This is a genomic window from Taylorella asinigenitalis ATCC 700933, from assembly GCF_000687755.1.
In the GTDB taxonomy this organism is placed as follows: domain Bacteria; phylum Pseudomonadota; class Gammaproteobacteria; order Burkholderiales; family Burkholderiaceae_B; genus Taylorella; species Taylorella asinigenitalis.
The window spans coordinates 1-41,006 of record NZ_JHXN01000012.1; the positions used below are offsets into that span (position 1 = coordinate 1).

Here is a 41,006-nt window from a genome sequence, read left to right on the forward strand (position 1 = left end):
CTGCAAAAAAACCTGTAGCTAAAAAAGCAACTACTAGCAAATCTGTTGCGGCTAAAAAACCAGCAGTAAAAAAAGCAGCTCCTAAAAAAGCTGTAGCTAAGGCAGAGGAAAAAAAAGTAGATCTTAAGGAAGAAGACAAAAAAGCTGAATCTGTGCTTGATGCTTCTAAAAAAGAAGAAAAGAAGTCTGAATCAAAAAAAGAATCAGGCAAAAAAAAAGCACAAAAGAAGCAAAAAAAGTAACTAGTACTCTTAAATCACCTAATAGTTGGCCATTTCCAACAGGATCTAGCCGTCCTTAAAGTGTGATATTTTTATCTAGGCTGAATTTCGATTCAGCCTTTTTTGTATTAAACTTTTTTTATTTAAGCATCTGCAATGACCGAAACACTTATATTTCTTATTAAAACGGTGGCTAGTATTTTTTGTGCTCTTTTATTTATTAGAGCCTGGCTATTTTATTTGAAGGTTCCTGCTTTTAACGACTATTCAAGATTTATATATAAGCTTACAGATTTTGCAGTTAAGCCAACGCAAAAAATACTTCCCACTGGGGACAAAATTGATTGGGCTAGCATGATACTAGCTTTTATTGTTTGTGTTGCAATGGCATTTATAGTGACCACTCTTTGGATTTCTTCCATAGAAATTCCATATAAGGGGCATTCAAGTGCGATGTTTATTGATATCGGCCATGTTTTATTATTTGGACTAAGTTATTATTTGCAGAATTTCCTATCCATAATATTGTGGGTTGGTATCGTTTATGCGATTACATCATGGTTGGCCCCTCAATCCGCACTTATGCCTTTTCTAAGATCGATGATGGAGCCTATGCTTATACCCATTAGAAACAAACTTCCTGAATCTCTCAAACAAAGTCCAGTGGACTTGTCATTATTCGTTTTATTGATTGTGGTTCTTCTACTTCAGGTTTTAGTGGGAAATATTATTTAATCTCCCGATCGATATCATAAACTGATTTTAAGAGACTATTAACGGTCTCTTTTTTATGCCAGTAATTTTGAGGGCCCTCAACAGCAATCTTTAGTGCACCCATAATATTAGCAAGGCTTGCACTCTCAACCCAAGACCAACCATTAGATAAACCATATAATAGACCGCCTCTATGAGCATCACCGCATCCAGTAGGGTCCTTTACTGCTTCAGGTGCAAAAGTAGTAATCTCATGCATTTTAGAATCATGATAAAGTCTGCTACCCCTTGCTCCCATAGTAACAACCACGGCATCAAGCAAGTTGGCAATGTCCCTCATATCCATACCTAGCCTTTGTTCTACTACAGAAGCTTCATATTCATTAAGTGTCAATGCATCCGACAAATCAATCATAGTTTTTAATTCAGTAGCATCAAACAATGGCATCGCTTGCCCTAAATCGAATATAAATTTCACACCAAGTTCATGCAGTTTTCTAGCATGTTCAAACATTCCCGCTTTAGAGTCTGGAGCAACAATGGCCCAATCACAAAATGCATTCTCAATAGCATTTGTATGGGAAAATTCCATAGCTCCTGGATGAAACGCACTTATCTGATTTCCATCTAAATCAGTAGTTATATGGCATTGAGCTGTAAATGATTCTGGAATTTGCTTTATGAATTGGGTGGAAATGCCCAGTTGTCTCATCCGTTCAATATAGTCATCTGAGTCTTTACCGACTGTCGCTACTGGAGCAGCATAGCCGCCGAGCATATTAAGGGCATACGCAATATTTCCTGCACATCCACCATATTCTTTTCGCATGGTCGGCACAAAAAAGGACACACTCAAAGACTTTATATTTTCAGGAAGCAGATGGTCCTTAAAATGACCGTCAAACTTAGTAATAGTGTCAAAGGCCACGGAACCACATATTAAAACAGGTTTTTTATTTCCCATATTATTTTGAAATTGATAATTTAAATTTTGTTATTGCGGGAGCTGGAGCTACAAATTTAATTTGAATATGCTTTTGCGATTTTGACGTAAATGCTTCTTTATCTTGAGCTAAAAGATAATCCTGTGGTCTCAAAATTTTGCTATAGAGAATAGCATCTTGAGCATTTTGCAACTCAAGAAATAGAGGTGGCCATGCTATGTCATATTCGCTTTCATTTACAAGAATTGATTGTAGTTCATATGTAACCGTTTTATTAGTTGCATCTTCTTGAAGAACTTGTAAAAACTTATCTGTGATAATAACTTCAGATGCATCTTTTAAAAGATCAAGCTTACATCCTAGTACATCGCACATTTGCTGTACATATGGTCTAGATACTGGCAATGCCGACACAATCGCATTCCTGAAGAAAAAAATTGCTTGAAAAATTAAAAGCAACAATAAAAGTAGGCTAATAAACCCAGTTAAAAATGATCCGCCTTTTCTAGAATCTTCATACTCCTCATAAGCCTCATCTTCGTTCTCGTACTCGTCAGATTCGTAATCATCTGGATCAAGTACTAGCGGTCTCTCCACCCTCTTTTCAGTGATATAGTGCGAGTCATCTGTTGAGGCGGTTCTAGAGTATTCAGCTTCAGTATTCCTATTTGTGCGGATAATAAAATCATTTAAGCCACGCTCAGAACTTGGTTCATATCGAATTTGTGTAGTTTGATCTCTAGGTGGCAATGTCTCTGCAACCTCGTGATCAGTTTTAATCGGCTCAGTAGGCTGTTCAACATTATTTTTATGAATAGAAATTATTTTTACAGCTGGTACTTTAGCTGGAATATTTTGGGGAGCTGTACGAATAGGTTCTTCTAACTCATCATCTTCGGTAAGTAAAGGAAAATCATCTTCGATTAAGTTATCGATGGCATTAAAAACTTCCCTACAATGGCCGCATCTAACACGACCCTGTTTAAAGTCTAATTGTTCCTGCGTAACCTTTAATATCGAATGACAGTTAGTACACTGAGTTCGCATTTTTAACTCCACTTAAACAAACCCAACCATCCTTAGCCTTCCATATGGATAGCTGTATAAATTCAGAATAAACCTCGATTAGTTCTTCAGCTTGCCTCTCTAAAATACCTGAAAGCACAAGACTACCTCCATCCTTTAAACGAGCAACAAGCATAGGTGCCAATAATTTCAAGGGATTAGAAAGTATATTTGCTACAACAATATCGTACTGGCCTTCAGGAAATTCATTAGGGTCAAAAAATTTAATTTCCGTATCATTATTTGAGGCGTTGAATTTAGCTGTTTCTACAGCCTGCTCATCGATATCAACCCCTACAACTGGAGATGCCCCTAGTTTATAAGCAATTATTGCAAGGATACCGCTTCCACAACCATAATCAAGTAATGATTTATCCTCTACATTATTTGAATAAATCCATTCTGCACACAAACTAGTAGTGGGGTGACTGCCCGTGCCAAAAGCCAAACCTGGATCTAGATTAATAATAGTTGCTTCATCTAAATCTGCAGATTTAGTTTCATCCTTATGCCAACTTGGCAATATCCATAATTTTTCAGCCAATTGAATAGGAGGAAACTGAGATTGTGTCAATGGCACCCAATCTAAATCTGGAACTTTTTGGATTTTAAAAGAGAAATTTGTACTAAATTTTTCATTTAAAGTATTAACGATTTCTTCGCATTCTGTTTTGTCTTCAAACAGGGCTAGTAAATTATTTTGATTCCAAGTTTGAATATTGGAATCAGTACTTTCTTCACCATGTTGAGGAGGTTCCCCAAAAATTGGGTTCTCTGAAGGCGTGTCCACATCTGCATCAAGCAAGGATACAGACAATGCACCTAAATCTAACAAATAGTCAGAAACCTCGTCGGCAAGTTCTTCGGATGAATGGATAAGAAGTTCAATCATATAAGCACCAAATTAGAGCCTATATTATAAGAAACCCCGAAAATTTCGGGGCTCTTTGCTTATTTCAATTCAGATAATCGTTTTTCAAGATAATGGATTGTGGTGCCACCTTCTTTAAACTTAGGATCTTGCACTAACTGTCTGTGTAAAGGAATATTGGTCTTAATTCCCTCTACTACCATCTCAGATAAGGCAATACCCATTCGTTTTAGAGCTTGTTCTCTGGTGGAACCGTAGGTAATTAATTTACCTATCATCGAATCATAATTTGGTGGAACCTTATAACCTGCAAATGCGTGAGAGTCTAATCTCACCCCTGGTCCACCTGGTACATGCCAAGTTGTAACCAATCCAGGAGAAGGAATAAATGTAAATGGATCTTCAGCATTTATGCGACATTCAAATGCGTGACCTAATAACTTAATATCCTTTTGTTTATATGGAAATGGCTCTCCCGCCGCAATCAAAATTTGAGCTTGAACTAAGTCTATTCCAGTAATGCATTCAGTGACTGTATGCTCTACTTGAATCCTAGTATTCATCTCGATGAAATAGAACTCACCTTTTTCATATAAGAATTCAAAAGTACCCGCACCACGGTATTTCATGTTTTTGCAGGCTTTGACGCAACGCTCACCAATTTTTTCCACTAATGATCTATCAATACCAGGAGCAGGAGCTTCTTCAATAACTTTTTGATGTCTGCGTTGCATTGAGCAGTCACGCTCCCATAGCCAAACAGCTTGTCCTAGACCGTCCCCAAGAACTTGAATTTCAATATGCCTTGGGTTTTCAAGGAATTTTTCCATGTAAACTTCGGCATTTCCGAATGCGGCAAGAGCTTCGGTTTTGGTAGTTTGAACTGCACTTAAAAGAGCTGCTTCTGTATGTACAACACGCATACCGCGACCACCGCCTCCACCAGCAGCTTTAATAATTACGGGATAACCCACTTTATTTGCGAGACGTAAAATTTCTTGAGGGTCATTTGGCAATGCTCCCTCTGACCCAGGCACTACTGGTACTCCAGCTTTGATCATAGCTTGCTTAGCAGAAACTTTATCTCCCATGACTCTAATTGATTCAGGATTCGGCCCAATAAAAACGAAACCACTGTGCTCTACACGCTCAGCAAAATCAGGGTTTTCTGAAAGAAAGCCATAACCTGGGTGGATAGCTTCTGCATCAGTAACTTCAGCTGCTGCAATGATAGATGGCATTTGAAGATAACTTTGTTGGGGTGCTGCGGGTCCAATGCATACCGACTCATCGGCTAGTTTTACGTACATGGCCTCGCGATCTGCCTCTGAGTGAACTACAACTGTTTTAATTCCTAACTCTCGGCAAGCTCTTTGAATTCTAAGTGCAATTTCCCCACGATTGGCAATAAGGATTTTTTGAAACATAAATGTCCTAAAAATGTCGTGATAATTTAGCCAATAACAAATAAAGGCTGACCATACTCAATTGGTTCTGCATTTTCGACTAGAATTTCTTTAATTACTCCAGACTTATCTGCCTCGATTTCATTAAGTAATTTCATAGCTTCGATAATGCATAAAGTATCACCCTCTTTGACTGACATACCTACTTCAACAAATGGAGGTGCACTAGGATTAGGTGCTCTATAGAAAGTGCCTACCATAGGAGCTTTAACTATATGACCAGAAATTTCGCGTTTAGTTTCCCCAGCGGATTCAGAACTAGCTGCAGGAACAGGTGCAGTTTGAGCAGATTGTTGTATAGGTGCAGGTGGCGGTGCGTATGCTTGAACTTGAGGCTGTGGAGCATAAGCAACAGGCGTTTGTTTTACAATACGAACTTTGCTGTCGGCACCTTCAGTAACTTCAAGTTCAGAAATATCAGACTCAGCAACTAAGTCTATAAGTGTTTTTAACTTTCTTAAGTCCATAGAATCGCCTTAAAAAAACTGTAATATAAATTTAGAAAATAAGGTAATTTTAAAGACAATTTGATGAAAATGTCTACATTTTTGTAACTAATAGGGCAAAAATGTGTTTATAAAGTGCAATGCTTCATTAGATAGTAGATAATATAAGGTTAAATATTTTTCCTCTTAAATTAATAATGCATATACATATTCTTGGTATTGGTGGTACCTTCATGGGCGGACTAGCACTTATAGCTAGATCTGCAGGTCATAAAGTAACTGGTTGTGATATGGGCGTATATCCACCTATGAGCGAGCAACTCAAAGAACAAGGTATAGAATTTATAGAAGGATTCCAAGAGGATCAAATAAATCTAAATCCTGATCTATATATTGTAGGAAACGTTGTTACTCGCGGAAATCCATTAATGGAGGCTATTTTAGAGAAAGGATTGCCTTATACATCTGGCCCGCAATGGCTTGGAGATCATATACTTCGAGAACAATATGTTTTAGCTGTATCAGGCACTCATGGAAAAACTACTAGTTCCTCAATGCTTACACATATACTGCAATGTGCTGGATTAGAGCCTAATTTTTTAATTGGCGGAATTGCAAAAGACTTCAATATTTCCGCCCGTTTTAACCCCGATTCTAAGTACTTTGTTATTGAAGCGGATGAATACGATACGGCATTTTTCGACAAGCGATCAAAGTTCGTACACTATCACGCAAACATTGCCATCATAAACAATATTGAATATGACCACGCAGACATTTTTCCAGATTTAAAGGCAATTGAAAACCAATTCCATAATTTTGTACGCATTTTACCAAGAAATAGCTCACTTATCGTTCCAAGCAAAGACGAAACTGTAGCAAGAATTCTAGCTAGAGGCCTATATTGTGACAAAGTTGAAGTTGGTCCTGATGGAGCATGGTCTTATTCAAATGTCTCTGACTCTACTGAATCATTTGATATTCTTAGAAATGGAGAAAAAATCGGGTCTATAAAATGGAAACTTACTGGAATACACAATATTAAAAACGCACTCTCTTGCATAGCTGCAGCTGATATTATTGGAATTGAACCTGATAAAGCATGTGAATATTTAAGTAAATTTTCTGGCATAAAAAGACGAATGGAAGTTTTAGGGAATCCTAAAAACATTACCATTTATGATGATTTTGCTCATCATCCGAGTGCCATTGCCACAACCATTGATGGGCTAAGAAAGAAAGTTGGTGATGCGAGAATTATTGCTGTATTAGAGCCTAGGTCGAATACTATGAAATTGGGGACCATGGCGAAATTATTGCCACAAGCTCTTATTAACGCAGACGAAATTTATATTTATGGTGAACTTAATGGCAAACATGCTCTTGGCTGGACACCTGAAGAAATATTCGGTCCCAAAACCAATGTTCATATTTTCCATAATATTGAAGAATTAAAATCTGCAATCCTTAATATGGCCGCACCAAATGACCATATTGTGATTATGAGTAATGGAAGTTTCCAGGGGCTTCATAGAAAACTACTTTCTGAATTAGAAAAGAATTAATAAATGCATTTAGTATACGAAGAAGCAGGTAAATTAAAGGTCGGTAGCATTTCTAAAGACGCACCAGCTACATATCAGGTCACTACTACTTCAGGAAAGGTAGTTAAGGTAAAAAAGCAGAATGTGCTCTTTGAATTTGATGATATTGACCCTAAAAGCCTTCAAGAATCCGAATTGCCTAAAATTGATATGCCTGCTCATGAACTATGGGAGTTGATACCTCAAGAAGGCATTGATTTTGAAAATCTAGTTGAACTTTGTGCAGACGAAGGAAACAATAATACTAAATTCAAATATTCTCTTTTAGAATTTATAAGAAATAATCCCATATATTTTCAAAAAAAAACTAAGACTTTTTTTGTGCCCGCTCCTAAAGAACAGATAGAGTCCGCATTACTTGCAAACGAAAAGAAAAGGCAACAAGAGGAGCTTTTGAATTCATACGTAGATGGATTGAATAAGAAGGCATTGCCACAAGAAATAAATAAAGATCCACAAATTTTCTTAAATAAAAACAAAAGTCCACTATTTTATAAAGCACTTGAAATTTATCTCAAAGAGACCAATAAAAATTTGAATTCTTTGATGATGGAGTTGGGTTTATTTCATAGCGAACTTGATCTGCATAACTATCTAATATTAGATAAATATCCTGATTTAAAAAGAAGTCACACTTTTGGGCTGGATGTAAAGATTCCTGACACTAAAACTTTAAGCTCACATAAGCTTGAAAAGGCTACAGTTAGTGCATATTCGGTAGATGATGAAAACACTACTGAGATTGATGATGCATTTAGTATCGAGCATATTGATGGCGATAGTTACGCATTAAGCATTCATATTGCTGCACCTGGTTTGGTTTACGATAAAGGAAATTGGCTACACAAAATTGCGGCTAATAGAATGTCCACTTTCTATTCTCCAACCGGTAAATTTACTATGCTACCTGATGAAGTTGTGAATTCTTTCTCTTTGGTTGAGGGTATAGAGAAACCAGCCGTCTCTTTATATTTGAAAGTAAATATAGAGACGGGTGAGGTTTTGGAGCATACAAATAAAGTTGAGTTACTTGAGGTGAAAGAAAATCTTTCTCTTAATAAATTCGACGATATCATTACTGAGGAGTTTTTAAACTCTGACTCTAATGGAGAATTTAGTAAATATAGGGACATATTTAAACCTTTGCTTTCTTTTGCTAAGGCTCGTAGCAAGATTAGAGAGGCATATAGGGGCTATCCTGAGACTCAAAGAAATGAATACTTCTTTAATATTAGTGAGGATTCAAGTAAGGTATCTATAATCCCTCGTAACAGAACCTCACCGCTAAACTTTATTGTTGCTGAACTGATGATTCTTTGTAATTACACATGGGCAGAGGATTTAAGCAAAGCGAGAATACCAGCAATATTTAGAGGATATAGTTATGGACGAACAACTCATGGTTTAAGTCCAGCCCCACACGCTTTAATTGGGGTAGATAAATATGCATGGTTAACCTCACCTCTTAGGAGATTTGTTGATTTAGTAAATCAGGCCCAATTAATAGCATATATAAATGGAGGTATGGCTGCTAAATTGATTTCTCCTTTCAAACCTAAAGATGATGAATTGCATAAATTAATTGCTGCATTTGATGATACGTACTCAAATTACAATATTTTCCAAACAAATTTAGAAAAATACTGGTGTTTGCGATATATCATTCAAGAGAACATTACTGAAGTCAAAGCAACTGCTATAAGAGATAATATAGTTAGATTTGATGATTTACCTTTTGTGTGTGAACTAGAAAAGTCCTATGCTTTTGAAAGAGGAGAACCTCTTAATTTCAAAATAAATTCCGTGGATTTGGCCGCCCTAACCTTAGATTTAAATTTATTATGAAGTCAGCCATAAAGCTACTATCTAAAGAAATTTATAAAACATGTGCACTAGTTATCTTAGTGCTCCTAGGACTGTTTACATTTTTTGAAACGATTGAAGAGTTTGACAAATTAAACGAAATTTATACTCTTTGGGTGATGCTTGCATTGCAGGCTTTTCAGCTTCCTACTAGACTTTATGACATTCTCCCGATTGGGCTACTTATTGGTGCCGTTGTAGCCTTAGCAAATCTTGCACAGAGAAACGAGCTTGTAATATTAAGAGTATCTGGACTAAGTAGCAGAAAACTTTTATTAATGCTCTGGTGGATTACAGTACCTATAGTTATTTTTGCGACCTTACTTTCAGAAGTTATTACTCCTTGGGCCGATCAAAGAGTTAGTGCGATAAATATGGCTGTATTAGGTAAAAAAAGCAATCAATTGGATTCAGGTTACTGGTTTAGGGAGCCTTCTTCTAAAGATACCTATAGGGTGATTAATCTTCAAAACCTAATAGATAATAAAACTGTTGAAGGCATAAAGGTATATGAGTATTCAATTGTAGATAATCAATTCAAAAGACTACTCATAGCTGAAAAAGGTGAACTAGCAAACAAAGAATTAAAACTATTTAAAGTTATTCAAACAGATAGTCTTATAAATATGGATAAAGTTCTAAATACAGAACATGACCCAGTTATAAAAGGTTCTAATTCACAAAAAATGGATATGGTTTCATTGCCAACATCATTAACTGAAAGCCGGCTATTGGCCACAGAACTAAAACCTGATCGCATGTCTACTTTGAAATTGCTTGATTACTTAGATTATCTTGAAGAGAATAATTTAGAAAAAAATAGGCATGTTGTGGCATTGTGGAGAAAGCTAAGCTATCCATTTGCATTGATTGTAATGATTACCTTGGCCACTCCTCTAGGATTTGTACAGAATCGCAAAGGTGGGGTTGGGGCTAAAATATTTATTGGAATATTAATTGGTATTGTTTTCTTTATGGTAAATCAGTTGTCACTAAATATGGGTATGCTAAGCAATTTACCACCATGGATTACGGCCTTATTGCCAAACATAATAGCTATGGTTTTGGCCATGGGAGCCTTATATCTAATTGAAAGAAAACCTAAACCTAAACCTCCAATTTTATCGACATGACTAAATCTAAGAATAAAAAATCTGTGTGGGCTATAGGGGACGTTCAAGGGTGTTATGACCCCCTTAAGAAACTGCTCGACTCAAAAGAAATCAAACATGATGAAAATTCTGAAATTTGGTTTGCTGGGGATATTATTAACAGAGGGCCAAAATCTTTAAAGACTATTCGCCATATCATGTCTATGGGCGATAGAGCCAAAACAGTTTTAGGAAATCATGATTTGCATCTTCTAGCATGTTATGCAGGATTTAGAAGAGAAAATAAAACCGATACAATCAATGAAATTCTTAGTGCTCCCGACGTAAAAGATATTATTAATTGGCTTCGATCTAGACCTCTAGCACATTATGATCAAGGGCATCTATTGGTGCATGCGGGAGTATTGCCAAAGTGGGACTTAGAAAAAACGCTAAGCCTTGCAAAAGAAGTTGAAGAAGCTTTGCAATCAAAAAATTGGAAAAAATATCTCGAAAAGATGTACGGCAATGAACCAAATAGATGGACAGAATCGCTAAAGGGTTCACGCAGACGCAGGGTTATTATTAATTCTTTTACACGTATGCGTATGTGCTTTCCAGACGGTTCTATGGAATTTGGATCTAAAGAAGCTCCTTCAAATTCAAAACAGTTTAATTTAGTTCCTTGGTTTGAAGTAGCCGACCGCAAATGCAAAGACACAACCATAATCTTCGGCCACTGGTCCACTCTTGGACTTATGGTCAAGAAACATCTGATAGCATTAGATACTGGATGTGTATGGGGCGGGAAATTATCAGCTATTAGGCTATCAGATAGATTATTGGTTCAGGTTGACGGGGATAATCGCAAACCCAAAAGAAAAATTTAATTATCTTGAGGATGTTTGAGGTGCTGCTACTTCATTTAGTAGTTGCTGATATACGAAATCCGTAAGTTCCTGTCTTGAAAGCTCGCCTTTATCGGGCATCTGCATCATTGGAAGATACTTCACGGTAACGCCTACCTTTCTACTACTTAGCAAAATCCAAAGATTTTTTATCATGCTTTGATCGCCTACAAATGCGACTCGTCCACTTCTCTCTCCTTTATATGTAAAAAGAAGGGCAACTGGCTGAACAGGGATCTCCATCTTAATAGCCACATCGAATAAACCGCTATATAGTGGCAATACTGTGAAACCCTCAGTTGTGGTACCTTCAGGAAATAGCCCAATACTATCTCCTCTTGAAAAAGTTTCCGCCATCTTATCGTTGATATCTCTAAGTCCTTGACGAGAACTGCGATCAATATATATCGTACCAACAGCAGATACCATCCAACCTACGATAGGCCAGTCTTGAATCTCCATTTTGGCAATAAATCTGTTTATCCTTCTGCAATTTAATAGGAAAATATCAATCCACGATACATGATTAGCCACGAGCAAAACTGGACCATCCAATACTGGTGTGCCTTTATATTGAATCTTAATTCCAGTTGATTTAACTAGAGCTATAGATAGCCTACGAATAACTTCATCACGTCGTTTTCGATTTAGAACTTTATAGCCTAAAACCAAAAACACCATGCCCGTTAGAATAATAAGCGCTAGAAATGTAAATCTAGCAATAAATCTCAGAAGTGGCAATAAACTACTCCCTCTCAAAAACTAATTTACCTCCAACAAAAGTTTTAAGCACTTTTGCAGGAAGAGGATAATTTAGGAAGGGAGTATGATAATTTAAGCTAGTCAAAGTGTCACTACTTGGTGTCCATTCTGTCTCTAAATCCACGCATATTAAATTAGCCTCGGCCCCCTCTTTTATAGTACCGATACCAGAATTTTTAGAAATTACATCTCCTGGTTTATTGCTAACTAATTGAATAGCATCAAGTAAAGAGACATTATTTTGCTTAGCCCACTTAATAATTGCACTTAATAAAATCTCAAAACCCACAGCTCCAGGGCTTGCTTCTGCAAATGGAACCTGCTTATGGTCACTACTTACGGATAAATGATTTGAGCTAATTGCATCGATAGTTCCATCAATTAAGCCCTGTGTTATCGCATCTCTATCCCTTTGAGATCGTAGAGGTGGATTAAGCCTAAAATGAGTATCAAAAAAGGCAATGTCTTGATCGATAAAGTGAAGATTATTGATTGAAACATCGCACGTTATGGGCAAATTTTGTTTTTTTGCTTCCCTAACAATATTAATACCCTCTGCACTAGTTAGATTGGAAATGTGCAAGGTGGTCATAGTACTCTTTTGTAGGGCAAATAAAGTATTTAGGGCAATAGTTTCCGCCTGAACTGGTACACCTGGCAATCCTAAACGTGAAGAATAAGCACCACTAGCCATTACACCTGAGTCAGTCAAATTCGGTTCTGATGCTTGTAGCCACAAAGCCAATTGATGCGTTCTTGCATACCGCATGGCTCTATTAAGGGTAGATAGGTTAATTAGCGGCTTATTTGATTGCGAAAATCCAATACATCCTGAATTTTTTAAAGTTGACATAGGTGCAAGAACTTCTCCCTTCATGCCTAAGGTAAGAGCACCTAGGGGATATACTTTCGATAAACCGAGATCTGATGCGTTTCTTAGTATGGTGTCTACAAGTCCTGGCTCATCCAATATTGGATGCGTATCTGGAGATAATACAATGCTTGTAATCCCTCCAGCGACTGCCGCTCCGAGTTCACGTTTGAGATCGGAATAAAGATCATTTCCATGTTTTAGATGCGAACATAGGTCTACTAATCCTGGCATCACAACTTTGTTCTTTAAATCGATAACTTGAGCATCGCTTATATTTTCGTATTTGGCGTCTTTCGCTATTTTTGTGATTTTTCCATCATCAATTTTTATGGTGGCAATGCCGTCGTATCCCTCCATCGGCTCTAGTAATCGAGCATTAGTTAATACATACTTCATTTTGCACTCCCAAGAATTTTCATAACAGCCATACGTACCGCAATACCGAAAGTTACTTGATCCAATATTACGGCCTGCGGTCCATCTGCAATTCTTGAATCAATTTCTACACCTCGATTCATAGGGCCAGGGTGCATAACAATTGCATCATCCTTAGCTAATTTGAGTTTTTTAGCTGTCAGTCCATACGTTTGATAGTATTCATGAGCTGATGGCAATAAAGCTCCGCTCATCCTTTCATTTTGAAGACGCAACATAATTATTACATCAACGTCTCTAAGCCCCTCTTCCATATTTGTAAAAACTTTAACGCCAAGTTTATCGATTGCGGTTGGTAGAAGTGTCAGTGGCCCAATCACTCTAATCTCGGCGGCACCAAGAGTGGTCAAAGCATGTATATCCGAACGAGCTACACGCGAGTGCATAATATCACCAACTATAGCCACCGTAAGATTAGAAAAATCTTTTTTATAGTGACGAATAGTGTACATATCAAGTAAGCCTTGGGTTGGGTGAGCATGCCAACCATCTCCTGCATTTACTACATGTACATGGTCCTTAGTATGGTTGGCAATAAGATATGGTGCTCCACTAGCATTATGTCTAACTACAAAAATATCAGCTTGCATAGCTGATAAGTTGTCGATAGTGTCTAGGAGCGATTCTCCCTTAGCAGTTGAGGATGAGGAAATATTCAGATTGAACACATCAGCTGAAAGTCTTTTAGCGGCTATTTCGAAGGTAGTACGTGTCCTTGTAGAATTTTCGAAAAAAAGATTGAATACATTCTTGCCGTGAAGATACGGATATTTTTTGCTTTCCTGAGCTGCAGCTGTTGCAAACTCCTTAGCTGTATCAAGAATGTGAAAGATAATATCTTTGGGCAACCCTTCTGTAGACAATAAGTGAATAAGTTCACCATTCTTATTTAATTGTGGGTTATACATTTAACTATTCCTGTTTATGGGCATTAGAAACTAGATTATGGTTATATTGAGGATTAAAAAATCTCTCAAGTATAACGGCTGCTGCATAATGATCCTCATCTGGTCCGCAGTGACAGATTTCCTGAGCTTCGATACTACTAAACCTTTCATCTATTAGTTCTACGGGAAGATTAAATCTACCCTTAAGTTGATTTGCAAATTTTCTTGCTAATCTACTGGCCTCTTGTTCTTGACCATTAAGATTAATAGGTAAGCCGACCACTAATAAGTCTGGATTCCATTCAGAAATAAACTTCGCAACACCTGCGAATCGTGCAGCTATCGTATCATTTTTGATAATACCAAGTGGTCTAGCACTCTTAGTAACTGAATTACCTAAAGCAACTCCAATTTTTTTCATTCCATAATCAAAAGCTAGAATCGTCAAATCTTTTGAAATGGGCTTACTTTGAGAAGAATTATGCATTGCCGCTGCCACCGTGAAGATCATGAGGCTCAATTCCTATAAGTTCAAACGCTTTACGATACCTATCTTCAATTGGTACTTCAAACATAAGAGATAAATCACTCTTAAGCGTTATCCAGTAATTAGAGACTATTTCTTCTTCTAGTTGATTCGGAGCCCAACTGCTATAACCATTAAAAACAACAATTCTTTTAGGATTAATTCCCTTAGAGAAATCTTGCAGGACTTCAGGACCATCAAGCATTTCAGGAATGGCATCGCCTTCAGTAACCACCAATATATGATCAAGGCCCAGTGGCCCGCCAGTTAGGATTTTAGATCCAGGAAATTTTTCCTGAATCTTGCTCCAGCTATCACTTGGGATTTCTTTAACGTTAGCGTCGTCGATATCGGGATTCATAGGGTCGACAAATTCCGACAAATCGTGAGGGCTCGGTTTATTAATTACTACTCCCAATGCCCCATCATCATCATGTTTCAAAATATAAACAACAGAATTATCGAACACAGAATTGCCCGTAGATGGCATGGATACCAAATAGTATCCAGAGAGAATGAGCTTATTAAGGGTCATTTCAAATTACATAGGAATTTCTTGGAAATCGTCCTTTGTTCCACCGCAATCAGGACAAGTCCAATCAGCAGGAACATCCTCCCACTTAGTACCTGGTGGAATTCCAGACTCTGGATCACCAAGTTCTTCATCATAGATATGACCACAAATGATGCACATATATGTCTTCATAAGCTATCCTAGAGTTAAAATTCAATTTTACAAAAAATTTTAATCAATCATATTTTTTATGACTATACCAAAAGGACTTTACGGAATAACCCCTGATTGGGATAATTTTGATAAAGTTATTGAAGCCGTTAGGGTGGCTTGCGAAGCTGGCTTACCGATATTGCAATTTCGTAGAAAAAAAGAAGAGCCTTATAAATTAAGATTAGAGCAATGCAAAAGAATTAGGGACATTTGCCTTAGGGAAAATACTTTATTTATAGTCAATGACAGTATTCAATTAGCAATGGATTCACAGGCAGATGGAGTGCATTTAGGGCGTGAAGATATTGATTACAGGGACATTGCCACCACATATGCTTTAGAGAGGGGATATTTTGCTATTGGGTATAGCTGCTATAACAGCTTAGATATGGCACGGGATGCGGTTAAAAATGGTGCCTCATATATAGCTTTTGGGGCTATGTACCCATCTCCCACAAAGCCCAATGCTGTAAAAGCCGACACGAATCTTATAAAAGAGGCAAGAAAAGAATTTGTTGATATTCCTATAGTTTGCATTGGTGGTATAACATTGCAAAATGCTTTGCCTTTAATTGAAGCAGGGGCAGATAATGTGGCGGTAATTACAGGGTTGTTTGAAAGCGAGGACATTGCCAAAGCGGTAAGGGAATTTAAGAATTTATTTGAACATTGGAAATGATATGACTACTAACGAAGCTATTTTTGAACGCGCACAAAAAACGATTCCGGGGGGCGTTAATTCTCCTGTTCGTGCATTTAAGTCTGTGGGCGGAACTCCGAAATTTATTAAGAAAGCCCTAGGCGGATATATGTGGGATATAGAGGGTAAAAAATATGTTGACTATATCGGCTCATGGGGGCCTGCTATTGCGGGTCATGCAAATCCTGAAGTCCTTGAGGCTGTGCACAAAGCAGTAGCAGATGGTTTGTCTTTTGGGGCTCCAACTGAGGCGGAAGTTCTGCTTGCTGAGCGTATCTGCGAATTATTGCCTAGCATTGAACAAGTGCGATTAGTGAGTTCTGGAACTGAAGCAACCATGAGTGCTATTAGACTGGCTCGTGGCTTCACTGGTCGCAACAAAATTTTAAAATTTGAGGGTTGCTATCATGGTCACTCAGATAGCTTGCTTGTTAAATCAGGGTCAGGATTATTGACTTTTGGAAATCCTTCATCGGCGGGCGTTCCAGAAGAGTTTGTTTCTCATACTATCGTTATTGAATATAACAATATCGAGGCTGTACGCGAATGTTTTTCTAAATATGGTTCTGATATCGCATGCGTTATCGTAGAGCCTGTTGCAGGAAATATGAATTTAGTTAAACCTACAAAAGAATTTCTACAAACTTTACGTGATGTTTGCGATGAATATGAGTCTGTGCTTATTTTCGATGAAGTTATGACAGGATTTAGAGTAGGTCTTGACTGTGCTCAGGGGCATTTTGGAATCAAGCCTGATATGACCACTTTAGCTAAGGTTATCGGGGGTGGCATGCCTATTGGGGCTTTTGGTGGTCGCCGCAATATTATGAGCAAAATTGCACCTCTAGGACCAGTTTATCAAGCAGGGACATTGTCAGGAAATCCTGTGGCTGTAGCTGCGGGTTTAAAAACTCTTGAAATTATCTCAAGACCAGGCTTTTATGATGGACTTAAATCTTATAACGAGAAATTCACGAGTGGTTTGAGTGATATTGCCACAAAAAAAGGAGTTAAATTCTGCACTGACTTTATAGGTGGCATGTTTGGGTTATACTTCTTGGAGTCTGTGCCTAAGAGCTTCCCAGATGTTCAAAAATCAAACACGGATGCATTCAACATTTTCTTCCATAAATTACTAGAAAATGGCGTGCATATTGCGCCGTCAGCTTATGAAGCTGGCTTTATCTCTGCCTCTCATGATGAGGACAGCCTAAAAATAACATTGACTGCAGCTGAAGCGGCATTTGAGGCCGTGGCTGCACATAAAGGGTCTTAATGAACGACAGTAAATTTGCCGATCTAGGCATTGAGCAGATACTTCTTAAATCTTTAGAGAGGATTGATTTTCGTAATCCAACGGAGGTACAAGTTAAGTCTATTCCACTTGCACTTGAGGGTAAGGACTTAATTGTTTCTGCTCAAACTGGAAGCGGTAAAACTGCGGCTTTTATGCTCCCATCTATTCAAAGACTTTTGCATGAACTTGAAACACGGCCACAAACTGAGGAAATATCTAAAGCTAAATCTTCGCGACGTAAAAAAGGTAAGTCAACGGCGAATCCCCCTAAATACGGTGTACAAATTTTAGTCCTTACACCTACTCGAGAACTTGCTATGCAAGTTGCGGATGCGACGAAAGAATTTATTTACGGATTTAAAGGCGTGCACATTGCCACCCTAGTAGGGGGGATGGCCCATGGACCGCAAATAAACTCACTCTCACGCGAGGTAGAGATTATTGTAGCTACGCCTGGAAGGCTTTTGGATCATATAAAAGCTGGACGCGTAATATTGCACAATCTTAAGGTGCTTATTTTAGATGAAGCTGACCGCATGCTCGATATGGGTTTTATTCATGATATTAAAAATGTGGTTGCTGAAACTCCAGATGAAAAGCAGACATTGCTTTTTTCTGCGACATTTGAAGGAAATACCGTTAAGCTTGCAAAAGAGATGCTTAAATCGCCTGAGAGGATTGTGGTATCTGACCATAAGGAGAAGCATCAAAATATCGAGCAATTCCTTTTTTATGCAGACACTGTGGGCCATAGATTTAAACTGCTTGAGGCTTTGCTGCGTGATCCAGATGTTGATCAAACAATTGTTTTTACTAAAACTAAACGTGGGGCTTGCGATTTAGCGAAACGTCTAAAAGATTTGGATTTTAAAGCAGGCGAATTGCACGGCGATATGAATCAGGGTCAAAGAAACCGCACTATTCAAGCTCTTCAAAAAGGCCGAATTAAGGTGCTAGTAGCTACAGATGTGGCCGCACGCGGTATCGATATACAGGGCATAAGCCATGTTGTGAATTATGACTTGCCTATGCAAGCGGAAGATTATGTGCATCGCATTGGTAGGACTGGGCGTGCAGGAAGAGATGGGCGTGCGTATACATTGGCACTTTTATCTGAACGTAGGGCGGTTCGATTTATCGAGAATTATATTTCTCGTGAACTCGATATCGCCGTGATACCTGGTTTGGAGCCTGTTGGGCGTGGTGCTATCAAGAAGAAAGGTTCGGCTGGAGCTAGCGGAACGGGACGTGCGGGCGGTCATGCGGGAGGACGTGCGGATGCTCGTGCTGGAAGCGGTAGTCGCAAAAAAACAAGTGAAGCTAAAGCCAGTGGAGCTCGCAAGGCTTCTAGCACTTCTCATACAAGCGATTCTCGAAAGTACAAAAGGAAAGAGGATGAGCGTGTTTCCTCGAACAAAAGACGTTCAAAATCCGAGAACTCCCTAAATGACAGCAAACGCACAAAACCTACAAGTAAAACTAAGACTGAAAGTAATTCTAAGGTCTCTGCCTCGAATAAACCTAGAACAAAAGGAAGCAGAAGCTCAACAGGAGGCCCTAAATTTTCAGAATGGGAACGAGGTGCTCGCAGTAATAAACCTAAACACATCAAGAGAAGACAATCAAAAAAATAGATGAAAAATCTACCCAAGCCTTCCGAAGAAGCTCTTGAAATAAGCTCTAAGCTCGATAAACATATACGCGAAAAATTCGCTAATCAAGAGGTCATAGAATTTGACAAATGGTTGAGCGAAGTGTTGTATGCACCTAAACTTGGATACTATACAAATGCATTGCCAATTTTTGGGGCAAAGGGGGATTTTATAACCGCCCCTGAAATAAGCCCTTTTTTCGGACGCTGCGTGTGGAATCAAGTGCTACAAATTCTTGAGCAGTGTGAGTCAAAATATGTATTGGAGTTTGGAGCTGGCTCGGGAGCTATGGCTAAGCAAATTCTTGAGGCTTCGGGTAGCGAAAAAATTAAATACTTTATACTTGAACTATCTGCGGATTTAAAATCTCTACAAAAAGAGACACTCGCTGAATTTTTAGATGATATCGTTTGGCTTGATACCTTGCCCGATAAATTTGAAGGCTGCATAATCGCTAATGAAGTGCTTGACTCAATACCTCCTAAAATTTTCGAATACTCTGATGCTGAAGGCTTACTCGAGATAGGAGTACGTGCCACTAAAGTAGGATATGAGTTTGATAGAGTGGGCATTGCCACCCAAAAGGAAATTGCACAGCGAATTCCACAAATCGACGGCTATAGAAGCGAAGTAAATTTACAAGCAGAAGCGTGGATTGCGTCTCTAGCAGGGCTTCTTACAAGAGGTGGGATTTTATTAATCGACTATGGATTTGCAAGAAGCGAGTTCTACCATCCGCAAAGAAATGAAGGCACAATAATGTGCCATTTTAAACATCATACGCATCCCGACCCTTTTATAAATCTAGGCATTCAAGATATCACATCACATGTTGATTTCACTGCTATTGCAGATGCGGGCATTGATGCGGGTCTCGAGCTTTGGGGGTATACAAATCAAGCGAGTTTCCTTATTTCATGCGGTTTGGAGCAAGAGTTAAACAAGGCACAGAATTTAAATCATGCTCAGAAGGCAGGCATAAATACTCTTATATCGGAAGCGGAAATGGGCGAGCTTTTTAAAGTAATGCTTTTCTCAAAAAATTTGGATTGGCTAGATGCTCCCGTTGGATTTACGCTTTCAGATCGTCGATATAGTCTTGGATAATTTGCAATCGAGAATTTTGCACGTGCTCCTTGATCTGAAGCGGCGTAAGATTGATTAAATCCGCTGTAGACACTGTCTTTACAAGCTTGATAATTTCAGCCCACTGTGCGTGGCTTAAAGGCCCCTCATTTTCCAAAAGAAGATTTACTACTTCAAGAAGTGCCAAAAATTTACTTGGTTTTCTTAGACCATCGACTGTAGTAATTGCCTCTAAAATCTGTTGTGGCTGTAGTTGAATATCTTTCAAAATCTCATATAAAAGTGGCAATGATTTTGCATACTCTCTATATTCTCGAGGAACGGCAAATTGAGGTGCTATAAAATCTGGAAAATAGCTCGTAAAAACGCAGTATTGACGAATCAAATCAAAACCATGTTTTCTACCTCTATCTAGGTAATCCCCTTTCTGTGGTACTTGCATGTTTGGAAAAAGTATTTCTATTGCACCTGCTTTTTCCATAATTTGAAAAAACTTGCTTGGAACATTTTCAATCAATGCACGTGATAGTTCCCTCCATACACGCTCTTGAACAAGTGCATCAATTTCACCCTCTTCTACCATCTTGCGACACAAATCTATAGTCTCCTGTGCAACAGAGAATTGATCAAAACGTGCTAAAAATCGGCCTAAGCGCAATATCCGTACAGGGTCTTCAGAAAATGAATCACTTACATGTCGAAATACTCGATCCTGCAAGTCTTTATATCCGTTAAAAGGGTCAATTAAATTACCCTCTCTATCTACGGCCATTGCATTTATTGTGAAATCGCGTCGCCGCAAATCTTCTTCTAAACTAACGTCACCAGTGAAAAAACTAAACCCGTGATAGCCTTTTGAAATTTTTCTTTCTGTTCTTGCAAGTGCATATTCCTCACCTGAAATAGGATGAATAAATACTGGAAAGTCTGCACCCACTGGCTTGAATCCTCGCGATTCCATCTCATCTGGTGTGGCACTTACTACTACCCAATCCCTATCTTTAATTTTCAGTCCTAGCAAACTGTCCCTAACGGCACCGCCCACACAATAGACTTCTAACCCTTTGGTTAAGGAGTCACCGGTAAATCTTAATGAATCAATTTGCATAATACGTTGAAATAATTGAGTAGCAATTAATATAATATAAATGTAATAAATTATATAGGCTCTACATTTGAAAGATTTAACCCGCAAAGATTTACTCTTCATCAGGGATTCTAAAAGCCTAGAGGAACTGGCGGAATCTAGTGAGGCTGTTTGTGCAGTCCTTCTAGATTTTATTAAATCCAAATTCCCGAATCCTTGTGTGATAGCGGCTTATTGGGCTATTAATTCTGAATTAAATTTAAAAATATTGCTCAATCAACTTCACGTTGAAAAATACAAAATTCTATTGCCAGTAGTAACAAAAACAAATCAACCCTTATCGTTTGCTTTCTGGACACCCGACACATTTTTCGAATACAACAAATTTGGTATCAGTGAGCCGATAAGTCCGCTTGTTGACATGGAACCAGAAATAGTTTTAGTTCCAATGATTGGATTTACACATGATAAACATAGAATCGGCTATGGTGGCGGATATTATGATAGGACTCTTGGTCGATGGCTGAAAAAGGGTATAAAACCTATGAAAGTAGGAGTAGCTTGGTCTGATTGCGAAATTGATAAGGAATCAAAGTTAAACATAGAATCGCATGATATAGCCATGGATTTTATTGCCACAGAGAAGGAAATAAAATAAAGCGGCCCTTATAAGGACCTCTTTGATTTTCAACAACACTTAAATCCGCCTTTCCCGCCATAACGAGCATCTTGTCGCTCGCGGAAAAACTCTTTATATGTCATAGGAGTTTTATCTGGATGGTTGCGTTCCATATGCTTAAGATAAGTATCATAGTCGGGCACACCCACCATCAGGCGTGCCGTCTGCCCTAAATACTTAGCTGTATCTTTAAGTGAAAATAGCATATTTAGCTCCTACACTTTAGTTGCTTCCAATGGAAGTGGCTCGTATGGAATCTCAGCTGAATGAGGCTCTTTGCGTTTAAGAGCTTGAAGGCTTGATTTCACAGCAAACACTGCGATAGAAACTACAACTAACATGAAAAATGCTGTCAAGAATCCATCCAATCTATTGTTGAAAATAACTTGTTCAACTTGCTCTACAGATTTGAAAGTTCCTGATGCAACAAAAGGAACATCGATAAATTTCTCTTTAAGGGAGTTTGCAAGTGCGAAAAAACCAACTTTTGGATTATCCGAGAACACCTTAATCCAGCCCGCATAAAGAGTAAATATCATAAGCGCAATGCTTGGGAAAATAGCAATCCATGCAAACTTCTCTTTTTTCATTTTGAAAAGTACTACTGTGCATAACAATAATGCAATAGCTGCTAGCATTTGGTTAGCAATTCCAAATAAAGGCCATAGAGTATTAATACCTCCTAATGGATCGACCACACCTTGATATAAGAAATAGCCCCAAGCAACAACAACTAATGCAGTAGCAAATAAGTTCGCTGGCAATGAATCCGTTCTTTTTAAACCTGGACTTACTAAACCTAATAAATCCTGAAGCATAAATCTTGCAGAGCGAGTACCCGCATCAACAGCTGTCAAGATAAATAGGGCTTCAAACAAAATCGCAAAGTGATACCAGAACGACATAGAGCCTAAGAATGACAATGCTTCATGCAAAATCATAGCCATGCCCACAGCAAGTGTAGGAGCACCGCCAGCACGAGAAATAATAGTTGATTCACCAACATCTGATGCATATTGTTGAATAGTCTCAGGCGTAATCAAGAAGCCTATATTGGACACGGTATTTGCTGCTGCAGCCGCTAAATCAGCACTTCCCTCGGGATTTAAAAATGCTACAGGGCTATTCATTACAAAATAAACACCAGGGTCAATAATGGAAGCAGAAATCAAGGCCATGATAGCTACAAAAGATTCCATCAACATACCACCATAACCAATTAGACGTGCATGCGATTCGTTTTGAAGCATTTTAGGTGTTGTTCCCGAAGAGATAAGTGCATGGAATCCGGAAACAGCTCCACACGCAATTGTAATAAACAAGAATGGGAACAAATCGCCCTTCCACACAGGACCTGTACCATCCACAAACTGTGTCAACGATGGCATCTGCATTTCTGGTCTAACAAGAACAATACCAATTGCTAGTGCAACGATAGCACCGATTTTCAAGAATGTTGATAAGTAATCGCGGGGAGCTAGTAGCAACCAAACAGGAAGTACCGCAGCTACGAACCCATACACTACAATAATATAAGTTAAAGTTTTACCATCATAATCAAAATACTTAGCTAAATCTGGATTGGCTGCGACATCTCCGCCCCAAATAATTCCTAAAATCAAAAGAACCATACCAATTATGGATACTTCTAATACGCGACCTGGGCGAATATATCGTAAATACACCCCCATAAATACAGCAAGAGGAATCGTATAAATAACTGTGAATGTACCCCAAGGGCTATGTGTCAACGCTTTCACCACAATCATAGCTAATACAGCAAGAATAATGACCATGATCATAAAGCAAGCTACCAGGGCGATTATGCCTGGAATACGACCCATCTCCGCACGGCAAAGCTCACCAAGAGATCGACCATCTCTACGTGTAGAGATAAAAAGAACCATAAAGTCCTGAACTGCCCCTGCGAAAACTACTCCCGCAAGAATCCAAAGCATACCAGGAAGATAACCCATTTGAGCTGCAAGCACTGGTCCTACTAGCGGCCCTGCTCCTGCAATCGCAGCAAAGTGATGGCCAAATAAAACCGCCTTATTCGTGGGAACATAATCAAGCCCATCGTTATGTCTCCAAGCTGGAGTATTGCGCGTAGAATCTAACCCCAAAGCATTACGTGCGATATAAAGACTGTAGTATCGATAACCAATAAGATAAACGCAGATTGCTGCTATAAGTACCCATATTGCGTTAATAGATTCACCTCTTTGCGTAACCGCTATATAGCCCAACAAGAAGGCCCCGAGCACGGCTACACCAAACCAAAGAATGTGATTTATTATGCTATTTGAACTAGATTTGGTATGCATAGTTAAACCTCATAAGATATTTTCCACTAATTATAGATATAAGGTTAAACTTGTCTATATTTATATATAAGGAATACCCTAATTATTTACTATGTTTTAGGTCCTCTGTTGCATTTTTACTTAAAGCTATAAATCTATAAAACCCGTGCACAAATTTGCTGAATGGCATTGTGATAAACAGAGTCAAAATTACGCTCAGATGCACAGCTAGCAAAGTTGGCAATGCTTCCGTTTCCCTCAATAGCATAAGTATTAAACCAGTTACTGCTGCAAGAAACAAAAGACCTATAAAAGCGTAATCCATACCCAGCTGCCTAATATCCCTGATCTCTGGATTTGCTTTTAATTTCAAAACAAATAATCCTGCCGTACCTATTGCCAGCAATACACCGCCTGAGGTACCAAGCAATTTAGGGATACTTACAAAATCATAGGGTGCATGCATATTAAAGAAATAATGCAAAATAGTCCCTGATGCAGTCGCCGCAAAGCAAAGCATAAAGCCATAGAAAGTTGCATGGTGAAAATAACGTCTCCATGGAGAAATATCGTCTTCTGGATAGGTACATCCAGTTTTTATATTTCCATGCAAATATTTAAGACTAAATGCCTCATGAGCAGCCCTCTTTAAAGCTGGCAATGAAAATATTCTCTCATCTGCTTCACAAATATGATTTCTAAATCGAACACAACTATTAATAATGGAAACAATCATCCATATAAATGCACAACCAAAAAGAATAACAAGTGCATTATGAGATACGTAGTTATAAAAGTCATGAGGGTCCGCATAATTTGCAGTTTCTCTTGGGATTATAAGCAGGAACATAGTTAAAACAAGCACAAGCAATATTGAGCTTATAAGTCCATGCTTAACAAAAAGAGACGACAAAAATTTCGGACTCGCAAACTCTTCGTATGAACGAGTACGCACCATTGCAAGCTGCTTAGGAATATTCACACCATATTCATGAGGTGGTGCAAACTGACAAGCATATAGACATTCACTACAGTTATGACATAAATTAGCCAAATAATTTATGTCATACTCAGCAAAACTAAGTCGCTTTTCCATTGCAGGAAACACAGCACAAAACCCCTCGCAATACCTACAGGAGTTGCAAATGCCAATCGACTTTTTCGTACGGTCCATCAACTCTGCATGCGTATGAATTGGTATTTCTTTAATTGTTGACTGCATATAATGCCGCTCCTTTTCCTGCAATTCTTCCAAACACAGTACCAATGGCCATCCCAAAGCCCGCAACATATCCTTGCGAGAGAATATTTCCTGCCATTATTTCCCCTGCCGCAAATAAATTTTTAGCTAAGCTACCATTAGCCATATGAACCTGTGCATCTTTATTGACCTTCACGCCCATATAAGTAAAAGTAATCCCTGTGGCCAATGGATATGCATAATATGGGCCTGTATCAAGCTTCTGAGCCCAATGCGTTTTATTTATTTCTAAGCCTTCTGTGCGACAATCGTCTAAGATAGTATTGTTAAATGTGCCTGGTCGGACGGCCTCGTTATACTTATGTACGGTATCCATGGCTTTATCCACTGGGAGGCCAAGCGTTTCGAATAATTGTGGCAATGTTTCCGCTTTTATCGACGGAAATACTGAAGGCATAAATTTCCCTATAATTTTCTGATCGATAATGCTGTATGCGACTTGATCAGGTTGTTTTGCTACAAGACGGCCCCAAATTGCGTAACGTTTTGGCCAAAAATCTTCACCCTCATCGTAGAACCTATCACCGTTTTTATTTAAGACTATACCAAGCGATACGCAGTCAACACGTGTCACAATTCCGCCGTCATATAGGGGAGATCTAGCGTCAATTGCAACGGCGTGACCTTGCGTAGGATCCCCTATAATTTGTGCCCCTACTCTTTCTAACTCCTTAATCATGCGGCCTTGATTAAATCTCGTACCACGAATTAAGAAATTGCGAGCCGCGGGCCCCCATGCCTCTTCCAACCACTTACGATTGGATTCAAATCCTCCACTTGCTATGACATAAGCTTTGGCTTTAAATTTATCTTCTTGCCCATCTCTTTGAATGCTTACTGAATCGCAATATCCATCAACTACATTTAATGATATGGCCTCAGTCTCATAAAATATCTCAACACCCAATTTCTCAATTTCTTTGAAATACGCATTAACTAAGGCTTTCCCGCCACCAAGGAAAAATGCATTAGTGCGACCAAGTTGCAAAGTACCTCCTAATGAAGGCTGAAAACGAACGCCATGCTCCTTCATCCATTTAGTACAGGTGACAGTAGAACGAATCACAAAACGTGCCATTTCCTCATTAGTTTGACCTTTAGTGACGCGATATACATCATCATAAAACTCATCTTCCGAATATTTATCAGTAAGCACATCAGTGGGTTCATCGTGCATACTACGAATATTTCTCGTATGACTACTATTTCCCCCTCTCCACTCTTTAGGAGCCGACTCAAGGATGGCAATGCTTCTGGCTCCATGCTCATAGGCTGAAATTGCTGAGCAAAGGGCAGCATTGCCAGCTCCTATGACTAATACGTCATATATTTTTGTGCTTTGATTCATAAAATTTATTCAGAAAATTAAACAGTGGATTTGCTAATAAAAGTACAGCAACAAGTCTTACGATTTGGAAGGCCACTACGACTGGGGCTCCAAGTTGTAAATCTTTTGCTGTGACTGCAATCTCTGCCAGACCGCCTGGACTTAAGCCTAAAACAAGTGTCTCTAGTTCATATTGTGATGGAAAACTCATTAAATAAGCGACTAAAGTCATCACTAACATATAGAAGATGATTACCGTAAACATTGCCACAATAAATTTAGGAGCTTGTTTGAAAAAATGGGGGCCATAGTTACTTCCTAAAGCCCACCCTAACAGTATTTGACCGAGTCTTTGAACTTCAACTGGAACATAACTAATATGAATTTCATGGCTTGTAAGAACCGCTGTAAATAACATAGTACCTACCAACCAGGCATTGGGAAACCTTATTTTATACAATAAAAAACCAGCTACTATCGCACAAGCAAAAAGCAAAAAGAAATTCCAATCTATGTCCACTATAGAAATCTTAACTGGCAAATTAGAACCCATATCAATAAGATTACCGTGTATCCCAAGATATTGATAAATAAACGGTATCGTGACAACCACAGTTAAAATTCTAAGACTATGAGCAGAGGCAATTAAGGGTAAATTTGCATTTGCTTTTCTCTCAGCAATCACTACCATCTCACTAGCACCACCAACTGTAGAAGCAAAATATGCCGTCGTGAAATTTTGATGCGAAAATTTATATAAAAACCATGCACCAGCAATACTTATAAAAACCGTCGATACACTGCCAGCAATGATATAGAGGGATTGATCTATTAAAACTTCATTAACTTGAGGAGAAAAATATAGCCCTATAGAAACGCCAACTATAAGTTGACCAGTCTTTCGAAAGTTCTTATGGGCACCATTATTCACCCCTAGTATGCGACAAATAGCGGTAAATATTAATGCTCCTAACATCCAAGGAATTGGCATGCCAAAAGCATTTGCTATAAAAGCTCCCGCTAAAGCAATACCAAAACCCAATGCATATTGTTTAATCATATTAATTTGCTGGTGCGTTCCTTCCACCAATAACTTTCTTCAATATCGGCGGGATAACGATTACAGCAATCGCTAAAATCCACAGTACTATCGTAATAGTACTTGAGAATAATATCGAAATATCGCCCTGTGAAATAGACATAGCTCTTCGTAAGTTTTGTTCCATTAATTCTCCCAAAACCACACCTAATACCATTGGGGCTAAAGGAACATCAAATTTACGTAAGAAGTATCCTATTAATCCAATAATAACAACAGCTACTAAATCAAACGTAGTGGAATTTAATGCATACACCCCTACAAAACTTACAGCCAGAATTCCTGGAACTAATAGCCATGATGGTGTTCTAAGCATAGCTGAAAATACTCTTACTAATGGAATATTCATAATAAGAAGAATTAAGTTAGCTAAAAACAAAGAAGCAATGAGACCCCAAACTAATTCAGGTGATGTTTCAAATAGGATTGGGCCAGGAGTAATGTTATAAAGTGTGAGTGCACCCATCATAACCGCAGTAGTACCTGAACCTGGTACTCCTAAAGTAAGCATAGGAATAAATGATCCTGTTGCAGCAGCATTATTAGCTGCCTCTGGTGCACACAGCCCCCTTAAATCTCCTTCACCGAAGCATGCTTTTGGATCGCGTCCAGAAATAAGTTTTTTCTCGTTTGCATATGCGACAGCTGATGCTACTGATGCACCTGCACCAGGTAAAACGCCAATGAAGAATCCAGTAACTGAGCTTCTTAGGGTAGTCCAGGTAGTTTTAGCAAGCTCTGAGAGATTAAATAATTTTCTGTCAGAACGAGGTACTTCAACTGAATCGCCTTTTAATAGGTTCTCAAGCATTTGAAGCATTTCAGATACAGCAAACAAGCCAATCACAACAACTACAAAATCCATACCATCATCAAGATTAGGAATTTCAAATGTATATCTATAAACGCCCGATGTTGGATCTACTCCAATTGTTGAAATAGATAAACCTATTAGAGCTGAAATCATGCCCTTTATTGGTCTGTCTCCTAATAAACTGGTTAATGCCGAAAATGCAAAAACCATAAGAACAAAATACTCTGCTGGTCCAAATGCAGAAGCCCAATTTGCAAGAAGTGGTGCTAAAAGAACAATGCCTAATATGGCAATAATCGATCCTACAAACGATGCCCATGCCGATAAAGATAAAGCAACACTTGCTAAACCTTTGCGTGCAAGTGGATAACCATCTATAGTCGTCATAACTGCAGCGGCTTCTCCTGGAACATTTATAAGAATAGAAGAAATCCTACCACCGTATTCTGCACCCACATAAACTGCAGCCAATAAAATTAATGATGTCTCTGGAGGAAGATTCATGGTGTATGCAATAGGTATTAACATGGCTACACCGTTAATTGGACCTAATCCAGGCAGAAGCCCAACCACAGTACCAATAAAAGCACCAATTGCAGCTACTAATACATTTGTAAATGAGAGGGCAACTGACATGCCCAATCCTAAATAATGCAATACATCACTCATAGCAATCCCTCCAAAATACCTGTAGGGAGAACTACATCTAAAGTTAAATCAAACAGCAAATATAGAACTATAGACATTCCTATACCGCCAAATAATGAATAAAGCCAGCTGCCCCCAAAAAGTTTTCCTACTAAGGTGACCATAATTAAAGTAGAAATAAGAAATCCTAAAGGCTGAAATGCGAAGGCATAGAAAACTAAAATTGCAATCATCGATATGATTCTGACTGAACTACCCTTAGGATTTCGAGGAACGGGATTACCACCTTTGATAATCAAAATAACTCCACATAGAGCCAAAAAACCTGATAGTAAAAGTGGAAATACTTTCGGTCCTATCGGTTCATAAGAGAATTCAGAATTCATACCATATCCGTGGTATGCCATAAATGCCGCTAAGACTATGGCAAAAATACCAAGAACCCTATCATTTAATGTCATATCAATCTCTATAAAAATAAGAGGCAACCACAATGAATGCGATTGCCTCGGGTAAAACAAAATAAACAATTATTTTTTAATTAAACCAAAAGAATCAGCTAGCTCTTTGTAGTAAGCTGTGCGTTCTTTAACAAATTTATCTAATTCAGCACCAGTTTTCTCGAATGGGAATAAACCTTGAGACTCTTGAATTTTTTTGAATTCAGGAGTTTTGTAAAGTGCTTGGAATTTTTCTTCCCAATATTTGAATTGCTCATCAGTTACTTTAGGTGGAAGATAGAAACCACGAATAACTGGCCACTGAATATCATACCCTTGCTCTTTTGCAGTAGGAATATTGCTTAAGCGACCTTCCATACGTTTATCTGCAAACACAGCAAGAATTTTAATTGGAGCACCGCCATCAATAAGAGTAGAAGCTTCAGCTAAACCTGATAGCAACACATCAACGTGTTTGCCTTGAAGTGCGGTAGCTGCCTCACCACCACCCTCAAAAGCAACGAATCTCATATTTTTATAATCAACACCAGCTTGTTTAGCTGTAAGAGCAGCTGTCATCCAGTCTTGACCACCAATGGTAGCACCTGCAGCGAAGACAACTGTTTTAGGATCTGCTTTAAGGGCATTGATAAGATCTCCTAAATTTTGAAATTTAGAATCTTTATTTACGATAATTGCTCCATAATCAGTACCGACAGTTGCTAGCCAACGTACATCATCTACTGTGTAGCGGCCAAACTTACCTTGCGCGATATTTAAAAGAGAACCACCTGAGAATGCTACGAATGCGTTATTATCGTCTGCTCTTTTAGAAATAATATTGTTGTAGGCTACTGCCCCTACGCCACCAGGCATGTACACTGTACGAATCTGCTTATCGATAAGTTTTGTTTGTGCAAAACCATTTACTGCAACACGACAGGTTAAATCAAAGCCGCCACCAGGTTTTGCTGGAGCCACACATTCTGGTCTTTTAGGTTCTACATCAGCCGCTTGAGCTGATGCTATAGAGCCCAAACCAAGAGAAGCTACAAACAAAGAGTTAAGAATTTTTAATGACAGTTTCATACAGTCTCCAAATACTTTTATATGATTTAATCTGATTGTAAGACTTAAAACAAAAGTGTCACTTAGGGAAAACCTTATTAAGAAATTAGATAATTCATGTAAAAAGCAAATAAAAAAGGCGACCTACCAAAGGAATGTCGCCTCAAAAACAAAATTAAAAATTAATAACGATAATGTTCGGCTTTATAAGGGCCATCAACACTAACACCAATATAATCTGCTTGTTTTTCTGTAAGCTTTGTTAAATTAGCCCCTAATTTTTTCAGATGAAGTCTAGCAACTTTTTCGTCTAAATGTTTAGGCAATACACTCACAGAACCTTTTTTGTAATTCTCTCCCTTAGTGAATAGCTCGATCTGGGCAATTGTCTGATTTGTAAATGATGCAGACATAACAAATGATGGATGCCCTGTAGCACAACCTAAGTTAACAAGTCTACCCTTAGCTAAAAGAATAATGCGTTTACCGTCAGGGAAAATTACATGGTCAACTTGAGGTTTAATCTCCTCCCACTGCAAATCTGCTAAAGATTCGACATCAATCTCGTTATCGAAGTGTCCAATATTGCAAACTATGGCTTCATTTTTCATAGCCTCAAGATGTTTGCGTTGGATAACATGATAATTCCCTGTTGCGGTAACAAAAATATCAGCTTTGTCGGCCACATCATCGATTGTAACTACTCGATACCCTTCCATAGCCGCTTGCAAAGCACATATTGGGTCAATTTCACATACCCAAACTTGAGCACGCAAGGCTGCTAAAGCTTGAGCACAACCTTTGCCAACATCCCCAAAGCCCACAACCACCGCAGTTTTACCTGCAATCATGACATCAGTTGCCCTCTTTATGCCATCAACCAAGGATTCACGACAACCATATAAATTATCAAATTTAGATTTAGTGACAGAATCATTCACATTAATTGCAGAAAACTCAAGCTCCCCTTTTGCACTCATCTGATAAAGCCTATGCACACCTGTTGTGGTTTCTTCCGTAACTCCCTTGATGTGCTTAATTCGTTTCGAATACCAGTTTGGATCTTCCTTGAGCTTTGTCTTTATGGCCGCAAATAGGACCTTTTCCTCTTCACTAGTTGGGTTGGCAATGCTTTCGGGATTTGTCTCCGCCTTTGTTCCAAGATGAAGTAGTAGTGTTGCATCTCCTCCATCGTCCAAAATCATATTCGCAGGGCCTTGTTCTTGAGGCCAATTGAAGATTTCATGCGTATAACTCCAATATTCTTCAAGCGATTCGCCTTTTACAGCAAATACAGGAATTCCACGTTTAGCTATAGCAGCAGCTGCATGATCTTGAGTAGAGAAAATATTGCACGAAGCCCAACGCACCTCCGCACCGAGTTCAACAAGTGTTTCAATCAAAACGGCAGTTTGAATGGTCATATGCAAACTACCCGCAATCCTAGCACCCTTTAGAGGTTTAGAAGCAGCATATTCCTCTCGAGTAGCCATAAGCCCAGGCATCTCGTGTTCAGCAATTGAAATTTCTTTCCGACCCCAGTCGGCCAAGCCAATATCAGCAATTTTGTAATTTGTACTCATTAAGGTCCCCAAAATTAAAGTGCAGATTTTAGAAGTTGTACCTTATCGGTAGCCTCCCATGAGAACTCAGGCTCTGCACGTCCAAAATGTCCATATGCAGCAGATTTACTATATATAGGTCTTAATAAATCAAGCATTTGAACTATTCCTCGTGGACGCAAATCAAAATTCTCACGAACTAATTTTGCGATTTCCACATCTGGAATAATACCTGTGCCCTCTGTATATACAGTAATATTTATTGGTTCTGCAATACCTATTGCATAACTCACCTGAATTTGACACTGACGAGCCAGCCCAGCAGTAACAATATTTTTTGCGACATAACGGGCCGCATAAGCAGCAGAGCGATCTACTTTAGACGGATCTTTTCCAGAAAAAGCACCACCACCATGAGGGCAAGCCCCTCCATAAGTATCTACAATAATTTTTCTACCAGTTAGACCGCAGTCCCCTTGTGGACCACCAATAACAAATTTACCAGTAGGATTAACAAAAAATTTAGTTTTAGGAGTAAGTAATCCATCATTAAATGAGGGCTTAATAATCTCCTCAATTACTGCTTCTTTAATTGTAGATTGAGAAATCTCTGGATGATGTTGAGTGGAAAGCACTACTGTATCTACCTCTACAGGTTTACCATCTACATATCTAAAAGTCACCTGAGATTTAGCATCTGGTCGCAGCCAGTTTAAAACACCGCTTTTTCTTAACTCGCTTTGACGTTGAACAAGTCGATGTGCAAACCAGATTGGAGCAGGCATAAGATCTACGGTCTCATCGCACGCATAGCCGAACATAAGGCCTTGATCACCCGCACCTTGATTAAGAATCTCTTCCTCTGAGCGGTCCACGCCTTGAGCGATATCTGGAGATTGCTTATCGTAAGCCACCAACACGGAGCAGCCCTTATAATCAAGACCATAATCGATATTATCGTAGCCAATTCTCTTAATAGTATCTCTGGCAATGTCTATGTAGCTTACATTCGCTGTGCTTGATATTTCACCTGCAAGTACTACTAGACCAGTATTGCAAAGAGTCTCAGCAGCAACACGTGCATTAGGATCTTGCTCTAAGATGGCATCTAATATGGCATCAGAGATTTGGTCGGCGATTTTATCGGGATGGCCTTCAGAAACAGATTCAGAAGTAAAAAGAAAATCAGAAGTCATAATTGCGTCCTATAAAAAGAGACGCCAAGTAGCAAAAATATGCTGTGACGCTTTAGCGGATTAGAAAGCCCCGCAATTTGTCATTAACTCGGCATTAAAATAGAATTTGAAATTATAACCCTAATGTCATAAAAACGAAAAATTTTTCATGTCAAAAAATATAGAAAATTCTTTCAAATACATACTGTACGAAAAAATCTTTAAATTGATAGCGGATTTGAGCCATGGTCAAAGATTGAAACTCGGGGGAGTACTCACAAGCATTGCCAAACCACTAGCAAAAAAAAGGATTCACATTGCCCGAAGAAATTTGGAGTTATGTTTTCCTGAAGCGACAAAAGAACAAATTGAGGGATGGCTGAAACGTCACTTTCGTATGGTTGTCCAATCATATGTGGATAGGGCTTTACTATGGTATGGTGGTGAGCAAAAAATAAACGAAACAGTTGAACTTCAAGGGTTAGAGAAATTCAGGGCTGCTATAGACGGTGGTTCTCCAGTTATGCTTATCGGTCCGCACCTAATTGGCCTAGATGCTGCGGCTACAATTCTAACCTCAAAGCAACCTAAAGGTGCAACTATGTATGGTCGTCAATCCGACCCCGTTATGGATGCGATAGTTAGAAAGGGTCGGGCTCGTTTCAATGATGTGCAACTTTTAAGCCGACAAGATGGAGTGCGGAAATTATTAAAACTCATAAGAAACCAATATCCACTTTATTATTTGCCAGATATGGATTTTGGTCCCAAGGACTCAATTTTTGTCCCATTTTTTGGAGTACCAGCCGCAACTTTAACTAGCACGGTGCAATTAGTTCGATCATTTGATATGACAGTGTTTTGTGCATTGTCACAGCTCGATATAAAAACAGGAATTTATAAAGTGGAGGTATTGCCACTAAATAAAAATGATTTTACTAGTGGCTCTATTGAGGAGGCTACAGCTCGATTTAATTCTATGCTTGAGGTTTGGATATTGAAAGACCCAGCTCAATATTACTGGGTGCACAAAAGATTTAAAACGCGTCCAAATGGGGAAGCAAGTGTTTATTGAGTTATACCGTACTGCTTGCGATAAGCTTGGACAGCCTCTTCGTATTTTTTGAATTCGTCTGACTCGCTAATCACGTCCATAATATCGTTTAGATTTGCAATACTCACAACAGGAAAGCCGTAGACTTGCTGCACTCTTTCAACTGAAGAATTTACAGAAAAGTTGCTGTCATAGCCAGAGCGTTCCATACGATCAAGTGCAATCAAAACACCCACAGGTTTTGCATAAGAGGCTTGAATTATATCTACGGATTCTTTAACCGAAGTTCCGGCAGTAATAACATCGTCGATTATGATTACATTGCCACTTAAAGGGGCACCCACAAGTGAACCACCTTCACCATGGTCCTTCGCTTCTTTTCGATTAAAACAGAAAGGAATCGTTTTAGACAATTTTTGACTCAGAGCAATGGCAGTGGACGCAGCAAGAGGAATGCCCTTATAAGCTGGCCCAAAAATCATGTCAAATTCTATTCCAGAATCAATCAGAGCATCCGCATAAAAATTTGCTAATTTATAGAGGGATTCTCCATTATTAAAAAGCCCTGCATTGAAAAAGTATGGGCTATTGCGTCCGGATTTAGTGAGAAAATCACCAAATTTAAGCACTCCTTCATCGAGTGCAAACTTCACAAAATCCTTACTAAGCGACATAATTGCTCCAAACAAAATTTTAGTAAACTGAATTTTAACCTTTAGAACAGGAATTTTTGTGCTTAGAATTACAAGTTTAAATGTAAATGGCCTAAGATCGGCTTTTAACAAAGGTCTTGAATCATGGCTATCGTCGACAAGACCTAATATCGTGTGCCTTCAGGAAATAAAGATTAGTGCGGCCGATGTGAGTGATGCATTGCGTGAGCCTCTTGCTTATAGAAGCGAATTTAATCATGCGATTAAAAAGGGGTATAGTGGTGTCGGGTTATATATGGACAAAGCATTGCCACAAGCAGAATTTAAGCATGGGATTGAAAATGAGGAGTTCGATCCTGAGGGACGTGTGTTGGCAGCACGATTTTCAAATCTTACTGTCGTGAGTGCCTATCTTCCTTCGGGCTCAAGCAGTGAGGAGAGACAGCATGCGAAATTTAGATTTTTGGATTCATTTGGTCCATGGATTGATGCCATGATGAGAGATTATCGTGAAACTGGTCACGAATATGTGATATGCGGCGACTGGAATATGGCTCATAAGGAAATAGATCTAAAAAATTGGAAGGGGAATTTAAAGAACTCTGGCTTCACTCCTGAAGAGCGAGAATGGATGAATAATTTATTTGAACAACGCAGGTTTGTGGATGTGTTTCGCTTGCTATGTCCTGATGCGGATCAATATACGTGGTGGAGTAATCGCGGGCAAGCCTGGGCTAAAAATGTTGGGTGGAGAGTTGACTACCAGATAAGTACGCCAGGCATTGCCACCAGAGCGAAGCGTGCGGAAATATATAAGGAGCAACGGTTTTCCGACCATGCTCCTTTGACTATCGACTACGATTTTGAGATCGAGAACTAATTAAACTTACAGTGAGTTAAATTTCTTTTTTCATCGTGCCAGTTTTCTCATAATTGTCGTGCCAGCTTAATGCTTCAGACAATATATGAGGCGTATGGCGCGGGCGATTTTGGGCCTTCGCACGATTGAAATAATCCCAAAGCTGTGCTTTGTAATCAGGGTGTGCACATTTCTCGATAATTTGTTCAGCTCTTTGAGAAGGATTTAAGCCGCGTAAATCCGCTAAGCCCTGCTCTGTCACAATAATTTGCGTATCATGTTCTGTGTGGTCATGATGCGAAACCATAGGGACTATCGCAGATATGGCCCCGTCTTTTGCTATCGATGGGCGCACAAAAATGGATACAAAGCTGTTGCGTGTGAAATCTCCCGAACCGCCGATACCATTCATCATGCCGCTGCCCATAATATGAGTTGAATTAACGTTACCGTAGATATCAGCTTCGATCATTCCATTGATGGCAATGATCCCGAGGCGTCGTATCAATTCTGGGCGATTACTAATTTCTTGTGTTCTTAGAATGATTTTGTCGCGATAAAAATCGATATTATCGTTAAATTCTTTTAAGCCTTCAGGGCTTAGGGACAAGGCTGTAGCTGAGACACTTGATAGTTTTCCAGACTTGATAAGCTGAAGCATACCGTCCTGAATTACCTCTGTATATGAGGTTAAGTTTTCAAAATGTCCATGTTGAAGACCTGCAATTACAGCATTTGATACATCCCCTACTCCTGATTGCAGTGGCAATAAATTTTTTGGAAATCTCCCTTTAGCAACTTCATCATCGAAAAATTTTAGAATGTGATTTGCGATAGCTTTTGCTACATCGTTAGGTTCGCTAAATTTATTTACCCTGTCGTAGTCATTAGTTTCGACGATACCAATGATTTTTTCTTTTGGACAAACATAATGTGGTACACCAATTCGTTGATCTGGTTCAGTAAGCATAATTGGCTTACGATGAGGAGGAATCGCCGTTCCATAATAAATATCGTGCATACCATCTAGTTTTTCTGTAAGAGCATAATTCACTTCTAGAATCACGTGGTCAGCTTGATCAATCCAAGTTTTATTATTACCCACAGAACCTGCAGGAACTAAGGTTCCGTCCTCATTTATTGCTGAAACTTCAATCACCGCAATATTTAATTTTCCTAGGAATCCAAACCAAGCTTGTTGTGCGACATGCGATAAGTGAATATCCATATAAGCCATTTCACCAGAATTAATTTTCTGTCTACAAACTGGGTCTGATTGATAAGGAAGTCGCATATTAATGCCATCTACTTCCGCAAGCACACCATCGAGCTCAGGTGCTGTAGAAGCCCCTGTCCAAACATTGATCTTAAATTTAGTTCCAGAATCATTAATCTCTCGAATGCGTTTAGCCAATGCTGCAGGAATTCTTTTTGGGTACCCTGAACCTGTGAATCCACTCATACCTACAGTTGAACCCGCAGGGATTAGTTCGGCCGCCTTCTCTGCTGACATAACCTTGGAATGAAGTTGCTTGCAGCGAATGCGTGATAAAGATTCAAATGAGTCGTTACTTGTAGTCATGGTTTCCTCACAATAATTTAGATGGGCTAGTCAAGAGAGATAGCCTTGATTCTATTTCTTTGAAAATATAATAGCACTAATCCTGGTAGGGCTATAAAGCTTGTGACCACAAAGAACTGGGCCCATCCAAAGTATTCCACTAATGGTGGTGTTAACGGTCCAGCTAAAAACACCCTACCTACCGAAGATAATGCAGTCAATAAAGCAAACTGCGTCGCCGTAAATTTAATATTACATAGCCCCATAATAAGAACTACAAAAGCCGCTGTACCCATACCCCCAGTAAAATTCTCAAGTCCAACAGCTAAAGCCATGATTGGAAGATTAGTTCCAGAGACTGCTACTAATGCATAAGCTAAATTAGATATTGCTTGCAAAATACCAAAACCCATCAATGAACGGTAGAGTCCAAGCTTGTTTAGCAATGCTCCACCTAACAAAGCCCCGAAAATAGAGGTCAATACAGCAAGAATTTTATTTACCCATCCAACAGTTTCCGCTGCAAAACCCGCACCTCTAATTAGGAAGGTCGTAGACAATGCCCCCGCAAAAGAGTCTCCAAGCTTATATAAAACAATAAGCAGTAAGATGGCAATGGCCTCCTTCCTAGAGAAAAATTCTACTAGAGGGTTAATAAAAGCTTCCGCAAGATTTCTAGGCGGAGCAATATCCTTGACCTCGGGTGCCATCGCTGAAAGGCCCGCAAATATAAACATGAGAACACCCATAAGCTGATATGTCGCATGCCAACCCAACCATCGCTCAGCTATAACAATTGCTAAACCGCCCGAGATAATCATCCCAATGCGATAGCCTAAAGTTCTAATAGCCGCTCCGTGGGCTTTTTCGGTCGAATCAAGCACTTCTGTACTATATGCATCAAATGCAATATCCTGAGTCGCAGAAAGAAAAGCCACGACTGTCGCTATAAGTGCAATATATTTGAGTTGATCACCTGGGTCAAAAAATCCCATCGCAATAAGACATAACCCGAGAAGAACCTGAGTAAGTGCCATCCATCCACGACGTCTACCAAAAAGTGGCGGAGTATATCGATCGATAAATGGTGCCCATAAAAATTTAAAGGTATAAGCCGTGCCAACTAAAGTTAAAAATCCAATTGATTTAAGACTGACACCTTCAACTGTAGCCCAAGCTTGAAGAGTGCCGCCCGTTAAGGCTAATGGCAAGCCACTGGCTATACCCAAGAATAAAAGTGGCAATACCCTCGGATTCAAATAGTTTTTAAAATTCGCTCTTGTGCTGGTTTTCTCATCCATTTCTCTCAACGGTGTCTGTTCTTGAGAATTATTGGTAATATTATTCATGATGGATCTTTATTAAGTTTCAAAATAGTATAGAGCCAAACTACTTCTCCAACCCCGTAAAAGTGATATCTCAGTATTATCCTTATATGTCACCCTTTGAACAATTTTAAGTCCAAGTTTTGAAGCTAATCTCTCAAAATCGCCTAAGGTGCACAAATGAATGTTTGGGGTGTTGTACCACTCATAAGGCATCTGACCTGTAACTGGCATGCGTCCTTTAAGAATTGACCACCAGTGAGACCAATGACCAAAATTTGGAAACGATACTATTCCTCTTTTAGCTACACGTGCCATTTCAAGCAAAATAGCCTCTGTATTTTTCATAGATTGAAGTGTTTGAGAGAGTATTGCTATATCGAACTGTTTATCGTAGAAAAGCTCAAGACCCCCTTCAAGATTTTGTTGTACAACTTGAACTCCCTTAGAAACCGCACAAGCAAAGTTAGTATCATTTAATTCAACACCCAATCCAACGGCCCGCTTAGTTTCTTGCAAATAATGCAATAAAGCACCATCACCGCAACCTAAGTCTAAAACACGCTCACCGTCATTAACCCATGAAGCGATTTGTTTTAAATCTTGGCGAACGAGAGTTGGTTTATGTATTGATTCCCCCCGCATTTTTGAAATTTCTTCATAAATATTATCGAAATAATTATGAACAACTTGGTGGTATTTTGGTTCATTAAGTAAGAAGGCATCATGTCCATGCGGTGCATCTATTTCCGCATAGGTGACTGGTTTTCCTGTCTTTAAAAGTCCCTTAACTAAAATACGCGTATTCTCTGGGGGAAATCTCCAATCAGTTGTAAATGAGATGGTCAAAAACTTGGCTTTTACTTTTGAGAGAGCTGCTTCAAGATTACCATTGCCATGAGTTTTAGCAGGGTCAAAATAATCCAATGCTTTTGTAGTTAATAGATATGAATTCGCATCAAAATACTTACTGAATTTTTCTCCTTGATATCTTAGGTAAGATTCAACCTGAAATTCGATATCATAGTCGTAGTTGTAATTTTCCTGTTTGCGAAGCTCGCGTCCAAACTTCTCAGTCATATCATCATTTGATAAATATGTAATATGACCTATCATGCGTGCAACGGAAAGTCCGTTCTTTGGCCTAGAATCGTGTTCTAGATATTGACCTTCAAAAAAATCGGGGTCTGTAATTATGGACCTTCGTGCCACCTCATTAAACGCGATGTTTTGAGCAGAAAGTCCTGTTGTGCTGGCAATGACCACGCAGTGCTCCACTCTATCTGGATGCATTATCGCCCAAGTGAGTGCTTGCATACCTCCGAGAGAACCTCCCATAACCGCAGCAAATTTTTTTATACCGAGTCGATCAGCTACTCTCGATTGTGCATTAACCCAATCTTCAACTGTTAAGATTGGAAATGAAGATCCCCAGACTTTACCAGTTTTAGGATTAATACTTTTAGGCCCAGTTGAACCAAAACAAGAACCTAGATTATTAATACCTATAACAAAAAATTTATCAGTGTCTACAGGTTTCCCAGAACCAACCATATTATCCCACCAACCAATATCATCTGGATTATCTGAATATACTCCAGCGACATGATGAGAGGCATTTAATGCATGGCAAATTAGGACGGCATTTGAAGCAGACTCGTTTAACTTGCCATATGTTTCAATGGCAAGCGTAAATGAGTCTAAGGATTGTCCGCTTGATAACTCTAATGGATCCTCAAAGTTAAGATACTCAGGTTTAGAAACCAAATTAGAGTTTTTAAGCATTATGGATTTACAGGTTCAACCTTTTCGGAAGTAGATTCTTTAATGGCGTCAATTTTATCGCCAGCAGCATCTTTCATAGCATCGTATTTTTCTTTGGCTGTATCGACGACTTCTTCAGTTTTTTCAGCTGCTTTATCTTTGATTTCCTCAGTTTTTTCAGCTGC

The 41,006-nt window shown here is 38.9% G+C and carries 38 protein-coding genes and 2 pseudogenes; 13 read left to right on the forward strand and 27 right to left on the reverse strand.

Features of this window, described 5'->3' with window-relative positions; all coding sequences use genetic code 11:
• Both T432_RS08535 and T432_RS0106615 read left to right on the forward strand, forming a co-directional pair.
• A pseudogene (locus T432_RS08535) lies at nucleotides 1–242 on the forward strand (histone H1-like repetitive region-containing protein); the annotation flags it as partial.
• Nucleotides 243–377: 135 nt separating this feature from the next.
• A complete protein-coding gene (locus tag T432_RS0106615) occupies nucleotides 378–956 on the forward strand; it encodes a YggT family protein (protein WP_028884653.1) in 579 nt (192 codons plus the stop codon).
• On the opposite strand, the gene T432_RS0106620 is transcribed toward T432_RS0106615, so the two are convergent.
• From T432_RS0106620 to accB, 5 genes are read right to left on the reverse strand one after another with little or no spacing between them, the layout of a single operon-like run.
• A complete protein-coding gene (locus T432_RS0106620; RefSeq protein WP_028884654.1) occupies nucleotides 949–1,899 on the reverse strand; it encodes a carbohydrate kinase family protein in 951 nt (316 codons plus the stop codon). The genes T432_RS0106615 and T432_RS0106620 overlap by 8 nt on opposite strands.
• Before the next feature lies 1 nt (nucleotide 1,900).
• On the reverse strand, nucleotides 1,901–2,926 hold the full coding sequence (locus T432_RS0106625; protein WP_028884655.1) for a zinc-ribbon and DUF3426 domain-containing protein: 1,026 nt from the start codon (nucleotides 2,924–2,926) through the stop codon (nucleotides 1,901–1,903).
• On the reverse strand, nucleotides 2,907–3,836 hold the full coding sequence (gene prmA, locus T432_RS0106630; protein ID WP_028884656.1) for a 50S ribosomal protein L11 methyltransferase: 930 nt from the start codon (nucleotides 3,834–3,836) through the stop codon (nucleotides 2,907–2,909). The genes T432_RS0106625 and prmA overlap by 20 nt, the downstream gene beginning before the upstream one ends.
• A gap of 59 nt (nucleotides 3,837–3,895) precedes the next feature.
• The gene (accC, locus tag T432_RS0106635; protein WP_014112018.1) at nucleotides 3,896–5,242 is read right to left on the reverse strand and encodes an acetyl-CoA carboxylase biotin carboxylase subunit; all 1,347 of its coding nucleotides are present in this window, start codon (nucleotides 5,240–5,242) and stop codon (nucleotides 3,896–3,898) included.
• A 26-nt stretch (nucleotides 5,243–5,268) separates the two neighbouring features.
• Complete coding sequence (gene accB / locus T432_RS0106640; protein ID WP_028884657.1) at nucleotides 5,269–5,748, reverse strand: acetyl-CoA carboxylase biotin carboxyl carrier protein; 480 nt, start codon at nucleotides 5,746–5,748, stop codon at nucleotides 5,269–5,271.
• Between the two features lie 176 nt (nucleotides 5,749–5,924).
• Between accB and mpl the strand changes: the two genes are divergently transcribed.
• From mpl to T432_RS0106660, 4 genes are read left to right on the forward strand one after another with little or no spacing between them, the layout of a single operon-like run.
• Nucleotides 5,925–7,292: a UDP-N-acetylmuramate:L-alanyl-gamma-D-glutamyl-meso-diaminopimelate ligase gene (gene mpl, locus T432_RS0106645; protein WP_028884658.1), complete on the forward strand. Its 1,368-nt coding sequence runs from the start codon at nucleotides 5,925–5,927 to the stop codon at nucleotides 7,290–7,292.
• Nucleotides 7,293–7,295: 3 nt separating this feature from the next.
• The gene (locus tag T432_RS0106650) at nucleotides 7,296–9,176 is read left to right on the forward strand and encodes a ribonuclease catalytic domain-containing protein (RefSeq protein WP_028884659.1); all 1,881 of its coding nucleotides are present in this window, start codon (nucleotides 7,296–7,298) and stop codon (nucleotides 9,174–9,176) included.
• Nucleotides 9,173–10,327, forward strand: a complete 1,155-nt coding sequence (gene lptG, locus T432_RS0106655; protein WP_028884660.1) for an LPS export ABC transporter permease LptG — start codon at nucleotides 9,173–9,175, stop codon at nucleotides 10,325–10,327. Before T432_RS0106650 ends, lptG begins: the two co-directional genes overlap by 4 nt.
• A complete protein-coding gene (locus T432_RS0106660; protein WP_028884661.1) occupies nucleotides 10,324–11,175 on the forward strand; it encodes a symmetrical bis(5'-nucleosyl)-tetraphosphatase in 852 nt (283 codons plus the stop codon). Before lptG ends, T432_RS0106660 begins: the two co-directional genes overlap by 4 nt.
• Here the strand turns inward: T432_RS0106660 and T432_RS0106665 are convergent, their stop codons facing one another.
• The 6 genes from T432_RS0106665 to T432_RS0106690 all read right to left on the reverse strand — a co-directional run bounded on the left by T432_RS0106665 (nucleotide 11,176) and on the right by T432_RS0106690 (nucleotide 15,383).
• Nucleotides 11,176–11,874 (reverse strand): lysophospholipid acyltransferase family protein, encoded by a 699-nt coding sequence (locus T432_RS0106665; RefSeq protein ID WP_014112024.1) that lies wholly within the window; start codon nucleotides 11,872–11,874, stop codon nucleotides 11,176–11,178.
• A 64-nt stretch (nucleotides 11,875–11,938) separates the two neighbouring features.
• Nucleotides 11,939–13,225, reverse strand: a complete 1,287-nt coding sequence (locus T432_RS0106670; RefSeq protein ID WP_028884662.1) for a dihydroorotase — start codon at nucleotides 13,223–13,225, stop codon at nucleotides 11,939–11,941.
• Complete coding sequence (locus T432_RS0106675; RefSeq protein ID WP_015551836.1) at nucleotides 13,222–14,172, reverse strand: aspartate carbamoyltransferase catalytic subunit; 951 nt, start codon at nucleotides 14,170–14,172, stop codon at nucleotides 13,222–13,224. The genes T432_RS0106670 and T432_RS0106675 overlap by 4 nt, the downstream gene beginning before the upstream one ends.
• Nucleotides 14,173–14,176: 4 nt before the next feature.
• Nucleotides 14,177–14,638 carry a Holliday junction resolvase RuvX gene (gene ruvX, locus T432_RS0106680; protein WP_015551835.1) on the reverse strand — a complete coding sequence of 154 codons (462 nt, stop codon included), beginning with the start codon at nucleotides 14,636–14,638 and terminating at the stop codon, nucleotides 14,177–14,179.
• Entirely contained in the window at nucleotides 14,631–15,212 is a 582-nt protein-coding gene (locus T432_RS0106685) for a YqgE/AlgH family protein (protein WP_028884663.1), read from the reverse strand. Before T432_RS0106685 ends, ruvX begins: the two co-directional genes overlap by 8 nt.
• A 6-nt stretch (nucleotides 15,213–15,218) precedes the next feature.
• Nucleotides 15,219–15,383 carry a rubredoxin gene (locus T432_RS0106690; protein ID WP_013521599.1) on the reverse strand — a complete coding sequence of 55 codons (165 nt, stop codon included), beginning with the start codon at nucleotides 15,381–15,383 and terminating at the stop codon, nucleotides 15,219–15,221.
• 58 nt (nucleotides 15,384–15,441) lie between these two features.
• Between T432_RS0106690 and thiE the strand changes: the two genes are divergently transcribed.
• The 4 genes from thiE to T432_RS0106710 are packed head-to-tail and all read left to right on the forward strand — an operon-like array spanning nucleotide 15,442 to nucleotide 20,160.
• Nucleotides 15,442–16,083, forward strand: a complete 642-nt coding sequence (thiE, locus tag T432_RS0106695) for a thiamine phosphate synthase (protein ID WP_028884664.1) — start codon at nucleotides 15,442–15,444, stop codon at nucleotides 16,081–16,083.
• A 1-nt stretch (nucleotide 16,084) separates the two neighbouring features.
• Nucleotides 16,085–17,380: a glutamate-1-semialdehyde 2,1-aminomutase gene (gene hemL, locus T432_RS0106700; protein ID WP_028884665.1), complete on the forward strand. Its 1,296-nt coding sequence runs from the start codon at nucleotides 16,085–16,087 to the stop codon at nucleotides 17,378–17,380.
• Complete coding sequence (locus T432_RS0106705; protein ID WP_028884666.1) at nucleotides 17,380–19,035, forward strand: DEAD/DEAH box helicase; 1,656 nt, start codon at nucleotides 17,380–17,382, stop codon at nucleotides 19,033–19,035. Before hemL ends, T432_RS0106705 begins: the two co-directional genes overlap by 1 nt.
• Nucleotides 19,036–20,160, forward strand: a complete 1,125-nt coding sequence (locus T432_RS0106710) for a class I SAM-dependent methyltransferase (RefSeq protein WP_028884667.1) — start codon at nucleotides 19,036–19,038, stop codon at nucleotides 20,158–20,160.
• On the opposite strand, the gene T432_RS0106715 is transcribed toward T432_RS0106710, so the two are convergent.
• A complete protein-coding gene (locus T432_RS0106715; RefSeq protein ID WP_248646293.1) occupies nucleotides 20,126–21,184 on the reverse strand; it encodes a tRNA nucleotidyltransferase/poly(A) polymerase-related protein in 1,059 nt (352 codons plus the stop codon). The two genes, T432_RS0106710 and T432_RS0106715, sit on opposite strands and share 35 nt — an antisense overlap.
• A gap of 130 nt (nucleotides 21,185–21,314) precedes the next feature.
• On the opposite strand from T432_RS0106715, the gene T432_RS0106720 reads away from it, so the two are divergent.
• The gene (locus T432_RS0106720) at nucleotides 21,315–21,884 is read left to right on the forward strand and encodes a 5-formyltetrahydrofolate cyclo-ligase (RefSeq protein ID WP_028884669.1); all 570 of its coding nucleotides are present in this window, start codon (nucleotides 21,315–21,317) and stop codon (nucleotides 21,882–21,884) included.
• Between the two features lie 29 nt (nucleotides 21,885–21,913).
• Here T432_RS0106720 and T432_RS0106725 read toward each other — a convergent pair whose 3' ends face one another.
• The 10 genes from T432_RS0106725 to metK form a co-directional block, all read right to left on the reverse strand.
• Nucleotides 21,914–22,111, reverse strand: coding sequence for a YbdD/YjiX family protein (locus T432_RS0106725; protein ID WP_028884670.1), 198 nt, complete (start codon nucleotides 22,109–22,111; stop codon nucleotides 21,914–21,916).
• Nucleotides 22,112–22,120: 9 nt separating this feature from the next.
• On the reverse strand, nucleotides 22,121–24,232 hold the full coding sequence (cstA, locus tag T432_RS0106730) for a pyruvate/proton symporter CstA (protein WP_028884671.1): 2,112 nt from the start codon (nucleotides 24,230–24,232) through the stop codon (nucleotides 22,121–22,123).
• An 82-nt stretch (nucleotides 24,233–24,314) separates the two neighbouring features.
• Complete coding sequence (gene tcuB / locus T432_RS0106735) at nucleotides 24,315–25,433, reverse strand: tricarballylate utilization 4Fe-4S protein TcuB (RefSeq protein WP_028884672.1); 1,119 nt, start codon at nucleotides 25,431–25,433, stop codon at nucleotides 24,315–24,317.
• The gene (gene tcuA, locus T432_RS0106740) at nucleotides 25,417–26,820 is read right to left on the reverse strand and encodes an FAD-dependent tricarballylate dehydrogenase TcuA (RefSeq protein ID WP_028884673.1); all 1,404 of its coding nucleotides are present in this window, start codon (nucleotides 26,818–26,820) and stop codon (nucleotides 25,417–25,419) included. The genes tcuB and tcuA overlap by 17 nt, the downstream gene beginning before the upstream one ends.
• Nucleotides 26,795–27,859, reverse strand: a complete 1,065-nt coding sequence (locus T432_RS0106745; protein WP_028884674.1) for an AbrB family transcriptional regulator — start codon at nucleotides 27,857–27,859, stop codon at nucleotides 26,795–26,797. Before T432_RS0106745 ends, tcuA begins: the two co-directional genes overlap by 26 nt.
• A gap of 1 nt (nucleotide 27,860) precedes the next feature.
• Nucleotides 27,861–29,381 carry a tripartite tricarboxylate transporter permease gene (locus T432_RS0106750; protein WP_014112041.1) on the reverse strand — a complete coding sequence of 507 codons (1,521 nt, stop codon included), beginning with the start codon at nucleotides 29,379–29,381 and terminating at the stop codon, nucleotides 27,861–27,863.
• Nucleotides 29,378–29,821, reverse strand: a complete 444-nt coding sequence (locus T432_RS0106755) for a tripartite tricarboxylate transporter TctB family protein (protein WP_028884675.1) — start codon at nucleotides 29,819–29,821, stop codon at nucleotides 29,378–29,380. Before T432_RS0106755 ends, T432_RS0106750 begins: the two co-directional genes overlap by 4 nt.
• A 69-nt stretch (nucleotides 29,822–29,890) precedes the next feature.
• Nucleotides 29,891–30,889, reverse strand: a complete 999-nt coding sequence (locus T432_RS0106760; protein ID WP_044971206.1) for a Bug family tripartite tricarboxylate transporter substrate binding protein — start codon at nucleotides 30,887–30,889, stop codon at nucleotides 29,891–29,893.
• A 161-nt stretch (nucleotides 30,890–31,050) separates the two neighbouring features.
• Nucleotides 31,051–32,451 carry an adenosylhomocysteinase gene (ahcY, locus tag T432_RS0106765; RefSeq protein ID WP_028884677.1) on the reverse strand — a complete coding sequence of 467 codons (1,401 nt, stop codon included), beginning with the start codon at nucleotides 32,449–32,451 and terminating at the stop codon, nucleotides 31,051–31,053.
• Between the two features lie 14 nt (nucleotides 32,452–32,465).
• Nucleotides 32,466–33,629 (reverse strand): methionine adenosyltransferase, encoded by a 1,164-nt coding sequence (gene metK / locus T432_RS0106770; protein ID WP_156026340.1) that lies wholly within the window; start codon nucleotides 33,627–33,629, stop codon nucleotides 32,466–32,468.
• Nucleotides 33,630–33,774: 145 nt separating this feature from the next.
• Here metK and T432_RS0106775 point away from each other — a divergent pair, with 145 nt between their 5' ends.
• Nucleotides 33,775–34,680: a lysophospholipid acyltransferase family protein gene (locus tag T432_RS0106775; RefSeq protein WP_028884679.1), complete on the forward strand. Its 906-nt coding sequence runs from the start codon at nucleotides 33,775–33,777 to the stop codon at nucleotides 34,678–34,680.
• On the opposite strand, the gene pyrE is transcribed toward T432_RS0106775, so the two are convergent.
• Nucleotides 34,674–35,333: an orotate phosphoribosyltransferase gene (gene pyrE, locus T432_RS0106780; RefSeq protein WP_044971207.1), complete on the reverse strand. Its 660-nt coding sequence runs from the start codon at nucleotides 35,331–35,333 to the stop codon at nucleotides 34,674–34,676. The genes T432_RS0106775 and pyrE overlap by 7 nt on opposite strands.
• Nucleotides 35,334–35,391: 58 nt before the next feature.
• On the opposite strand from pyrE, the gene T432_RS0106785 reads away from it, so the two are divergent.
• A complete protein-coding gene (locus T432_RS0106785; RefSeq protein WP_028884681.1) occupies nucleotides 35,392–36,192 on the forward strand; it encodes an exodeoxyribonuclease III in 801 nt (266 codons plus the stop codon).
• Nucleotides 36,193–36,208: 16 nt separating this feature from the next.
• Here the strand turns inward: T432_RS0106785 and scpC are convergent, their stop codons facing one another.
• The 4 genes and pseudogenes from scpC to metX form a co-directional block, all read right to left on the reverse strand.
• Entirely contained in the window at nucleotides 36,209–37,753 is a 1,545-nt protein-coding gene (scpC, locus tag T432_RS0106790; RefSeq protein WP_028884682.1) for a succinyl-CoA:acetate CoA-transferase ScpC, read from the reverse strand.
• Between the two features lie 26 nt (nucleotides 37,754–37,779).
• Nucleotides 37,780–39,033 carry an AmpG family muropeptide MFS transporter gene (locus T432_RS0106795; RefSeq protein ID WP_028884683.1) on the reverse strand — a complete coding sequence of 418 codons (1,254 nt, stop codon included), beginning with the start codon at nucleotides 39,031–39,033 and terminating at the stop codon, nucleotides 37,780–37,782.
• 60 nt (nucleotides 39,034–39,093) lie between these two features.
• Complete coding sequence (gene metW / locus T432_RS08775; RefSeq protein ID WP_338056682.1) at nucleotides 39,094–39,702, reverse strand: methionine biosynthesis protein MetW; 609 nt, start codon at nucleotides 39,700–39,702, stop codon at nucleotides 39,094–39,096.
• Nucleotides 39,703–39,708: 6 nt separating this feature from the next.
• Nucleotides 39,709–40,842 (reverse strand): annotated as a pseudogene (gene metX, locus T432_RS08780) (homoserine O-succinyltransferase MetX); the annotation flags it as partial.
• Nucleotides 40,843–41,006: the final 164 nt, after the last annotated feature.

What these genes read in the sequence shown, in the direction of transcription:
- T432_RS0106615 (WP_028884653.1), top strand. Translation starts at nt 378, where the DNA reads ATGACCGAAACACTTATATTTCTTATTAAAACGGTGGCTAGTATTTTT.
- T432_RS0106705 (WP_028884666.1), top strand. Translation starts at nt 17,380, where the DNA reads ATGAACGACAGTAAATTTGCCGATCTAGGCATTGAGCAGATACTTCTT.
- T432_RS0106760 (WP_044971206.1), bottom strand. Translation starts at nt 30,889, where the DNA reads ATGAAACTGTCATTAAAAATTCTTAACTCTTTGTTTGTAGCTTCTCTT.
- T432_RS0106690 (WP_013521599.1), bottom strand. Translation starts at nt 15,383, where the DNA reads ATGAAGACATATATGTGCATCATTTGTGGTCATATCTATGATGAAGAA.
- T432_RS0106660 (WP_028884661.1), top strand. Translation starts at nt 10,324, where the DNA reads ATGACTAAATCTAAGAATAAAAAATCTGTGTGGGCTATAGGGGACGTT.
- T432_RS0106675 (WP_015551836.1), bottom strand. Translation starts at nt 14,172, where the DNA reads ATGTATAACCCACAATTAAATAAGAATGGTGAACTTATTCACTTATTG.
- tcuB (WP_028884672.1), bottom strand. Translation starts at nt 25,433, where the DNA reads ATGCAGTCAACAATTAAAGAAATACCAATTCATACGCATGCAGAGTTG.
- T432_RS0106670 (WP_028884662.1), bottom strand. Translation starts at nt 13,225, where the DNA reads ATGAAGTATGTATTAACTAATGCTCGATTACTAGAGCCGATGGAGGGA.
- pyrE (WP_044971207.1), bottom strand. Translation starts at nt 35,333, where the DNA reads ATGTCGCTTAGTAAGGATTTTGTGAAGTTTGCACTCGATGAAGGAGTG.
- thiE (WP_028884664.1), top strand. Translation starts at nt 15,442, where the DNA reads ATGACTATACCAAAAGGACTTTACGGAATAACCCCTGATTGGGATAAT.
- lptG (WP_028884660.1), top strand. Translation starts at nt 9,173, where the DNA reads ATGAAGTCAGCCATAAAGCTACTATCTAAAGAAATTTATAAAACATGT.
- prmA (WP_028884656.1), bottom strand. Translation starts at nt 3,836, where the DNA reads ATGATTGAACTTCTTATCCATTCATCCGAAGAACTTGCCGACGAGGTT.
- T432_RS0106685 (WP_028884663.1), bottom strand. Translation starts at nt 15,212, where the DNA reads ATGACCCTTAATAAGCTCATTCTCTCTGGATACTATTTGGTATCCATG.
- T432_RS0106745 (WP_028884674.1), bottom strand. Translation starts at nt 27,859, where the DNA reads ATGATTAAACAATATGCATTGGGTTTTGGTATTGCTTTAGCGGGAGCT.
- accB (WP_028884657.1), bottom strand. Translation starts at nt 5,748, where the DNA reads ATGGACTTAAGAAAGTTAAAAACACTTATAGACTTAGTTGCTGAGTCT.
- scpC (WP_028884682.1), bottom strand. Translation starts at nt 37,753, where the DNA reads ATGACTACAAGTAACGACTCATTTGAATCTTTATCACGCATTCGCTGC.
- T432_RS0106620 (WP_028884654.1), bottom strand. Translation starts at nt 1,899, where the DNA reads ATGGGAAATAAAAAACCTGTTTTAATATGTGGTTCCGTGGCCTTTGAC.
- T432_RS0106795 (WP_028884683.1), bottom strand. Translation starts at nt 39,033, where the DNA reads ATGGATGAGAAAACCAGCACAAGAGCGAATTTTAAAAACTATTTGAAT.
- T432_RS0106625 (WP_028884655.1), bottom strand. Translation starts at nt 2,926, where the DNA reads ATGCGAACTCAGTGTACTAACTGTCATTCGATATTAAAGGTTACGCAG.
- T432_RS0106710 (WP_028884667.1), top strand. Translation starts at nt 19,036, where the DNA reads ATGAAAAATCTACCCAAGCCTTCCGAAGAAGCTCTTGAAATAAGCTCT.
- T432_RS0106665 (WP_014112024.1), bottom strand. Translation starts at nt 11,874, where the DNA reads ATGGTGTTTTTGGTTTTAGGCTATAAAGTTCTAAATCGAAAACGACGT.
- cstA (WP_028884671.1), bottom strand. Translation starts at nt 24,232, where the DNA reads ATGCATACCAAATCTAGTTCAAATAGCATAATAAATCACATTCTTTGG.
- accC (WP_014112018.1), bottom strand. Translation starts at nt 5,242, where the DNA reads ATGTTTCAAAAAATCCTTATTGCCAATCGTGGGGAAATTGCACTTAGA.
- metW (WP_338056682.1), bottom strand. Translation starts at nt 39,702, where the DNA reads ATGCGGGGGGAATCAATACATAAACCAACTCTCGTTCGCCAAGATTTA.
- T432_RS0106725 (WP_028884670.1), bottom strand. Translation starts at nt 22,111, where the DNA reads ATGCTATTTTCACTTAAAGATACAGCTAAGTATTTAGGGCAGACGGCA.
- tcuA (WP_028884673.1), bottom strand. Translation starts at nt 26,820, where the DNA reads ATGAATCAAAGCACAAAAATATATGACGTATTAGTCATAGGAGCTGGC.
- ruvX (WP_015551835.1), bottom strand. Translation starts at nt 14,638, where the DNA reads ATGCATAATTCTTCTCAAAGTAAGCCCATTTCAAAAGATTTGACGATT.
- T432_RS0106775 (WP_028884679.1), top strand. Translation starts at nt 33,775, where the DNA reads ATGTCAAAAAATATAGAAAATTCTTTCAAATACATACTGTACGAAAAA.
- T432_RS0106750 (WP_014112041.1), bottom strand. Translation starts at nt 29,381, where the DNA reads ATGAGTGATGTATTGCATTATTTAGGATTGGGCATGTCAGTTGCCCTC.
- mpl (WP_028884658.1), top strand. Translation starts at nt 5,925, where the DNA reads ATGCATATACATATTCTTGGTATTGGTGGTACCTTCATGGGCGGACTA.
- hemL (WP_028884665.1), top strand. Translation starts at nt 16,085, where the DNA reads ATGACTACTAACGAAGCTATTTTTGAACGCGCACAAAAAACGATTCCG.
- T432_RS0106755 (WP_028884675.1), bottom strand. Translation starts at nt 29,821, where the DNA reads ATGACATTAAATGATAGGGTTCTTGGTATTTTTGCCATAGTCTTAGCG.
- ahcY (WP_028884677.1), bottom strand. Translation starts at nt 32,451, where the DNA reads ATGAGTACAAATTACAAAATTGCTGATATTGGCTTGGCCGACTGGGGT.
- T432_RS0106650 (WP_028884659.1), top strand. Translation starts at nt 7,296, where the DNA reads ATGCATTTAGTATACGAAGAAGCAGGTAAATTAAAGGTCGGTAGCATT.